This window comes from Actinomadura chokoriensis, assembly GCF_041463665.1.
Taxonomy (GTDB): domain Bacteria; phylum Actinomycetota; class Actinomycetes; order Streptosporangiales; family Streptosporangiaceae; genus Spirillospora; species Spirillospora chokoriensis_A.
Genome location: NZ_JAXCEJ010000028.1, coordinates 55,527 through 100,154, shown reverse-complemented (window position 1 = coordinate 100,154; position 44,628 = coordinate 55,527). Strand labels below are relative to the sequence as shown.

Below are 44,628 nucleotides of genomic sequence, written 5' to 3'. Positions count from 1 at the left end.
TCCTGCACTGGACCCGCAAAATGATCGAGATCCGCCAACGCCACCCCGTCTTCGGCGTCGGCTCCTACGTCGAACTCTCCGCCTCCAACCCCTCCGTCCTCGCCTTCACCCGCGAGATCAACGAGGACGAGGCCCCGTGGGACGAGATGGACGCGATCCTGTGCGTCAGCAACCTGTCGCGCTTCCCGCAGCCGGTGGAACTCGACCTGCGCCGCTTCGAGGGCTACTCCCCCGTCGAGTGCATGGGCGGCGTCCAGTTCCCGGCGATCGGCGAGCTCCCGTACCTGCTGACCCTTCCCGGGCACGGCTTCTTCTGGTTCCAGCTGCTCCCACCGGACGACGCCGACGCCGACCGGATCGTGGGCGCGGGAAGGACCGTCTGACCGTGCTGCCACCCGGATCGGACCTGACCCGAGACCTCGCGGAGTGGCTGCCGAGCCAGCGGTGGTTCGGCGGCAAGGACGGCCCCATCGACGAGCTGTCCATCGGCACCGCCACCGAACTGCGCTCCGGCGACCCCGCCCTGCACCACCTCGTCCTCGACGTCCGCCAGAACGGCCTCACCGACCGCTACCAGCTGCTCCTCGGCGTCCGCCGGTACCTGCCCGACCGGCTCCGGCACGTGGAGATCGGCCGTGACTCGGGCGGCGCGAGGCCGCGCCTGTACGACGCAGCCCACGACCCGGACCTGACCCGGACGCTGCTGGACGCCATGGCTGACGAGGCGTCCATCGGCCCGCTGCGGTTCCGGCACGTGGCCGGCGCCCGCATCCGGACCGACCTCGCGAGCCTGCCCATCACTGCCGAGCAGAGCAACACCTCGCTGCTGTTCGGCGACGCCTACATCTGCAAGCTGTTCCGGCGGCTCAGCGACGGCGTCAACCTCGACCTGGAGGTGAACCTCGCGCTGACCCACGGCGGCTGCACGCACGTCCCGGCCGTGCACGGCTGGATCGAGCTGGAACCGGGCGAACCCGGCGCGGAACCGGTCACGCTCGGGCTCCTGTCGGACTACCTGCACACCGGGGCGGACGGCTGGAGCCTGGCGATCGCGAGCGTCCGCGACTGGTTCGCGTACCCGCTGCCGTACGGCGACGAGTGGGCGGAGTTGGACGCGAGCGCAGCCGGCGGCGACTTCGCGGCCGAGGCCGAGCGGCTCGGCGCCGCCACCGCGCAGGTGCACCGGGCGCTCGCCGACGCGTTCGGCGTGACGCTCGTCCCCGCGGCGGAGGTGCGGGCCATCGCGGCCCGGATGAACACCGAGCTGACCGCCACCTGCAGGGCCGTGCCCGGCCTCGCGCCGCACGCGAAGGCGCTCACCGCGGCGTACCTCGACCTGGCCGCGCGGGCGGAGCCGATGCCGGTCCAGCGCGTGCACGGCGACTACCACCTCGGGCAGGTGCTGCGCACCGAGTACGGCTGGACGCTGCTGGACTTCGAAGGCGAGCCGGCCCGGACGCAGAGCGAGCGCCGCGCCTTCGCGCACCCGCTGCGGGACGTCGCCGGGATGCTGCGCTCCTTCGAGTACGCGGCGCGGTTCCTCATCACCAAGGCCGGCACGGTGCCGACCGAGTCGGGACCGCGCCTGGAGACGCGGGCGCACTCCTGGGCGGCGCGGAACAGGGCGGCGTTCTGCCGCGGTTACGCGGCGGCCGGCGGCGCCGATCCGGCCGCGCATTCGGTGCTGATGCACGCGTTCGAATTCGAGAAGGCCGTTTACGAGGTGCGCTATGAGGCGCGGAACCGGCCGGCCTGGCTGCCCGTGCCCCTCACCTCGCTGGCTCATCTGACGGCTTGATCAAAGACACCGAAGCAAGCCTCCAATTCCAAACCATGATCACGTAAAATCGGCCGATTCTCTCAATTCCGCGGCGATCAACGGGTATCCGGACTCTCGGCAGGATGATGATCACCTGTGGAGGACGACCCGATAATGGGGGAACGGAGAGAACGGGAATGTCCATCGAACGCCACTCGCACGATGACGGGGCCGGAAACGGAGCATTCGACGGCCATACCGGCCGCACCCGCGCGGACGGCCGAAAACAGGGAATGCTCCGGGCGACCGTCATCGCGACGGCGACGGGGCTCTCGCTGACGGTTCCGCTGAGCGCGCCCTCCCGGGCGGCGATCAGCCCATCGGTGCTGCAGAGCCTGCATCTGGACACCGCCACGCTGGAGAAGGTGAAGGCGTTCGACAAGTACCGGACGCGTGAGGCGACGCAGCGCAGGAAGGCGAGAAAGGCGCTCAGGTTCGCCCGCAAGCAGATCGGCAAGCCCTACCGGTGGGGCGCCGACGGGCCGAGCGGCTACGACTGCTCCGGTCTCGCGATGGCGTCGTGGCGCAGGGCCGGCGTGAGGATTCCGCGCGTCACCTACGCCCAGTACCGCGGCGTCGACCGGAAGGTGAGGTACCGGAATCTCAAACCCGGCGACCTCATCTTCTTCCACGGCCGCAGCCACGTCGGCCTCTACGTCGGGCACGGGCGGTTCCTGCACGCGCCGCACTCGGGCGCGCGGGTCCGCATCGACAGGATCTCCGAGGCGCGGAGGGGGCAGTTCGCCGGCGCGGTACGGCCGGGCGCGCCCGCCTACCACGAATGGTCGCCTTCGGTGCGGGAGCTCGTCGAGAAGATCGACCGGATGAGCACGCAGAAGAGAGCGGATCAGAAGCCGCCAGATAAGGAGCGGACCCCCCAAATTCCGCCGCCTTCCGACACATTGCCTAAAACGCATGACAATCCCCCGATGACCGCCCCCGGACACACCCCGGCGAAACAGGCCGCGCCACCCGGCGGCCCCGCACCGGCGCCGGACGATTCCGCGGCCCAGACACCGCGAAGCGACACACCGTCGAACACGAAGCCCGATCCGAGGCCGCGGGCCATGGCCCCAGCCCACCAGCAACGCCCATTCCGTCCGTGGAACCGCCCGTGGGCCGAGTACGTCGCTCCGTAAGCCCCGTTCCGCCGTCCCGGCGCCGAAGTCCGGCGCCGGGACGGCGTTCGTCTGCCCGGACGTCCTCGTCGGGCACCGCCCCGCGTGAACACCGCCTCGCCTGACCCCCTCCCCCGCCCCCTCATCCAACCTCCTCGCCCACCCCCTCGTCTGACACCGTCCCCAAATGATCTCTTGGTGCGCGCCGGGTACTGCCGGCCGGGCGGGCTCGGTGCGGCGGTCCGCGTTCCCGACATGCCGGATCTTCGTTCGCGATGACGTTGCGATTCGCTTACCCGGCCGTGGGCATCGCGCCGAAGCGCAAGGGCATCAACAAGACTCTTGCGACTTTCGGGGCGATTGGGAGGGACGCGATGTGGGATTTCGCGGGCCGTGACACCGCTATCGACCTGGGCAGCGACACCGTGCGGATGCACGTGCGGGACCACGGCGTCGTGTGCCGCGAGCCGTCCGTGCTCGCCAGGTCCCGGGAGACCGGTCACATCCTCGCGCTGGGCCTGCCCGCGCGGGAGATGGCCGGACGCAACCCCGACGTCACGCTCGTCCGGCCGATCCGGGAGGGCGCACCGACGGAGACCGACGAGGCCGAGTACCTGATGCGGCATCTGGTCCGCCGCCACCACCGGCGCCACTACACCGCCCGCCCCCGGCTCGTCGTCACCGTGCCGAGCGGGATGACGTCCGTCCACTACCGGGCCCTGCAGTTCTCCGCCTACCAGGCGGGCGCGCGGCGGCTCACGCTCGTGCCGACGCCGATCGCCGCGGCCATCGGCATGGGGATGACCTCGTCCACGCGGCCCGAGATCGCCGTCATCGCCTGCATCGGCGCGGACGTCACCGACGTCGGCGTCATCGCGTTCGGCGGCCTCGTCACCTCGCACACCGCACACACCGGCGGGTCGTCGCTGGACAAGGCGATCGTCACGCTGGTCCGGCGCGAGCACAACGTGGCGCTGTCGCGGTCGTCCGCCGAGGCCGCGAAGCTGGCGGTCGGCGCGGTGCCGCCGCTCGGCCGGCGGCCGATGAAGCAGACCGTCGTGACCGGCCGCGACATCGCGACCGGGATGCCGCGCGAGATCGTCCTCACCACGCAGGACGTCGCCCGCGCGATCAGCGGGCCGGTGGCGGAGATCGTGGAGGCGATCGGCGCCGGCCTCATCGGCTGCTCCCCGGAGATCTCCGGCGACCTGCTGAGCGTCGGCATCACGCTCACCGGCGGGTGCGCCCAGTTGCCCGGCCTGGACCGGCTGATCCGCGACCGGACCGGGCTGGAGGCGCGGCTCGGCGACGACAACGGCGACGCGGCCGTGCTCGGCGCCGGGGAGGTGCTGCGCTCGGCCCGCACGCAGGAGCCGTCGGCGCGCAAGTCCTCGCCACGCCCGCAGGTGCTGACCACGCTGCCGGAGTACTGACCGGAACTAGACTGCCGGTCCCATGAGCGACGCACCCGGCCTCGACGGCCCCGGAAGCCCGCACCTGGAAGAGGTGTCGGACGGGATCTTCGCCTACGTCCAGCCGGACGGCACCTGGTGGATCAACAACACCGGATTCCTCGCCGGGACGCGCGGGGTGGTCAGCGTCGACGCGTGCTCGACCGAGCGCCGCACCCGCGCGTACCTGGCGTCGATCCGGTCGGTGACGGACCGGCCCGTCCGGACGCTGGTCAACACCCACCACCACGGCGACCACACGTTCGGGAACTACCTGTTCGCGGGCGCGACCGTCGTCGGCCACGAGGGGACGCGGGAGGGCGCGCTCGCCTGGGGCGAGCCGTTCGACGAGCCGTTCTGGACGAAGGTGGACTGGGGCGGCATCGAGGTCGAGCCGCCGTTCCTCACCTACACCGAGGGCGTGACGCTGTGGGTGGACGACCTGCGCTGCGAGGTCCGGCACGTCGGGACGCCCGCGCACACCACCAACGACTCCATCGTCTGGATCCCTGACCGCCGCGTCCTGTTCTGCGGCGACCTCCTCTTCAACGGCGGCACCCCCTTCCTCATGCAGGGCTCGGTGGCCGGGGCCGTCAAGGTGCTGGAGGAGGTCATCGCGCCGCTGGACGCGGAGACGATCGTCCCGGGGCACGGTCCGGTCGGCGGCCCGGAGCTCATCGGCCGCGTCCTCGGCTACGCGCGGTTCTTGCAGGCGACGGCCGCCGAGGCGAAACCGGCCGGCCTGACGCCGCTGGAGGCCGCGCGCGAGGCCGATCTCGGCCCGTACGCGGAGCTGACGGATCCCGAGCGCCTCGTCGGCAACCTGCACCGCGCCTACGCGGAGCTGGACGGCCTCCAACCGGGCGCCGGGATCGACCTGGTCGCCGCCATGAGCGACATGGTCACCTACAACGGCGGCCGGCCCCTCACCTGCCGCGCCTGACCCGGCGGAGCCACCGCGGGGGAAGGCGCGCGTTCGTCAGCGGAGTTCGGCGGTCGTCAGCAGGCGGATGCAGGCGGCGGCCCAGGTGCGGACCATGCGGTGCGGGTCGTCGGCGGCGAGGGCGGCGGCGAGGGCCGCGACGGTCCCGGCGGCGGTGCGGAGGCCGGCGCGTTCCAGGTCCTTTCCGGCGCGGACGATCCGTTCCCGCCGGCCCGGCGGGGCGTGCAGGAGGCCGCGGTGGGCCGCGTCGGCGCAGGCCGCGAGCGCCTCGGCCAGGACGTGGCCGAGCGGGTCGTGGACGGCCGGAGGCGGGGACTCCAGCGCGGCGGTCCCGTCGCCCGGGGTCAGGTCGGGGACGACGACGCCATCGCCGGTCATGACGGCGAACGGGTCGATGACGAGTCCGCCGCGGCCCTTGCGGACGGCCCCGGTGAGCAGCCGGGGGCCCGCGGCGAGCCCTTCGGCGAGGGCGTCGAGCGCGGCGGGGCGGTGCGGGCTGTAGTCGGCGGAGACGACGGCGGTAGTGCCCGCCGCGTCCGCGATCACGGCCTCCAGGCGCTGGGCGCCGGGGTGGTAGCCGATGTCGCGGACCTCGGCGATCTCGACGGCGCGGACGGACTCGGCCGCCACCCGGGGCCGGACGAGACGGGGCGGCAGGGCGTCCAGCGCGCGCGCCTCCGCCGCGAGGTCGCGCACGAGGAGCCCCGCGGGAAGGCTCGCCCAGGCGTCGCCGAGCGGCGTCACCGTGGTCTTCGCGATCCGGCCGGCGGCGACGCGGACGATCCTCCCGGCGCTGCGGGCGGCGCTCTCGGAGACGATGTTCGCGGCGGCGAGGGACCGCAGCGGCGCGCCGAGGATCCTGCGTCCGGCGAGGTCGGCGCCGGTGAGGCGGGCCCCGTCCGGGACGTCCCAGCCGCGTTTCAGGACGAGCACGATGCCGGCGTGCGCGAGGTAGACGTCGACGGTGCGGTTCCCGGGGGTGCCGGCGACGCGGCAGCCGAGGGCGGTGAGGCGGACGCGGCGCAGCCGCGTCTCCGCCCGCTCGTCGGTGCCGAGCGCCTGGGAGCGGTCCGGCCCGCCGGCGGCGCGGTGCCGGGCGTGGATCTCGGCGAGGAGTTCCGCGATGCGCGCGGGGTCGTGGTCGGCGTGACGCTCGCGGTAGGCGGCGAGCTGGGCGGCCAGGTCGTCCAGCGCGGCGGCGGGCCAGTGCATGCCGCGCCCGGCCAGATCGGCGGCGGTGCGCCCGAGCGCGGTGGCGAGCACGGGCCCCGCGTTCACGGCGCCCTCCAGCAGGACCTGGCCGGCGAGGTCCAGGGCGGCGTCGAGCAGCGCGTAACCGGCGTCGCGGCGCTCCCCCGGCGTGCCGCCCACGTCGAGGCGGATCTCCTCGCCGGTGAGGCCGCGTTCGTCGGCGGCGCGGAACGCCCACACGGCGAGCACGGTCATCTCGCCGCGCGCCGCCGCGACGGCGTCGGTGTGGACGTAGCCGAGTTCGTCCGGCACGAGGAACCGGACGGTGCAGGTCGCCAGCTCCGCCTGGGTCACCGAGTCATGCCCGCGCCGGCCAGAGGCGGTGGGACGCCGCAGCGTGGCGGTGTAGCCGGCGCGGAAGGTGCGGCGGGCGGCGGTGAGGGCGCGCTGCCCGAGGACGCGGGCGAGCGCGTCGTCGTCGAACGCTCCCGGCGACCAGGCCGCCGCACCGGGCGCCGCACCGGGCGCCGCACCGGACGCATCCGCCTCCGGTTCGGCGGCGGCCGTCCGCTGGTAGGCGAGCACGAGGCAGACGCGGTGGCGGCAGGTCCCGGTCGCGGCGCAGGAGCAGGTCGCGGCCTCCAGCCCGGCCCCGGCGGGCAGGGACGTCGCGGTGCCGTCCGGGAAGGCGCCGTGGACGCCGCCATCCAGGGAGAGCGTGATCTCGGGGCCGCCGCCCGCGTCGAGGTCCTTCGTCGCGCGCTTGACGAGCCCGCGGTTGGCGAGGGCGGCCAGGGCGTCCGGGGTGAGGGAGAGCAGGTCCGTGCGGGTCGCGGGGCGGGTCATCCGGCGATCCGTTCGGCGACGAACCCGGCGAGCAGCCCGGGCGTCATGGCGCCGATGTGGGCGCCCTCGTCGGCTAGGTACTGCGCGGTCTCGCGGTCGTAGTCGGGGTCCGCCTCCTCGTAGAGCGCGGCCAGCCCGAGCACGTGCGTCCCCTGCTGGACGAGCCCGCGGACCTCCCGGACGAGCCGGGCCCGGTCCCCGCCCTCGTAGAAGTCGGTGACGACGGCGACGATCGCCCGGCGCGGGTTCTCCACCAGCCCTGCGCCGTAGGCGACGGCCCGCGCGATGTCGGTGCCGCCGCCGAGTTGCACCTTCATCAGCAGCTCGACCGGGTCGGTGACGTCGGAGGTGAGGTCGACCACGGCGGTGTCGAACGCGACCAGGTGCGTCTTGAGGCCGGGCAGCCCCCACAGGCACGCCGCGGTGACCGCGGAGTGGATCACGGACCCGGCCATGGATCCGGACTGGTCGACGAGCAGGATCATCTGCCACTGCTCGACATGCCGTCTCGTCCGGGACACGAACCGGGGCTTCTCAATGTAGAGGCGGCGCTCGTCCGGCCGGTAGTGCGCGAGGTTCGCGCGGATCGTCCCGTGGAAGTCGAAGTTGCGGGAGTTCTCGATGCGGCTCGGGCGCCGCGACCGGGTGCCGTGGAACGCCTGGCGGACCTCGGTCGCGAGCCGCTCCATCAACTGCCGGACGACGGCCTCCACGATCCGGCGGGCGAGCGCGAGGACCTCGGGGTCCATCAGGTGCTTGGTGCGCAGGACGGCGCGCAGCAGCGTCGCGTCGGGCTCGATGCGTTCCAGGACGGCCGGGTCGGTGACGATGTCGTGGATCTCGTACCGCTCGACGGCGTCGCGTTCGAGCCGCTCGATCGTCTCCTTGGGGAAGAGCCGGTGCACCGCGTCGATCCAGTCGACCGTGGTGAGCCGCGACGGCTCGTCGCCGCCGGTGCGGTCGCGCCCTGGCTCGCGCCCGCCGCTCGCGCCGGAGCCGCGCCGGACGCCGCGCCGACCGAGGTCGGCGTCGCGGCCGTAGAGCCAGTCGAGGGCGGCGTCCCGTTCGGCGCCCTCGCCGCCGAGCGCCCCGGTGCACGACTCCGCGGGGGCGCCGAGGACGAGCCGCCAGCGTTCCAGATCAGGCGGGATCACGATTCTCCTTCTCGTCCTCGCGGGGGGACGCCCCCCGCGCACCCGGGCCCGCTTCGCCTGGCTCCAGCAGACCGGCGGCGGCGAGGGCCCGGTCGACGCGGGCCTCCAGGGCGCGTGCCTCGGCCACGAGGAGCGGCGCGGCCGGTGCGCGGAGCAGCGCGCGGGCCGAGCCGCGCAGGCCGCGGCGTTCCAGCAGGCCCTCGGCGATCGCCTCGCGCTCGCGCGGCGGGAAGAACTCGAACGCCTGCCGCAGCGCGGGCAGCGCCACGAGGAAGCCTTCGTCGTCCAGGTCGCCGATCAGCTCGTCGAGGACGCCGAGGACGGCGCCGTCCGGGTCGAGCACTTCCTGCCGGGCCAGCGCGAACAGCCCGGCGAGCCAGTCGCCGAACGTCTTCGGTCCGGCCGCGCCGCGCACCGCGCGGGCCGGGTCGGCGGTGTCGCCGAGCGCCCGGCCGAGCCCGAACGCGGCGCCGCGCAGGTCGGGCGGGACGTCGCGCCGGGCGGCGACGCGGCGGGCGACGCCGAGCGCCGCGTCCCGGTCCAGGTGGAGCGTCCCGGCGGCGTGCAGGAGCGCGTCGCGGGTCGCGGCCAGGGCGTGCAGGCGGTCGCGGTCGGCGGGCGCGGGCCCGCCGCGGATTCCTTCGGCCAGCCACAGGATCCGGGCGGCGCACTCCTCGACGACCGTCCCGAACAGCGGGCTCCGGGCCGTCCCGAGGACGCGGTCGTGCCGCCACAGCCCGAGGACGGCGCCGAGCGCGACGCCGAGCGCGGCGATGTCGGACGAACCCGCGATCCCGGCGGCGATCGCCCCCGCGATGCGGTCGGACCGGTCGGCGCAGCCGCACAGCGCCGCGTCGAACAGCACGTCCGCGAGCCGCCGCATGTCGGCGCCGGCGTCGTTCACGCGCTCGTCCAGGACGGCGGCGGCCGCCTCCGCGAGCGTCGGCCCGTAGGCGCCGGCCTCGATGAGCGCGGAGTGGCGGCGCCCGCGGGGGTCGGAGGCCTCCAGGGTCCAGCGTTCCTCCAGCACCGGGTCGGCGCCCGTCGCGGGTCCCGCGTCGCGGACGGCGCCGGGGATCCGCAGGACGCGCAGCCGGTGCAGGGCGCGGCTGCGTTCCAGGTCGCGCGGCGCCGTCAGCTTGAGGACGACCGGACCGTCCCGGTCGAGGCCCAGCCGCTGGAGTTCGGCGGCCGCGTCGTGGACGAGCGGCGGCGCGGGCGTGGCGGGGTGCAGGCGCCCGACGCGGTCACCGCTCAGCGCGGCGACCATCTCCACGACGGCCGGGTGGGCGCCCGGGGCGAGGGCGCCCCGCGACGTCCACGGCAGCCTCTGGTCGAGGTCGTCGTTCACCAGCGCGGACACGAGGCCGTCCAGCAGGTCGGTGCGGGCGGGGGCGCGGTGGCCGCGCAGCCGGGTGAGGCCCTCGGTGAGGGTGCGGGCGGCGACCAGGTCGGCGGTCGACACGACCTGCTTCCGCTCGCGCAGCCGCGTCACGACGGCCTCGACGAGCGCGCCGGCCGCCGCGTCGGGGCCGCCCTCCCAGAGCCGCTGGTAGTACTCGGGCGACGGCATGCCCGACTGGTAGCCGGTGAACGCGTCCAGGCGCTTGAACGAGTACGGGACGAGGAAGCCGCCGCCGGTCGAGCCCTCCGGCGGCCGCGGCACGTCGGGCCAGTCCGTGCCGCCCGACGCGGCGAGCGTTTCCAGGGCGGGCTTGTGGAATCCTCCGGTGACCACCACGACGGGACGGTCACCGGCGTCGGCCCCGGCGGCGCGCACCCACTCCGCCATGTAGGACTCGCGGGCCTTGTCGTCCTCCCCGGCCTCCGCCTCGCCCCGCAGCAGCGCGAAGTACGCGTCGAGCCGCTCCCCGGCGCCGTCCGGGTCGATCTCGAAGAGGTGGTCCCAGAGGACGTCGGTGTTGTCGACGGCGAACTCCCGGCACAGCCGCTCGGCGACCTCGCCGTAGCGGCGTTCGGCGTCGGCGTACCGGTTGCCGCGGCCGGCGAACGCGGGATGCCACGCGGGCAGGTCGATGAACCGCAGCTCGGCGCCCGCCTCGCGTCCCTCATTGAGAGCGACCCATTCCGGCGAGTACCCGCAGAACGACGACCAGGAGGCGTGCACGCGTTCGGCGTCCCGGTAGTAGCTGAAGATCGCGATGGGCGGGGCGTGGCCGAGCAGCAGCTCGTCCATCCGCGTGCCGAAGTCCGCGGGCCCCTCCACCAGGACGTACGCGGGCCTCAGCCGCCGGATCGTGTCCCGGACGAGCAGCGCGCACGCCGGGCTGTGGTGCCGGACCCCGAGGAACGTGACGGCCATCAGCCGGGCAGCAGGTGCCGGGCGGCGTGCAGCGCCCGCCACTGCTCGCCGCCGCGCCGGGCCGCCTCCTGCTCCAGGTAGCGGCGCAGCCGGGCCAGGTCGTCGGGGCTGTCCTTGGCGGCCGTCCCGGCGAGGCACTCGACGATGTCGGCGGCGCCGCCCGGCTCGCCGCGCAGGAACCAGCCCCGCACCCCGATCTGGTGCGCGACCGACACGGCCTCGGCCGTGCTCATCACCGCCGACAGCCGGTCCAGCGTCCGGCCGTCCTCGGTGGTGGCGTCGCGCAGCTCCCGGAACGTGGTGACCAGCACTTCGAGGACGTCCCGGCGCGGCGGTGCCTCGACGCCGCTGTGCTCCAGCAGCCGCCCGGCCTCCCGCTCGACCAGGTCGAGCTCGGTGCCGAAGTCGGCGATCGGGAACACGGTCTCGAAGTTGAACCGCCGCTTGAGCGCGGCGCTCATCTCGTTGACGCCCCGGTCGCGGGTGTTCGCCGTGGCGATGACGTTGAACCCGTCCCGCGCGAACACCATCGCGTCCGGCCCGGACAGTTCGGGAACGGCGAGGACACGGTCGGAGAGCGGGGACAGCAGCGAGTCCTGCACCTCCAGCGGGCAGCGGGTGATCTCCTCGAACCGGACGGTCCTGCCCTCGGCCATCCCGGTGAGCAGCGGCGCCGGCACCAGCGACCGCGTGGACGGCCCCTCCGCGACGAGCAGCGCGTAGTTCCACGAGTACGTGATCTGGTCCTCGGTGGTGGCCGCGCCGCCCTGGATCGTCAGCGTGGACGTCCCGCTGACCGCCGCCGCGATCAGCTCCGACAGCAGCGACTTCGCCGTTCCGGGCTCCCCGACGAGCATCAGCCCGCGGCTGGTCGCGAGGGTGACGAGGGCCCGGTCGATGAGGGCCGCGTCTCCGACGAACTTCCGGCGGACGCCGAGTGCGTCGTCCCCGACGATGAAGCGGCGCGCGGCCGTCAGGCTCAGCGCCCAGCCGGGCGGGCGGGGTCCGGTGTCGTCCTCGCGGAGCCGGTCGAGTTCGGCCGCGAACCTGACCTCGGCCGGGGGCCGCTGGAACTCGGTGGTGTCGTCGCTCATCGTTCCTCGAGGTCGGTGGGTCCGGTCAGTGCGCGAAGGGCGTTCAGTGCGAGAAGGGCGGGCGGTACGGGGAGGGCGGGCAGTGCGGGGAGGGCCCCGCCGGCGGCGCGGTTCCGCCGCTCACCGGACGGCGGCTTCCGCGAGGGCCTCCAGGTCCGCCAGGATCTCCGACGCCGTGACGCCGTCCAGTTCCCCGAAGGTCAGGGGCGTGCCCTTGCGAGGCCAGTAGTCGCCGGGTGCCGTGGCAAGCCACACGTACTTGAGCGTCTGGTGGTCGCCGGTCGCGTCCACGGCGCCGACCGAGATGCCTGGATCCAGGTCGATGACGACGTACCGGCCGGCGGCGGCGCGGCGGGAGATCCAGCGTTCGCCGCCAGCGTCCTGCGGCTCGCCGCGCTCCCAGCCGCGCCTGACCAGGCCGAGCACCTTGCCGAACGGCACCTTCAGCCCTTCGAACCGCTCCAGCCTCCCGCTGCCCCGCTCGCCGCCGGTCAGCGTGTGGACGGGGCGGGTGAGCTGCGCGAACGGCTGCGTGATCTCGTAGTCCGCGAACACCTCCGACCAAGTGGCGATGGTGTCGCCCAGGCGCAGCGGGTGCGCGATGCCGACACGGGCCGCCTCGGCGAGGGCGAACGCGTCGTCGTCGGCGTCGGCGAACGTCCCGTCCTCGGCGATGCGGAAGGCGGTCGTCCGCTCGCCGTCCTCGGCGACCCAGACGAGGCGGCGGGCGATGTGCCGGACGAGCGGGTGCCGGACGAGGAACTCGCCGAACTCGGCCGGCGTCCAGCGGCGTCCGGTCACCATGGCCAGCTCCAGGCGGCGGAGCTGGTCGGACGCGACGGTCCGCACGTCCTTCTTCAGCCCGGCGAACGCCTTGTAGGCGGCCGGGGCGAGTTCGGGGTCGTCCTTGGCGCCGGGCTTGGGGAGGACGTTGCGGCGCCGGCCGTCCTCGTCCGCGACGGACGGCCTGAGCTGCTCATCGAACCGGACGGTGAAGCGGCGCGGCCCGTAGTCGAGGGTCATGCTCCCGTCGGCGTCCAGGCCGAAGGCGGGGACGAGCCGGTCCGCGAGCTGCTCGGTGGTGAGGCCGAGCCGCTTCGCCACCTCGCGGATCCGCGCCTGCGCCTCGGCCTGCAGCCCGTTGAACCTGACCTTCTGGGCGATGCCGTGCAGATGCATCAGCGCCACGTCCGAGCCGATCTCGGCGAGCACACCGAGGCCGTTGACGGCGTTCTTGTGCCCGCCGTCCCCCGGCCAGGCCCGGATCACCGGGGTCAGGCGCCGCACGATCTCGTCGTCGCCGGTGCGGCCGAGCTGCGCCAGCGCCCAGCCGTCCTTGGACGGCCTGCCGGCTTCGAGCCACTGCTGGAACAGCGCCCAGCCGAACTCCGCCACCGAGTCCGGATCGCAGGCGCGCCGCAGCTCGTCCATGCCGTACGGGGTGGGCAGCGAGAGCAGCTCGACCAGGCGGCGGGCCGCGTCGTAGGGCACGGCGCGCTCGCCGCCGCGCAGGAGCACCTGGGGCAGCGCCGCCGGGTCGGCCCATTCGCCGATCTTCGCGGGGCGGTCGAGTCCCGTCTCGACCGGCGGCGACGACAGGAGTTCCCCGACCGCGCTCGCGGCCTCGTCCCCATGGGCGAGGCGCGCGGCGTCCACGACGGGGCCGAGGCCGTGCGCGTCCACCAGGTACCGCAGGGCCGTCTCGGCCTGGCGCCCCGGCTTCGCGCCGAGCGCCGCCGGGACCAGCAGCGCGGCGGCGTCCGGCCCGTGCCGGCGGAACCAGTCCCGGGCCGGGGCCTGATGCTTTCCGCGCTTGCCGAGCCAATCGGCCATCAGCGCGGCCACGCCGGCGTCCAGGAAGGGCATCAGCGGCTCCGCGCACGTCTCCGGAGACGGCTTGGCCATCAGGATCGCGACGGGCAGCGCGTCCAGCTCGTAGCGGGCCACGAGAAGCCGCGTCCAGCGGTACGAGTCACGGCGGGCGAAACCGTCGAAGCCCGGGAGGAGCGGACGGATCAGCTCCTCGGGTCCGTGCACCATGAGCTGCACCTGCCCGGTCTTGTGGTTGCCGGTCCGGTAGCCCTCCACGAGGGTTTCCCAGTCGGTGCTGTCGGGCTTCGCGATGCCGGGGTCCGCGGCGAGCCACGCCTGCCGCTCGCCTTCGCGCCACACGGTCCGCGGCTCCGGCGCCCGCAGGCCGGCCACGACGCGGCGCCGCGGGCGCAGCCACGGCGGGTCGGCCAGCACGGCGGGCACCGCGCCGGGCTCCGCCGGAGGGACGCGGGTGGACGACGCCGCGGCGCGGACGGCGGCGGCCACCTCGTCCGGCAGGGTCGGCAGCACGGCCGCGACCAGCTCCGCGTGCGCTTCGGCGTGCCGGCCGAGAAGTTCGTCGGCGCCGGCGCGGGCCAGCAGCCGCAGCGCCCGGACGGGGAACCGCCGCGCCGCCTCGCCCAGCGCGCCCGGCACATGCTTTTGATCGAGCCGGTCGATCAGGGCCTGGAACGCCTCGTCCGTCGGCAGGACGGCGATCGCCTCGAAGATGTGCTTGCGATCCGCCGACTCCAGATTCGCGGCGGCGAGCTCGTGAAGGAGGAACGGGAGCACGTCGGGGCCGATCCCGTCCACCATCGTGGCGAGCAGCGCCCGGGAAGGGTCTCCCCAGTAGAACCCGGGCGTCGCCGCGATCTGCGACGCCTTGCCCAGCGTCAGCAGCACCAGACGCCGCCCACCCCACGGACCGAGTTCGCCGGGGGCCGCGCAGCACTCGTCCACCCAGTCCTCCTGGGAGGGGACCAGGTACGACACGATCCATCTCATCGCCGTTGTCGAGCGGTACGCCGCCAGCCGGTCGACGGCGTCCGCGTAGTCGCCGTCGGCGGCGCCGGCCAGCAGCCCCCGGACACGCCGCAGGTTCTCCGACAGCGCGCCCCCGAGGACGGCGCCGTCCTCCCGGTGGACGGCGCCGACCCTGATGCCGCGCCACGAACCGCCGCCCTTGCGGGCCGCCTCCGTCCGGAGCAGCTCGACCAGCGCGCACGCCGCGAACGCGGCGCCGCGCTCGGCGATCCACGCGTCGGTGAACGTCCGGTGCACCTCGTCCCGCCGGTACGGGCCGCCGACGCCCATCACGGTGACGGCGGCGACCGCGCCCGCTCCCGCCGGGTCGTCCTCGCCGTTCAGGTGGCGGCGTGCGGCCTCGGTGAGCGCCGGGTCGCCGGCTCCCCCTTCGAGCAGCGCCTCGACCGCGCCGCCGGTCTCCTCGACGAGGGCCCGGACGGCCTCCGGGGCCGCCGCGTCCACCCTGATCCGGGGGCCGGGGGCTCCGCCGCGGCGGGGGTGCAGCATCCGCCGCCAGGTCTCCGGGATCGTCAGCGCGTCCTCGTCCGCGAGGTGATCTTCCATGGCGACCAACGGTAGAGGAGCGGGCCGACAGATCCGTAGGATTCCGGTCATGATCGACGCGATGTGGCGGCGGGGCGATGTCGTGCTCGATCTGTACGAGGTGCGCGACGTGGTCGCCACCGGCGGCATGGGGCTGGTCTACCGGGTGCGGCACCGGGGCTGGGACACCGAGCTCGCGATGAAGGTTCCCCGGCCCGAGCTGGTCGGGTCGGAATGGGGGCTGCGGGGCTTCGAGGACGAGGCGCAGACGTGGGTCGGGCTCGGCCTGCATCCGCACGTCGTGAACTGCGCCTACGTGCGCCGGCTGGGCCCGCTGCCCGGCGTGTTCGCCGAGTGGGTCGGCGGCGGCAGCCTCGCCGACGCGATCCGGGACGGGCGGCTGGACGACCCGGACCGGCGCCGCGGCACGGGGCGGATCATCGACATCGCGATCCAGTTCGCGTGGGGGCTGGACCACGCGCACCGGAGCGGGCTCGTCCATCAGGACGTCAAGCCCGCGAACGTGATGCTGACCCCGGACGGAACGGTCAAGGTCACCGACTTCGGGCTGGCGAAGGCGCGCGTCAGGGCGGGCGAGGACGGGGTCCCGCGCCCGGACGCCGACCCGGCGGTCAGCTTCGCCGGGCTGACCCCGGCGTACTGCTCCCCCGAGCAGGCGCGGGCGGCGGCGGGCGGCCTGGCGCCGCTGACCCGGGCGACCGACGTGTGGTCGTGGGCGCTGAGCGTCCTGTCGATGTTCACCGGCGGCCCGCCGACCCGGTCGGGGGCGGCGGGCGGGCAGGCGTTCGAGGAGTTCGCGGTGCGGGCGGCGGGGGTGCTGCCGCCGGGCCTCGCGGCCCTGCTCCGCGCGTGCTTCCGGCCGGATCCGTCGTCCCGGCCCGACCGGATGGACGAGCTGGCCGACGAACTCGCCACCGTCTACGCGCAGGTCGCCGGCGCCCCGTACCCGCGGGTCCGGCCCGCCGCCGCGACGCTGCTCGCGGACGGGCTGTCGAACCAGGCCCTGTCGATGCTCGACCTCGGCCACCCGGACCAGGCCGAGGCGCTGTGGGAGCGGGCGTTGCGGGCGGACCCGCACAACCCGCACGCCGTCTTCAACGGGGGCGTCCATCTGTGGCGCGCGGGACGGCTGACGGACGCGCAGCTCGTCGGCGAGATGGAGCAGGTCCGCGCGACCCACCGGGACGACTGGATGCCGGCGCACCTGCTCGGTCTCGTCCACCTGGAGCGCGGCGACACGGCCGGCGCGGTCGCGCTGCTGGAGGAGGCCACCGGGCGGGCGCCGGACGCTCCCGAACCGGCCGCCGCGCTGGAGCGCGCCCGGCGGCTGCTCGTCCCGCCGCCGCCCGTCGTCCTGGAGGGCCACGCGAACGCGGTCAGCGCCGTCGCGCTCGGGGCGGACGCGACGCTGGCGGTCAGCGGCGGCCGGGACAGTTCGACCCCTCCCCCGCCCGGCTCCGAAGGCGGCGCCGTCCGGGTGTGGGACCTCGCGACCGGGCGCTGCGTCCACGCGCTGCCCGCGCATTCCGCCGGGCTCTCGGGCGGGGTGAGCGCGGTCGCGCTGAGCCCCTGCGGCCGGTTCACGGCCTCCGCCGGCGCGGACCGGGTCATGCTCGTCTGGGACGCCGCCACCGGCCGCCTCCTGCACCGGATCGACGACCACGCCAGCCGTGTCGACTCGATCGCGTTCGCCTCGGACGGTTCGCTCCTCGTGTCGGCCACCGAGGGCGGAGCCGTCCGGCTCTGGGAGACCGCCGGCGGGCGCTGCGCCCGCACCCTGCAGAAGGAACAGGACCTCGCACCCCGCCTCGGCGGAGCCGTCGCGGTGACCGGTGAGGGCCATGTAGTCCGGTGGGAGCCCACCACCATGCGGCTGCGGGTGTGGGACGCCGCCAAGGGGATGCTCGTCCGGACGACGTCGATGCCGCGGGCACGCGTCACGCTCAGCGCGGGCGGCCGCGTCGCGCTCGCCGTGACCGAGACGGAGTTGCGCGTCTGGGACGCCGTGGCGGGCCGTCCGCTGAAGGCCGTGGAACTTCCGGTCGCGCAGGACGCCCGGTACGCGGTCGACGGCGGCGGCAGCCGGGCACTGTCGATCGGTCCGGACGGCCTGCAACTGTGGGATCTGGACGAGGGACGCTGCCTCCGCACGCTGCCGGGCGAGGGCACCCTCGGCGGGACGCTGACGCTGAGCGACGACGGGCGCCGCGCGATGACCGCGTCCGGCGGACCGGCCGCCCAAGCCTGGCGCCTCCCGGAGGCCGGGCCGCTCTCGCCGTGGAGCCACGCCCGTCCGCGCAGCGCGGCGGAACTCACCCGCGAGGCCGGCACGGTGGACCTCGCCCTCTCCAGGGCCCGCCGCTTCGCGGACGGCGGGCAGTGGGCGCGAGCCGCCGCGGAGCTGCGGGCGGGCCGGAACGTTCCCGGTCACGAGCGGAACCGCGAGCTGCTCGACCTGTGGCGCGAGACCGGCCGGCACGGCCGCCCGGCCGGGCTGGCGGGCGCCTGGCAGGGGCGGGAGCTTCCGGACACCGGACGCGGGTCGGTGAACGGGAGCGTCCTCGGCCCCGGCGGCGTCCTCGCGGTGACGTTCGGCGGCCGGCCGATCGTGTGGCTCGTGGACGCGGCGTCCGGCGACCTCCTGCACACGCTCCAGATCGGCGCATGGTCCGTGGACCGCGTCGCGTTCACCCCCGACGGGGGCCGGCTGCTGACCGGGGCGAGCGACGGGAAGGTCGGGCTGTGGGACGTGGCGTCCGGCGAATGCGTCCGCGTCCTCGCCGGGCACCGGGCCGAGGTCAGGGCGCTGGCGGTGAGCCCGGACGGCCGTCTCGCGGCGTCGGGCGACGAGGACGGCGTCGTCCGGGTCTGGGACCTCGCCAAGGGCAAGCGCAGACACGTCCTCAAGGGACACGGCGGGATCGTCTTCTCCCTCCGCTTCGGCCCCGACGGCGAGACCCTCCTCGTGGGCGACTTCCGCCGCGTCGTGACGCTGTGGCACCTCGACGGACGACGTTCACACGTCCTGCCGGGCCAGACCCCGGCCGCGATGAGCGCGGACGGCCGCACGGTGGTGTCGTGCGGGCACACCGTCGGCACCCTGTGGACGTCGGACGGGACGACGGGAGAGGGCACCGGCTACGTCAGCGGCCCGTCCGAGGAACTCGCGTCGATCCATGTGGACGCCGACGGAGGCTTCGCCGCCACCGTCGGCCCGGACCGCAACCTCCGCGTCTGGGACCTGCGCGCCGAACGCCTCCTGCACGACCCGCCGGACCCGGTCACCAGCCTGGCGCGGCACGACAGGTTCGCGGTCTCCGGTGGCCCCGACGGGACGCTGCGCTTCTGGGACCTCCCGGCCGGACGCCGCCTGCACACCATCAAGGCGCACAGCACCGGCGTCGAGTGGGTCGGTCTCAGCGCCGACGCCCACCTCGCGGTGTCGCGCGGCAGGGACCACGAGATGCGGACGTGGGAACTCGACTGGGACTACACGTTCGACCACGGAAAGGGACGATGACCATGCTCCTCAGCTGTTCCGGCTGGGCCTGCACGCGGCTGATCTCGGTGTCGAAGGTGCCGGGCGGCAACCCGGTGGCGCGCAACGACCCCGAGGGCTTCGCGATCGAGTTCATGATCTGCCAGGACTGCGGACACAACTACTGCGACCGCTGCCACGCACCCGCCTCCCGCTTCCGCGCGCCCCGCTGCGCGTCCTGCGGAGGGAGACTCGCCCCCGGCGCGAAACTGGAGCAACTCGCCGGCCGTCCGCGCCCGCGCGAAGTCGAACACCATAGAAGAGGCGTCGAACTGGTCGAGTCCGGCCGTCCCGAAGAGGCCGTCCGAGAATTCGACGCGGCCCTCGGCCTCCGCCCCGACTACGCGGACGCCTACTACTGGCGCGGCGGCGCCCTGACCCAGCTGAACCGGCCCGCCGAAGCCCTGAACTCCTTCGAGGACGCCGTCCGCTGCAACCCGTCCGATGTGGCGGCACTCTACGAGAAGGCGGGCGCCCTCTCCCGGCTGGAGCGAACCGACGAGGCCCTCGCCGCCTACGAGCAGGTGATCGCCCTCCAGCCCGGCTACCCCGCCCCGCACCTCGGCCGCGCGCTCGTCTTCCTCGACGTCGACCGCGACACCGACGCCCTGGCCGTGGCCGACCACCTCATCGCCTTGATCGACTCCGGCCGGACCAGGGGCGGGCGCCAGTACGACGCCGCCGACGCCCACAGCATCAAGGGAGCCGCCCTGGTCCGGCTGGGCCGCTACGAGGAAGCGCTCCTCGCCATCGACTACGCCATAGACAACGGTCCCGACTCCTGGAACAACTACTTCAACAAGTCCTACGCCCTGGAACGCCTCGGTCGGCTGGAGGAATCGGAGGTGGCCCGAGGGATAGCCGACTCCTTGCGCAACTCCTGATCTCGAAACCGGCGCGAGCGTCCTCCCGGTGCCCCTCGCCTGGCCGGCAGTGGTGTTCGTGGTGGCGCTTGCGGGACGATGGTGAAGGAGATCTGTGAAGGAGGCTCGGGTGGAAGTTGGGGACGGGACGCTGGCGGTGGGGGCCGGGCGGCCGGGTGCGGAGAACTTCGCGCCGGCGCTGCCGGGACCGGTTTTCGCGGGGCACTACCATCTCGCCGGGGAGGCCAGCGGGCCCTACACATATGGACGCGACTCCAACCCGACGTGGACGTTGCTGGAGCAGGCGATCGGGGAGCTGGAGGGCGGGGCCGAGGTCGTCTCGTTCTCGTCCGGAATGGCAGCGGTGTCGGCCGTGCTCCTGTCGCAGGTGCGCGTGGGGGACGTCGTCGTCCTGCCTGATGACTGCTACCTGACCACGCGGGCTTTGAGGGAGCGGCTGGAGTCGTACGGCGCGGTGGTGCGGATGGCGCCCACCGCCGGGGACGCCCAGGCCGCGCTGGTGGACGGGGCGCGGCTCGTCTGGCTGGAGACGCCGTCCAATCCGGGTCTGGACGTGTGCGACATCGCGCGTGTCGTCGCGGCCGCGCACGCGGCGGGGGCGCTGGTGGCGGTGGACAACACGCTGGCCACGCCGCTGGGGCAGCGGCCCCTGGATCTGGGCGCCGACTTCTCCGTCGCCAGTGACACGAAGGCCCTCACCGGGCACGGGGATCTGCTGCTCGGGCATGTCGCGACGCGTGATCCGGGGTTGGCCGACGCGATCCGGCTGTGGCGAAAGACCGTGGGCGCGGTTCCGGGACCGATGGAGGCATGGCTGGCGCATCGGTCGCTCGCCACGTTGCAGTTGAGGCTGGAGCGGCAGTCCGCCAACGCGCTGGCGCTGGCGGAGGCGCTGTGGGGGCGGGTCTCGGGGCTCAGGTATCCGGGATCGCCGGACGATCCCTCGCATGAGGTGGCCGTCCGGCAGATGCGGCGGTTCGGCTGCGTCGTCTCGTTCACGCTGCCGAGCGAAGATGCCGCCGAGCGGTTCCTCGGGTCGCTGCGGCTCGTCATGCAGGCCACCAGTTTCGGCGGCGTGCAGAGTTCCGCGGAACGGCGGGGACGGTGGGGCGGCGACGCCGTCGAACCGGGGTTCATCCGCTTCTCGGTCGGGATCGAGGACACCGAGGATCTGGTGGCGGACGTCCTCCAGGCGCTCGAGAAGATCACCTGAGGGGCGCGCGGGCCCTCAGCAAAGCCTCGGGCGGCTCCGGGACGGTCCGGCGGAGCCGTTCCGCTCAGGGGACGGTCAGGCTCGTCAGGTCGGCGAGGAGTTCGGAGACGAGGACGGGGGCGATGCCGTCGAAGCCGTTCTCGATCACGCTGGACGGCACGTGGAAACCGGCTGCCCTGGCGACCCGGACCCGCTCGATCGTCTGGAGGGAGTCCAGGCCCGCATAGCCGACCGCGATGCCCGGATCGAGGTCGACCACGACGGACACGTCCGCGGCGAGCTCCCACGAGATCCAGTGTTCGATCCCGTTGTCCTGCGGTGCGCCGCGCCGCCAGGCGTTCCGGGTGAGACCGAGGAGCCGTCCGGTGGGGACGGTCACGCCCTCGAACCGTTCCAGCCGTCCGTCCTTCCCTTCGCCGTCGGCCAGGGTGAACACGGGACGGCCGAGTTGCGGGAACGGCTGGAGGATCTCGTAGTCGGCGAACACCTCCGACCAGGCCGTCACGTAATCGCCCAGCTCCAGAGGATGCGCGATCCGGGTGCTCGCTGATTCGGGAAGCTCCACCGCGTCGTCGTTCAGATCGGCGAGCGTCCGGTCCTCGGCGACCCGGAACGACCGGTCGCCGCTCAGCCAGACGAGGCGGCGTGCCAGATGCCGCATCAGCGGGTGCCGGACGAGGAACTCGCCGAACTCGGCGACCGTCCATTCCCGGCCGGTGACCATGGACGACTCCAGCCGGGCGACCTGGACGGACGCCACCGCGCGGACGTCCTTCTTCAGCTCCGCGAACCGTTGGTGCGCGGCGGGAGCCAGGTCGGGGGCGTCCTTCGCGCCGGGTCTGGGAAGCGACTTGCGCGGCCCGCCGTTCTCGTCCGAGACGGTGGGCTTGAGCTGCTCGTCGAAGCCCACGACGAATCGCCGCGGCCCGTAGTCGAGGGTCAGCGTGCCGTCCGCGTCCAGGCCGAAGTCGGGGACGAGGCGGTCGGCGAGCTGCCCGGAGGTCAGGCCGCGGCGCTTCGCGATCTCCTGGAGCTTCCGCTCCGCCGCCTCGCGCAGGCCCCTGTACCGGCTCCTCTGCGCGATCCCGTTCAACTGCGCCAGGGCGACGTCGCCGCCGATCTCGACCAGTGCCCCGAGCGCGTGGACGGCGCGGCCGTGCCCGCCGCCCTGCCCCGGCCAGTCCTTGATCAGCGGGGCGAGCCGGCGGGCGACGTCGTCGTCGCCGAACCGTCCGAGCGTGGTGAGGACGAACCCGCTGCGGTTCGTCAGCCCCGCCTCCCGCCATGCCTCGAACAGCGCCCAGGCGAAGGCGGCGAGCGACTCCGGCGCGCAGACCTCCCTGGCCCCGTCCACGACCGGCGCGACGTCGATCCCCCGGCTCTCCGGCACCGTCATGGCGAGCAGCAGGGTGCGGACCGCCTCCACCGGAAGTTCCCCGCCGTCCTTCAGCGCGGGCGGGGGCAGGCTGCCCGGGTCCAGCCACGCGGGGAGGGGCGGCGGCGTGTACGGAGGCTGGACGGGCGCGGCGGCGGGCGGCGCGGCGGCGAGGAGGGCCGCGACCGCGTCGGCGGCCTCGCCGCCGTGGACGCGGGCCGCCCCGACGACGTCCCCCTCGATGGACCGCAGCGCCTTCACCGCGTTGCGGCGCGGCCCGACGCGCTTGCCCAGCGCGTCCGGCACCAGGTACGGGACGGCCGCGAGGCCGTGCCGCTCGAACCACAGGCCGGCGAGGTGCTGCGCCGACTTGAGCCGGTACAGCCAGTCGGCCGCCAGGCGGGCGACGTCGGCGGACAGGAAAGGCAGCAGGACCGGCCCCGTCCCCGCCGGGTTCTGCTTGGCGAGCCGGAACGACACGTCCCACACGCCGGTCCCGAAACGCGCGACGATCGGCCGGAGCGAGTGGTCGAAGTCCCACGTCACCTCCGGCCGCCACGCGGCCAGCAGCGGGCGGGCGAGCTGCTCGGGCGCCTGCGCGAGGAACCCGGCCCGGGTGGGCTCGTAACCCATCCGGCCGTCCCGGAACTGCTCGGCGGCCTCCTCCCACTCGCCGTCCTGCCAGGAACCGTAGGGACGGGTCGCCGCCCATTCCTCGCGTTCGCCCGGCGCCCAGAGGATGGCGCGGCCGTCCGGCGGTTGGAGACCGGGAACGAGCACGGGCTCGCCGCCGGACGATTGCGCGGCGGGCCTGCGCGCCCACGGCGGCTCCAGCAGCGCCTTCGGCAGTTCCATGACGTCCTTCAAGTCGATGTCGCCGGGAGACCCACGCCCGGCCGATGAGGCCACACGTTAGGGGAGATCACCGACAAAGCGGATCAAGAATCGGAGCGCATGTCCGCCTCGACCGCTTCGGCGGCCTTGCGGGCGGCGATCAGGACCGGGTCCCAGACGGGTGCGAACGGGGGCGCGTAGCCGAGGTCGAGCCCGGTCATCTCCTCGACCGTCATGCGGTTCCACAGCGCGATGGCGAGGCCGTCGATCCGCTTGGCGGCGTTCTCCCGGCCGACGATCTGCGCGCCGAGCAGCCGCCCGGACCGGCGCTCGGCGATCAGTTTCGTCTGCATCGTGGTGGCGCCCGGGTGGTAGCCGGCGCGGGTGGTGGACTCGACGACCGCGCTCAGCGTCGCGAACCCGGCGGCGGCCGCCTCCCGCTCGTTCAGGCCCGTCCGCGCGACCTCCCACTCGCAGATCTTGGAGACGGCGGTGCCGACGACGCCGGGGAACGTGGCGTAGCCGCCGCCGAGGTTGACGCCCGCGACGCGTCCCTGCTTGTTGGCGTGCGTGCCGAGCGCGATCGCGACCGGGGCGCCGGACACGAGGTGGCGGTTCTCGACGCAGTCGCCCGCCGCCCACACGCGGTCGGAGCGGGTCCGCATCCGCCGGTCGGTGACGATGCCGCCGGTCGGGCCGACCTCGATCCCGGCCTCGCGGGCCAGGCCGGACGCGGGACGCACGCCGAGCCCGAGGATGACCAGGTCCGCCGGCAGCGTCCGCTGCCCGGTGCGGACGGCCGCGACGTACCCGTCCGGGGAGGTGTCGAAGCCCTCGATCTGCTCGCCCAGGTACAGCTTCACGCCGAGGCCGCGCATCGCGTCCGCGATGATCGCGCCCATGTCCGGGTCGAGGGTGCGCATCGGCTGGTCCGCGGCGTCCACCAGGGACACCTCCAGGCCGCGCCTCACCATCGCCTCGGCCATCTCCAGGCCGATGTAGCCGCCGCCCACGACGACGGCGCGGCGCGGGGCGCGGTCTTCGAGGTGGCGGAGGATCGCCAGCCCGTCGTCCAGGATCTGGACGCCGTGGACGCCCTTCGCGTCCGTCCCGGGCAGCGGCGGCCGGACCGGGACGGCGCCGGTGGCGATCACGAGGTCGTCGTAGGGTTCCCAGCGCTCGCCGCCGCCGTCCACGTCGCGGACGCGCACCCGGCCGCCGTCCGCGTCGATCTCGACCGCCTCGGTGCGCAGCCGCAGGTCGATGCCGCGTTCGCGGAACTGGGCGGGGGTGCGGGAGATCAGCTTGCCGAGATCGTCGACCACGCCGCCGACGAAGTACGGGATGGCGCAGGCCGCGTAGGACGCGTGGTGCCCGCGCTCGACGGCGACGATCTCCAGTTCGTCCGGGCCGCGCCGCCTGCGGGCCTGGGACGCGGCGCTCATCCCCGCGGCGTCGCCGCCGATGACGAGCAGGCGTTCACGTGCGGCCATACCGGTTCCTCCCCAAATGGTCACTCTCGCTCACAGACCATAGACGCGGCGGGCGTTGCCGGACGCGATCATCCCCGCGACGCGCTCGGCGTCCCGGGACGTCCACGCGCCGTCCTCCACCCCGCCGGCGAGGAACCCGGCGAGGCCGTTGCGGAACAGCAGCGCGCCCAGGTGGTACAGCTCGGCGAGCCCGAACGCGTCCGAGGAGTACAGCACCTTCCCGAACGGCGCCAGCTCCAGCAGCTCGGCGATCAGCGCGGGCGAGCGGTGCCCGAGGTTGTGGGTCGCGAGCCCGGCGTCGACGTACACGTTCGGGAGGACCTGCGCGAGATAGCCGGCGTGCCGGTGGAACGGGTAGTTGTGCAGCAGCATCGCCGGGACGGGGTCCATGGCGCGCAGCAGCTCGATCAGCAGCAGCGGGTCGCCGCGGCGCAGGTCGGCGTCCACGTCCCCGTACCCGACGTGGAACTGGACGGGCAGCCCGGCGTCGACCGCGCACCAGACGAGGAACCGGTGCAGGATCTCGTCGCAGACGCGCGGGCCCGTCCCGGCCGTCTCCGCCGCGAGCATCAGCTGCCCCGCGGCCCCCCGCACCTCCGCGTCGGACGGCCGCAGCCCGGACAGCTCCAGCCCGGCCCGGTAGGCGGCGATCGACTTGGCGCCCACCGCGCCGTGGCCGGCGACCCTGGCGCGCACCTCGTCCGCGAACCGGGACGCGTCGACGCCTTCGGCCGCCACCCGCTCGGCGACGGTCTCCAGCCGGACGATCTCGCGGGCCTCCGCTCCGGCGAGCCGTCCGAGGGCGTCCGGCCCGAGGATCGCCTGCGGGCTGTGACCGGTGTCCACGCACAGCGCCTCCAGCCCTGCCGCGGCCAGGAAGCGCCGGTTGACCTCGGCCGCGCCCAGCCCGGCGCGGCGCGCGAGGTAGGCGTCCGGCTCCGCGTGGGCGTCCAGGTCCAGGACGGGCGCGCACCAGCGCCGCAGCGCGAACCCCACCTGAGTGTCGAACATGCTCACACCGGGCGGTCCCGCCGTCTCCGCCTCGGTCAGCGACTCCTCGAACTCCGCGCGGCCGAGACCGCGGCCGAGGACGCCGTGGCAGTGGTGATCGATCAGCGCCAGCGACTCCAGGTACTCCAGCACGGCGCCCGCCTCCCCGAAACTAGCCGGTGTTCTCCCTACGATGCCCTTACGGGCCGCGCCCGTGTCCTCCGCCGCCACTCCGACCGGGAGCCAGCACCGTGCAACAGAACCCTGAGACCGCGCTCGGCGGACCCGGCCTCGACGCGTACGCGCTCGGCGGGCGCGACCGCGCGCGGCTCGGCGGCCGGGCCGCCGAGGCGGCCCGCAGGCTCGCCGGGGAGGGCATCGTGGCGGCCGCGCTGACCTGGGTGGACGTCAGCGGCATCACGCGCACCAAGACCGTGCCGGTGGAGCGGCTGGAGCACGCGGCCGCGTGGGGCGTCGGGATGTCCCCGGTCTTCGACGTGTTCCTCGTGGACGACTCGATCGCGTCCGGGCGGTGGATCGGCGGCCCGAGCGGCGATCTGCGGCTCCATCCCGTCCTGGAGCGGCTCGTGCCGATGGCGGCGCTGCCGGGCTGGGCGCACGCGCCCGCGCTCCGGTACGCCCAGGACGGCTCCGCGCATCCGCTGGACGCGCGGACGCTGCTGCGCCGCGAGATCGACCGGCTCGCCGGGCTGGGCTGGTCGGTGAAGGCGGCGTTCGAGATCGAGTGGGCGGTGTCGAAGGGCGGCGGGGACGAGTTCTCCCCCGCCTGCAGGGGCCCCGCGTACGGGATGGCGCGCGTCGTCGAGCTGGCCGGCTACCTGCGGGACGTTCTCGGGGCGCTGGAGAGGACGGGCGTCACGGTCGTGCAGCTGCACCCCGAGTACGCGGCCGGGCAGTACGAGGTGTCGGTGGCGGCCGAGGACCCGCTCGGCGCGGCCGACACCGCCGTCCTGGTCCGGGAGACGATCCGGGCGGTGTCGATGGAGCACGGCCTGGCGGCGTCCTTCTCCCCCAAGGTCGAGGCCGGCTCGGTGGGCAACGGCGCCCACGTCCACCTCAGCCTGTGGCGGGACGACACGGGGGACGGCCCCGCGAACGCGATGGCGGGCGGCTCCGGCCCGTACGGGATGACGGCCGCCGGGGAGGCGTTCGCCGCCGGGATCCTGCGCCGGCTGGCGGCGCTGCTGGCGATCGGCGCGCCGACGGTGGCGAGCTACCTGCGGCTCGTCCCGTCGCACTGGGCGGGCGCGTACGCGTGCTGGGGGCTGGAGAACCGGGAGGCGGCGCTTCGCTTCGTGACCGGCGCCGAAGGGGAGCGGGCGACCGCGGCGAACGTGGAGGTCAAGTGCCTGGACGCCGCCGCCAACCCGTACCTCCTGCTCGCCGCGCTGCTCGCGGCCGGACGCGACGGGCTCGGCGCCGGGCTGCGGCTCCCCGAGCCGGTCGACGTCGACCCGGCGGGGCTCGCCGAACAGGAGCGTTCGGCGCGGGGGATCGTGCCGCTGCCGGCGTCGCTGGCCGAGTCGGTCGCGGCGTTCGAGGCCGACGCCGTCCTGCGGGACGCGCTCGGCGAGGCGGTGATCGACACCGTCGCGACCGTGCGGCGCGGCGAGATCGCGCTGTTCGACGGCGCCACCCCGGAGCGGATCGCGGCCGCCACTCGATGGCGGTACTGAGCGCGCTCCCGCACCTGTAAGGGTTGTAAGCCCGATAATATTTACCGCAGCCGAGCGGGACCGGAGGCACGGGCGATGCGCACCACGGGGTACGGGAGCCACGGGGTGTCGGCGGCGGTGGCGCTGGTCAACGCCGCGACCGGCGAAGGCGGGGACGCCTCGGCCGAGGCGCTGCGCCGCCTCCTGCGCGAGAACGGGTTCTTCTGGCACGAGTTCGAGGACGCCGAAGCCGAGGACTTCCGCCGCTGGGGCCGGGTCCTGCGCCCGTTCTTCGAGGCCCCCCGGCTCCAGGACGCGACGGCGCTGCTGAACCGGCTCATGCTGGAGATCCCGATGCACCCGCACCTGTCCGACCACGAGCCGCACGGCCTGCACATGCACTACGCGCCGCCCTCGTCCCGGCTGCTGGACCGGTTCCGCGCGACCACGCTGATGAACCTCGCCGAGCTGGTCGTCGAGTACGGGCTCGGCAGGACGGGCGTCTGCGCCGCCGCCGGCTGCGACCGGGTGTACGCCGACACGTCCCGGGCGGGACGGCGCCGGTTCTGCTCGGAGGGGTGCGCGAACCGGACGAACGTCGCCGCGTTCCGCGCCCGCCGGAGAACGTGACCTGGCCCGCATTCGCGGCTTTGCCGCAATATTGCCGCCACGCGGGAAAGACACACGACATGTCACTCCCGTTCCACCGCCGCCGCTCCGACCGGGGTGACCGGGCCGGGCGCTCGCCGCTCCGCGTGACGACGGAGGTGCAGTCCGCGGCCTACCGCATCGCCCGGCTCACGCTCACCGCCGTGCTGGCGTTCCTGCTCGCGGTCGCCGTGCTGCCGCCGGGCGGGCCGCAGCCGCTGCTGTCGCCGCTGACCGCGCTGCTCGTCGTGCAGTTCTCCGTCGTCCAGACGATCAAGACGAGCATCCTGCGGGTCGCCTCGGTCACCGCGGGCGTGCTGGTCGCGGTGATGGCCGCCAGCACCATCGGGTTCTCCTGGTGGACGCTCGGCCTCACCATCCTCGCCGCGCTCGTCATCGGGCACGTCCTGCGGCTCGGCGAGCACGTGCTGGAGGTGCCCATCTCCGCGATGCTGATCTTCGCGCTGGGCGCGGCGAGCAGTTCGGGCGCGACCGAGCGCATCCTGGAGACCCTGATCGGCGCCGCCACCGGGCTGGCGGCGACGCTGCTGTTCCCCTCGGTGCGGGTCCGCCCGGCGGAGGAGGCCGTCCAGGACATCGCCGAGAAGCTGCGGGAGCTGATCGAGAGCATCGCGGACGGGCTGCGCGGCGACCGCGCCGACGGCGAGGCGGCCCGCTGGCAGGACGCGGCCGAGCGGCTCGCCCGGGAACTCAGCCATACCGACCGGGAACTCGGCGCCGCCGAGGAGAGCGTCAAGCTCAACCCGCGGGCGCGGCGGCTGATCGACGCCGGCGTCGCGCTGCGCAACGCCATGGAGACGATGGAGCACTTCATGCTCTCGCTGCGCGGGCTGACCCGGTCCCTCGCCGACGACGAGGGATTCGGCGACCGGGGCCGGCTGCTGACCGACCCGGCGCTGCGCCGCGAACTCGGCGACGCCCTCGCCGGCATCGCCGCGAGCATCGCGGCCTACGGGCGCCTCGCCCGTTCCGACCTGGCCCGCGACGCCCGGCCCTTCCTCGCCGAGCACGACCTGGAGATGCGCGTCGACGTGGCCCGCGAGCGCCGCGCCCGGCTCACCCGCGACCTGCACGCCCGCGCCGCGGCCGGGGACCTGTGGCCGCTGTACGGCGAGGTGTCCATGGACATCGACCGCCTCATCGAGAACCTGCGCGTCGAGCACCGGGCCCGCGCCCGCGAGCACTGGCGGCGGCACCGCGGCCCGTCCCGGCACCTGCCCGCCCGCCCGGTCCGGGCCGTCCAGCAGGCAGGGCACCAGCTCCGCCGGGCCGCCGGGTCCGCCGTCCAGGCCACCGAACGCGGCGCCCGCGACCCGGGCGACGCCGAGGACCACCCCTGACGTGCAGAGGACCCGCCCCTGGGAACGGGACGGGCCCCTGCGCGAGCGGCGGTCAGCGGAAGGTCGGCTCCAGGACGTCGACGCCGCGCGTGTTGTCGGCCACGTAGACGTACTTGCCGTGCCAGTACGGCTGCCAGGACGCGGCGTCCGCCGGCCGGTAGTAGGCGACCTGCCTGGGGTTCGTCGGGTCGCTGACGTCGAGGAACCGCGTCCCCTGCGAGTAGAACGACTGGACGAGGATGCCGTCGCGGACGTCGAAGTAGTGCGCGGAGCAGTCCGTGCTGGCGGGGTCGCTGCCCTCCCTGCCCGCGACGCCCCACGTCCCGACGGTGTGCAGGCGGAACTTGTTCTCCGGCGTCGAGCGCCAGCCCTCGCCCTTGTACGAGCCCTCCAGCGACGCGATGACGAGCAGGCCGTCGTTCGCGCAGCCGTCGTTGAAGGTCTCCTCGGTGACGTACAGCAGCTTGCCGTCGCCCCACCTGCGCGGGTCGGCGGCCTGGTTCCGCGTCCGGCCGACCGCGCGGTAGCTGTTGTGCATGAAGGTGGAGTTGGTGGTGGCCTCGTCCAGGCCACCGCCCGCGTACGGGACGGGGTCGACCGCGGTGGCCCGGCGCCACTTCTTCTGCACCGGGTCGTAATGGCGGCCCGCCGTGTAGTAGCCGCGCACGCCGCCGCGCCCGGACGCCCAGGCCACGCCGTCGGAGTCGACCTGGATGTCGTGCGTGTAGTCGGTCTTGCCGTCGTTGCGGCCGGTGTCGATCGGGTCCTTGTGGACCTTCGGCCTGGCCGGATCGCGGACGTCGGTCACCCAGACGGGCCGGCCGCCCCAGTCCGCGGGCATCCAGTCGGCCTTGGCGGGGCCGCCCGTCCACAGGTACCGGCAGTCGTTCACGCACGTCGTGGTGTGCCCGGCCGGTACCTGCACGTAGGTGATCTGGCGCAGGTCCTCCGGCTTGGACGCGTCCACGACGTAGATGCCGGACTCGCCGGTCCGGGTGTTGCCGCCGAACGCGCGCGGGTCCCGGGACAGGTAGATGATCTTGCGTTCGGGGTCGAAGTCGGTGTCCTCGGTCTCCCACATGCCGGGCATGTTCAGCTGCCCGACCAGCTTGGGGACCTTGGGGTCGGCGGTGACGTCGTAGGCCTTCAGCCCGAACTCGCCGGTCGCGTACATGATCGTCCGCTTGTGCCGGCCGTGGCCGTAGTCCATGAACATCAGCGAGATGGCGCCCTTGGCGTCGGACACGCCGCCGACGCGCCGCACGCCCTTGATCGCCTCGGACGCCTCGGCCGTCTTGGCGTCCGCGCGGTGGTAGTGCCCGGCGTGGCCGCCGGTGCCCTCGCCCGCGGCCGCGGCCGCCTGCGGGGCGTCGGCGTTCTCGGGCTCGGGCGGGCAGGCCCAGGCGGTGCCGGCCATCAGCGCCGCGGCCGCCGCGACCGCCGCACCGCCCTGGATCAGGCGCCTGGCGGGGCTGGACGTGCGAGGGAGCATCGCGCCTCCATGGAAGAAGATCTTCGCAAGCGCCAGTGTGACCGCGCCGCCCAGCTTGATCAACAGGCGGCTCGGTCACGAAATGGACTCAGCACCGTAAGGACTGGTGGGCCCTGACGTCCTGCTCTACGCTCACCGGCGTCGGCCGCCCCCTGCTCCCGGGAGAGGCATGAGGAGTTCCACCCGCACCGCCGCCCTGGTCACCGGAGCGGTGGTGGTGCTGCTGGCGCCCGTCGCGGCCCTGCGGGCGTGGAGCGAGCCGGCCGATCCGCGGATCTCGGTGGGCGCGCCCGCCCCCGCGACGCTGCTGCCCGGCGACGTCCGCGAACCGGCCGGACGGATGATCGCGAACGCGGTGTGGACGGGGCTCGTCTCCTACGACCCGGGGACCGGCGCTCCCGGCAACGCCGCCGCGGCGTCCATCACCAGCCCGGACCGGCGGGTCTGGACGGTCCGGCTGCGGCCCGGGGCGACGTTCCAGGACGGCTCGCCCGTCACGTCCCGCTCGTTCACCGGCGCCTGGACCGCCGTGCTGCGCGAAGGCTGGGCGGGTGCGCGGCTGTTCACCGAGGTCGCGCACGTCAAGGGCGCGCGGCGGGGCGCGGAGACGGTGGCCGGGCTCAAGGTCGAGGACGAGCAGACCTTCGAGGTGACGCTCGACCGCCCGCTGAGCGGCTTCCCGGCCCTGCTCGGCGACCCCGCGTTCTTCCCGCTGCCGGACAGCGTCCTGGAGTCGCGTGATTGGGCTGCCTACGGGCGCCTGCCCGTGGGCAACGGCCCGTTCCGGGTGGCCTCGCGGAGCTCCCGGGAGATCGTCCTGCAGCGCCGGTCGGGCCGGGGACGCTCCGTGGTCGTCAAGGCGATGCCGGACGCGAGGGTGCAGTACAACGCCGCCGCAGCGGGTGACCTGGACGTCGCCACCCGGGTCCCGCCGGACCGGCACGAGTCGATGGACGCCGACTTCGGCGGCCGGCACCTCGCCGTCCCCGGACGGGACGTCACCTACCTGGCTTTCCCGGCCTGGGAGGAACGGCTGGCGTCACCGACCGTCCGGTCGGCGCTGTCGATGGCGATCGACCGGTCCGCGGTGATTGAGGGGGCGCTCGGTCACCAGTACTCCCCCGCCGATTCCCTGATCGCGCCCGGCATCCGTCCCGGCCACCGCGAGGGGCAGTGCCGGTTGTGCGTGCACGACTCCAAGGCCGCCGCGGCGGCGCTGGCCGACGCGGGCGGGCTGAGCGGGCCGCTGAACGTCTGGTACGAGGCGAACCGGGGCGACGACGCCTGGGTGAAGGCCGTCACCGACCAACTCCGTGAGGAACTCAAGCTCGACGCCCGCCCGCACCCCGTCGCCGACCTGCGCAAGGCCGGGGACGATCACGAGGTGGACGGCCCGTTCGTCATCCACACGACGGCCGCCTACCCGGCTCCCGTCGCCGCGCTCGCCCCGCTGCTGGACGCCGGAACCGGGTTCGACGACGCGTACACGACCGACCTGGTCGCGGACGCCGAACGCGCCGCCGCTCCCGAGGAGGGAGTGATCCCCGCGCGTCTCGCCGAGAGCGCGATGCTGCGCGACATGCCCGCGCTGCCGCTGTGGTCCGCCCACGATCATCTGGTCTGGTCGGAGCGGGTGCGCGGCGTCACCGCCGGCGCCTTCACCGGCCTCCGCCTCGACCGGCTGACCGTCAGGAAGTGAAGGGCGGCAGGGCGCCGACGAGGGCCGGGGCCGTGGCGGTGACGAGCATCGCGCCCAGCCCGGCCATTCCGTACGGAACGCCGAGGCCGCCTACGGCGAAGCCGGGCACCATCGCGGGCCGCGACCCCGTCCGGTAGGCGGCGGCGAGCGGCAGCACGGTCAGCAGCGGCCCGGCCGCCACTACATTGAAATCTATAGACCGGTCGGTCTAGTGTGGTCGCCATGGCACCGCGTGGAGAGACGAGAGAGCGGGTCCTGCGGACGGCGGCGGAGCTGTTCCAGCGGCAGGGCTACCACGGCACCGGGCTGAACCAGGTCCTCGCGGAGAGCGGGGCGCCGAAGGGGTCGCTGTACTTCCACTTCCCCGAGGGAAAGGAGCAGCTCGCGTCGGAGTCGGTGGCACTGTCCGGCCGGACGGTCGGCGACGCCCTCGCCGAGGTCGTCCTCGCCGCGCCGGACGGGCCGGCGGGCCTCGCGGCCCTCGGCGACTACTTCGCGCGGAACCTGCTGGAGTCGGACTTCGGCAAGGGCTGCCCCGTCGCGACCGTGGCCCTGGAGACGGCCGCCGAGAGCGAGACGATCCGGGCCGCCTGCGACACCGCCTACGGGGAGTGGCTGGGCGGTCTCCGGGTCGCGCTCCTCGGCTGGGGCGTGCCCGAGGAGCGCGTCGGGCCGCTGGCGACGCTGGTCCTGTCGTCGCTGCAGGGCGCCCTCATGCTCGCCCGCGTCCAGCGGGACGTGTCCGTCGTCCACCAGGTCACCCGGCAGCTCGCCGGCCTTCTCTGAGGAGTTCCATGCGCGTCCACCACCTCGACTGCGCCCCCATGCGGGTGATCGAGCCCGCCGACGGGCCGGAGAGCCCGCTGCGGCCCGCGCGGGCCGCCGGCCATGTGCTGCTGGTCGAGACCGACTCGTCCGGGCTGGTCCTCGTGGACGCGGGGATCGGCCTCGGCGACATCGAGCACCCGTCCGAGCGGCTGCTCGACGACTGGGTGGAGATGGCGGGGCCTGTGCTCGACCCCGCCGCGACGGCCGTCCGGCAGGTCGAGGCGCTCGGGCACTCCCCCGCCGACGTCCGGCACGTCGTCCCGACGCACCTGCACCGCGACCACGCCGGCGGGCTGAGCGACTTCCCGCAGGCGGCCGTGCACCTGTTCGAGGCGGAGCGGGCGGACGGCGGCAAGACCCCGGCGCAGCTCGCCCACGGCCCGGAATGGGTCGTCTACGGGGACGGGGGCGGCGAGACCTGGCACGGGTTCGACGGCGTCCGGGCCCTGGACGGGGTGGCCGGGGACATCCTGCTCGTCCCGCTCGGCGGGCACACTCCGGGGCACGCGGGCGTCGCGGTGCGGGACGGCGGCCGCTGGCTGCTGCACGCCGGGGACGCGTACATGTACCACGGGGAGGTCGACCGCCCGGAGCCGGTCGTGCATCCGCTGATGGAACTCGTCCAGGCGGGCGGCGAGGCCGACCGCGAGCTGCGCCTCGCGAACGTCGCCCGGCTGCGGGAGCTGGCGCGCGGCGGCGAGGTGGAGGTCTTCTGCGCCCACGACCCGTGGGAGCTGGACCGCTACCGCTGAGACAGGCGGTGGGCGAGGGCGGTGTGGCGGCGGCCCGCGCCGGCGGTGCGGACGGCGGCGGCGAGGGCGCGGCGCGAGCCGACGAGGACGACGAGCCTCTTCGCGCGGGTGATGCCCGTGTAGAGGAGGTTGCGGCGCAGCATCATCCACGCGCCGGTGGTGAGCGGGACGACGACGGCCGGGTACTCGCTGCCCTGCGACCGGTGGATCGTGATCGCGTAGGCGTGGGCGAGTTCGTCCAGCTCGTCGAAGGCGTACTCGATGCTCTCGTCCTCGTCGGTCACGACGGTGAGCGACTGCTCTTCCAGGCTGACCTTCGCGACGACGCCGACCGTGCCGTTGAAGACGCCCGCCTCGCCCTTGTCGTAGTTGTTGCGGAGCTGGGTGACCTTGTCGCCGACGCGGAAGGCGCGCCCGCCGTGGCGGCGTTCGGGGCGGGCGTCGTCGTGCGGGGTCAGGGCCTCCTGCAGCAGCGTGTTCAGGGAGCCCGCCCCGGCCGTGCCCCGGTGCATGGGCGTGAGGACCTGGACGTCGCGGCGCGGGTCGAGGCCGAACCTGCGGGGGATGCGGTTGGCGACGACGTCCACGGTGAGTTCGGCGGCCTCGTCCTGCTCCTCGCACGGGAAGAGGAAGAAGTCGTCGTAGCCGCGGGTGTGCGGGTGGTCGCCGGCGTTGACGCGGTGCGCGTTGACGACGATGCCGGACTCCCGCGCCTGCCGGAAGATCTTCGTGAGCCGGACGCGCGGGACGGCCTCGGCGCCGAGCAGGTCGGCGAGGACCTCGCCCGCGCCGACGGACGGCAACTGGTCGACGTCCCCGACGAGCAGCAGGTGCGCGCCGCGCGGGATCGCCTTCACCAGCTTGTTGGCGAGGATGAGGTCGACCATGGAGCTCTCGTCCACGACGACCAGGTCGGCGTCGAGGGGGCTGTCCTGGTCGTACTTGGGGTCGCCGCCGGGCTGGAGCTGGAGCAGCCGGTGGACCGTCGCGGCCTCGTGCCCGGTCAGCTCCGCGAGGCGCTTGGCGGCGCGCCCGGTCGGGGCCACCAGGACGATCTCGGCCTTCTTGGCGGCGGCCAACTCCACCACGGACCGGACGGTGAAGCTCTTGCCGCAGCCGGGGCCGCCGGTCAGCACCGAGACCTTGGACGTCAGCGCGAGCTTGACGGCCTCCTGCTGCTCGGCGGCGAGTGCCTGGCCGGTGCGCTGCTCCAGCCACGGGAGGGCCTTGTCCCAGTCGACGTCGGCGAACGCCTTGAGCCGGTCGGTGGGGGCGTCCAGCAGTTCGAGGATGCCGCGGGCGAGGGAGCGTTCGGCCCGGTGGAAGGGGACGAGGTAGACGGCGGGGATCGTCGCGGCGTCCTCCCCCGCGCCCGGGATCGGCTCCCGGACGACGCCCTCGTCGCGAGCCAGCTCGTCCAGCGCCGGGACGATCAGCTCCCGCGGCACGCCGAGGATCTTCTCCGCGGCCGTGACCAGGTTCGGCTCGGGCAGGAAGCAGTGCCCGTCGTCGGCGGCCTCCGACAGCGTGTACTGGAGGCCCGCCTTGATCCGCTCGGGGCTGTCATGGGGGACGCCGACGGCCTGCGCGATCGTGTCGGCCGTCTTGAACCCGATGCCCCACACGTCGGACGCGAGCCGGTACGGCTGCCCGCGGACGGTGTCGATCGACTGGTCGCCGTACTGCTTGTAGACGCGGACGGCGAGCGACGTGGAGACGCCGACGCCCTGCAGGAAGACCATCACCTCCTTGATGGCCTTCTGCTCCTCCCACGCGTCCCCGATCCGCTTGGTGCGCTTCGGGCCGAGGCCCGGGACCTCGACGAGGCGCTCCGGCTCCTCCTCGATGATCCGGAGGATGTCGGTGCCGAAGTGCTCCACCATCCGGTCGGCCGTCACCGGCCCGATCCCCTTGATCATCCCGGAGCCGAGGTAGCGGCGGATGCCCTGGATCGTCGCCGGCAGGACGGTCGTGTACGACTCGACCTCGAACTGCTTGCCGTACTTCGGGTGCGAGCGCCACCGGCCGACCAGCCGCAGGCTCTCCCCCACCTGCGCGCCGAGCAGCGCGCCGACCACCGTGAGCAGGTCGGCCCCGCTCTTCGCCGTCGCCACGCGCGCGACCGTGTAGCCGGTGTCCTCGTTGGCGTAGGTGATCCGTTCCAAGACCGCTTCAAGCTCCGCCGGACGCGGCGTGGCGTTGGGGTTCGGGGAGGTCGGCACGATCACCATGATGGTCGATCCAGGTGACGGAATGGCCGGATCCGGCAGGCGAACTGGATCTCACCCCGGTCCGGACGTACGTTCCGGGCCCACCCGCACCGAGAGTACTGAGAGGTAACGCTGGTGTTCCGCTCCCGAACCCAGGCACTGGCGCTCACGGCCTCGGCCGTGGCACTCGTCCTCGCCGCCGCCGCGGTCCCCGCCGCGGCCTCGCCCCCTGCCGGAACCGATCCGATCGCGGGGTTCACCGACGCGCACGCGGCCTGGCAGCGGCGGTACGAGACGCTGCTCGGCACCGTCCCGTCCGCGCGGGTCGCCCGCGCCCTGGACGCCGAGCTGTCCAGCGAGCCGGGGCTCGCCACGACGACCGGCGACCGGCGCCGCGTCCAGCGCATCGTCCGGCGGCTCCGGTCGTACGGGCTCGAGCCCGAGGTCCGGACGTACTACGCGTACCTGTCCCGGCCGCGGCATGTGAAGGTCGAGATGACCGCGCCCCAGCGCCGCACGCTGCCGGTCAAGGAGGAGAAGAGGCCCTGGCAGGAGCACTACGACGAGGTCATCCCCGGGCACAACGGCTTGTCGCCGTCGGGGGACGTCCGGGGCGAGGTCGTCTACGCCAACTACGGGCGGCCCGAGGACTTCGAGCTGCTCGCCGGGAACGGCGTCTCGGTCAAGGACAAGATCGTCCTCGTCCGGTACGGCGCGGTGTTCCGCGGGATCAAGCCGCGCGAGGCCGCCAAGCGGGGCGCGAAGGGCGTGCTCATCTACTCCGACCCCGCCGACGACGGGTTCGTGCGCGGCCCGGTGTACCCGGACGGGCCGTGGCGGGCCCCGGACGGCATCCAGCGCGGCAGCGTCGCGCAGATCCAGCTCGCGGCCGGGGATCCGCAGACGCCCGGCTGGCCGTCGGTGAAGGGCGCCCGCCGGCTCCCGCCGTCGCAGGCGCCGATGCTGAAGGGCCTCATCCCGACCATGCCGATCTCCTATGGCGCGGCCGAGCCGCTGCTGCGGGCGCTGAATGGAGACCGGGCGCCGAAGGACTGGCAGGGCGGCCTGCCGTTCACGTACCGGTTCGGGCCGGGCGGGACGAAGGCGCATCTGGACCTGCGGAACGAGTTCCAGGTGCGTCCGCTGTGGGACGTCACCGTGCGCATCCCCGGCAGCGAGCACCCCGAGCAGGAGGTCATCCTCGGCGCGCACCACGACTCGTGGGCGTACGGCAGCAGCGACAACCTCTCCGGCACGGAGAACGTGGTCCAGGTTGGGCGCGCTCTGGGGGAACTTCTCCGGAAGGGGTGGCGGCCGAAGCGCACCATCGTCCTGGCCACCTGGGACGGCGAGGAGTACGGGCTCTTCGGCTCGACCGAGTACGCCGAGCAGCGCGCGGGCCGGCTCCGCGACGTCGTCGCGTACGTGAACATGGACGGCGCCGCCGGCTCGCAGTTCGGCGCCTCGGCGACGCCCGCGCTGGACCGGGCGGTCGTCGACGCGTCCAAGCAGGTGCGGTGGCCCGGCACGGACGGGACGCTGTACGAGGCATGGAAGGCGCAGCACGACGGGGAGACCCCGATCGACCGCATCGGCGGCGGCTCGGACTTCCAGGCGTTCTTCCAGCGGTACGGGGTGCCCGCGATGGACCTCGGCTCGTCCTCCCCCGGGGACTCCGGCAACTACCACTGCGCCTGCGACGACTTCTACTGGATGTCGCACTTCGGCGACCCGAACTGGGAGTACCACGCGGCGATGGCGCGGCTGGCCGGCATCGCGACGCTGCGGCTCGCCAACGCCGACGTCGTCGCGCTGGGCTACCGCCCTTACGCGGCGGAGACCGCCCAGTACCTCGCCGACTTCACCGCCGAGCAGCGCAAGCGGCTGGGATCGGTGGTCGTGGACGTCTCGCGCGACATCGAGCAGGCCAGGGCGTGGCAGCGCGCCGCCGAGGCATTGCAGGCGCGCGCGGACGAGGCGCTCGGCAAGGGCGACACGGCCGCGTTCCGGCGCCTCAACGACAAGATCATGCAGACCGAGCGGGACCTGCTGACGCAGGCCGGGCTGCCGGGCCGTCCCTGGTACCGGCACCAGATCTACGCGCCCGGCATCGACACCGGCTACGCCACCCAGCGGCTGCCCGCGCTGAACGACGCCCTGTTCGTCGACCATGACGTCCGGACCGCGAAGGTCTACGAGGAGCAGCTGTACGGCAGCCTGCGCGCCGCGACCCGCACCCTCACGCCCTGAGCCGGCCGGGTGTCGCGCCCGCCGACACCTCCAGCACGCCCGTCTCGGTGACCAGCGCGGTCACGAGGCGGGCGGGCGTGACGTCGAACGCGGGGTTGAACGCGGCCACGCCGTCCGGGGCGGTTCGGGTGCCGCCCCAGGTCACGATCTCGCCGGCGGGACGCTCCTCGATCGGGACGCCGTCCCCGTCCGCCAGGGCCGGGTCGACGGTGCTCCACGGTGCGGCGACGACGAACGGGATCCCGGCGGCGTGGCAGGCCAGCGCCACGCCCACCGAGCCGATCTTGTTGGCTGCGTCGCCGTTGGCGGCGATCCGGTCGGCGCCGATGACGGCGACGTCGGCGAGGCCGCGCAGGATCGTGCTCGGCGCGGCGGCGTCCGCCTGGACGACGCACGGGATGCCCGCCCGGTCGAGTTCCCAGGCGGTGAGCCGCGCGCCCTGCAGCAGCGGGCGGGTCTCGTCGACGTAGACGATCTCGACGCGGCCCCGCTCGTGCAGTTCCCGGACGACGCCGAGCGCGGTCCCCCAGCCCGCCGTGGCGAGCGCGCCCGCGTTGCAGTGCGTGAGGACCCGCAGGGGCCGGTCGCCCACCCGCTTCAGGATCCAGTCGGCGCCGAAGGCGCCGATGGCCCGGTTGCCGCGGACGTCCTCGTCCAGGAGCGCCTGCGCCTCGGCGGCCACCGCGCCGGCGCCCTCGACCGCGAACGGCAGGACGCGGTCGACGCCGGCCGCGAGATTCACCGCGGTCGGGCGGGCCTCGCGGACCCGCGCGACCGCCGCGTCCAGCGCGGCGTCGTCCCACCCCTCGCGGGCGGCCTGCAGGACGGCGACGGCGACGCCGAACGCGCCCGCGACGCCCAGTGCGGGCGCCCCGCGCACGACCAGCCGGCGGATCGCGTCCACCAGCGTGTCGACGTCGCGTGCGACGACGTACTCGACGCGGCCCGGCAGGACGGTCTGGTCCAGCAGGCGCAGCCCGTCGCCGGTCCACTCCAGCGTGCGCACGTCGTTCCTCATACCGCCCATGATGCCCGCAAAATACCGCGAACCCCTACGCCACCGGGCTTTGCCCCTCCGCAACTCCGCTGTGTGACCTGCGATAACTTGACAGAGGTCGAACCTGTGTTCGAAATTGTGCAGGGGGCGTTCGAGAGGAGGACGACGGTGCCGGAGGCCGCGCTGCGGGACCTGTCGGCGGCGCTGGAGGGGGTGCCGCTGGAGGGGGTGCCGCTGGAGAGGGCGCCGCGCGAGACGGTGCCCGTGCTGCCCGCGCTGCGGCCCGTCCTGCCCGGCGGCGGGTTGCGGCCGGGCTCGGTCGTCGGCCTCGGCGGGCTCGGCGCCGCGTCCCTCGGCCTCGCGCTCGTCGCGGGCGTCTCCCGGCACGGCGGCGCGGACGGCGCCGGCGGCTGGTGCGGCGTCGTCGGCGTCCCGGACTTCGGCGTGGCCGCCGCCGCCGGGATGGGGGCCGCCCCCGAACGGATGCTGCTGGTCGACGACCCCGGCGACCGCTGGCCCGACGTGGTCGCCGCGCTGGCGGAGGCCGTCGACCTGGTCCTGCTGTGCCCGCCGGAGCGTCCGGGCGCCGCCACCGTCCGGCGGTTGTCGGCGCTGGCCCGCAAGCACGGCTGCGTCCTGGCGCTGACCGGCGCGTTCGCCCGCGACTGGCCGGGCGCCCGGCTCCGCCTGCACCTGGACGACGTGCGCTGGGACGGCCTCGGCGACGGCCACGGGCGGCTCACCGCCCGGCGCGTCCAGGTCACCGCCGAGGGCCGCGACGCCCCCGGCTCCGGCCGCCGCGCCCGCCTCTGGCTCCCCGCCGCCGACGGCACGGTCAAGCCCGATGACTGCGCGCGGCCGCCGCTCGAACTCGTGCCCGGCGCCGTCGCCGACGGCGCGACCGTCCATCGGCGGCCGTCCGGTGCTCTGCCGCCGGTGCGGGTGACGGAGGGGATCGCGTGACGCGGGTGCTGGTCGTGTGGTGCCCGGACTGGCCGGTCACCGCCGCCGGGGTCGACGCGGCGACGGCCGGGGCGGTGGTGGCGCAGGGGCGGGTGGCCGCGTGCTCGGCGGCGGCGCGGGCCGCGGGGGTGCGGCGCGGGCAGCGGCTGCGGGACGCGCAGCGGCGCTGCCCCGGCCTGGTCGTGCGGGAACGCGACACCGACGCGGAGGGCCGCCGGTTCGAGGAGGTCGTGGAGGCGGTCGCGGAGCTCGCGCCGCGCGTCGAGGTGGTCCGGCCGGGGCTGTGCGCGATCCCGGCGCGGGGGCCGGCGCGCTTCTACGGCGGCGAGGAGGCGCTGCGCGTCCTGGTGCAGGACACGGTCGTGGAGGCCGGGCACGACTGCGGATCGGGCGTCGCCGACGGGCTGTTCGCGGCGGAGCTGGCGGCGCGGGCCGGGGAGGGCGGCGTCGTGGCGCCGGAGGGCGGCGCGGCGGCGTTCCTCGCGCCCTACCCGCTGTCGGTGCTCGGCCGGCCCGAGCTGGCCGACCTGCTGCGGCGGCTCGGGATCAGGACGCTCGGGGACTTCGCGGCGCTGCCGTCCGGGCACGTCGCCGGGCGGTTCGGGCTGGACGGGGCGATCGCGCACCGGCTGGCGCGCGGCGAGGAGCCGCGCCCGCTCGCACCGGGCCGCGGCGCGGCGGACCTGTCGGTGCGCGGCGACTTCGACCCGCCCGCCGAGCAGGCCGAGCGGGTGGTGTTCGCGGCGAAGCGGCTCGCGGGCGAGCTGCACGAGGGGCTCGCGGCGGGCGGTCTCGCGTGCGTCCGGCTGGAGGTCGCGGTCGGGTTCGCGGACGGGCACGTGCTGCGGCGGCTGTGGCGGCACGAGGGCTTGTCGGCGCTGGCCGTCGCCGAGCGGGTGCGCTGGCAGCTGTCGGCCTGGCGGGGCGCCAAGGCCGAGGACGTGTGGGGCGGTGTCACGTGGGTGGAGCTGGCGCCGGACCAGATCGTCCCGGACGAGGGACGCCAGGAGGCGCTGTGGGGCCGGACGTCCGTCACCGACCGGATCACGCGGGCCGCCGACCGCATCCAGGCGCTGCTCGGGCATCAGGGGATCACCCGGCCCGTGCTCGTGGGCGGGCGCGGCCCGGGTGAGCGGGTCGCCCGGGTGCCCGTCGGGGATCTGGACCCCTCCGGCCTGCCCGAGGGCCCGTGGCCCGGTCGTGTGACGGGCCCCGCGCCCGCGGTCGTCCCCGTGTCGCCGCCCCCGGCGGAGCTGGTCGACGGGTCCGGCGAAGCGGTGGTCGTGTCGGCGCGGTGCGAGGTGTCCGCGCCGCCCGCGACGCTCGTGTTCCGCGGCCGCTCCGCCGCCGTGACCGGCTGGACGGGCCCGTGGCCGGCGGACGAGCGCTGGTGGGATCCGGGCGCGTCCCGCCGCCGGGCGCGTTTCCAGGTCACCACGGACGACGGCGCCGCCTACCTGCTCGCCGTCGAGGGCGGCCGATGGCACGTCGAGGCCGTCTATGACTAGGGGCGGCGCATGACCGGCTGGTACAACCCGCCGATCTCGTGGCGGGAGTTCGAGGAGCGGCTGTCGTGGCGGCCGTCCGAGCGGCCGCCGGACGAGCCGCCGCCGGAACCCGGCGTCCCGCGCCGCGCCGAGGCCGAGGTGCCGTGGGCGGAGCTGCACGTCCACTCGTCGTTCAGCTTCCTGGACGGGGCCAGCGACCCCGGTTCGCTCGTCGCCGAGGCGGCGCGGCTCGGCGTGGAGGCGATGGCGGTCACCGACCACGACGGCATGTACGGGGCGGTGCAGTTCGCGCAGGCCGCGCATGACGCCGGGATCGGGACGGTGTTCGGCGCGGAGCTGAGCCTCGGCCTGCCCGGCCCGCAGACCGGCGAGCCCGACCCGGCGGGACGGCATCTGCTGGTCCTCGCGCGGGGCGCGGCCGGATACGCGCGGCTGTGCTCGGCGATCACTTCGGCGCAGCTGGCGGGCGGGCGCAAGGGCCGTCCCGTCTACGACCTCGACGCCCTCGCCGGTGCGCACGGCGGCCGCTGGGCGGTGCTGACCGGATGCCGGAAGGGCCCCGTCCCGGCGGCGCTGGAGGCGGGCGGCCCGGACGCGGCGGAGCGCGAGCTGCGCGATCTGATCTCCATGTTCGGCCGCGCGAACGTGTTCGTGGAACTGGTCGACCACGACCAGCCGGACGACGACCTCCGCAACGACGCCCTCTTCGAACTGGCGGGCCGCGCCGGTGTGGACGTCGTGGCCTCCAACAACGTGCACTTCGCGGCTCCGGGGGCCGACGCGCGGCTGGCGCAGGCGCTGGCCGCCGTCCGGGCCCGCCGCGGCCTGGACGACATGGTCGGCTGGCTCCCGGCGAGCGGCACCGCGCACATCCGGAGCGGCGCCGAGATGGCCCGGCGGCTCGCCAGGTTCCCCGGCGTCCGGGAACGGACGGTCGACCTGGCCCGGGAGTGCCTGTTCGGTTTCGACGTGGTCGCGCCCCGGCTGCCCGACTGGCCCGTCCCGGACGGGCACACCGAGGCGACCTGGCTCCGGCGCCTGGTGAAGGAGGGCGCGCTCGAGCGGTACGGGCCGCCCGGGCGGGAACGGGTCCCCGGCGCGTACGCGCAGATCGCCAAGGAGCTGGACGTCATCGAGCAGCTCGGCTTCCCCGGCTACTTCCTGATCGTCCACGACATCGTGGAGTTCTGCCGGGGCCGGGGCATCCTGTGCCAGGGACGCGGGTCGGCGGCCAATTCGGCGGTCTGCTACGCGCTCGGCATCACGGGCGTCGACGCCGTCCGGCACGGGCTGCTGTTCGAGCGCTTCCTGTCGCCCGGACGCGACGGCCCGCCCGACATCGACCTCGACATCGAGCACAGGCGCCGCGAGGAGGCCATCCAGTACGTCTACGGCAAGTACGGGCGGGAGTGCACGGCGCAGGTCGCGAACGTCATCGGCTACCGGCCGCGGATGGCCGTGCGGGACGCCGCCCGCGCGCTCGGCTTCTCCCCCGGACAGCAGGACGCCTGGTCGAAGGGCATCGACCCGCGCGACCCGGTGGGGTCGGAGACCGACGTCCCCGCGCCGGTCCTGGAGCTGGCCGGCCGGATGCTGGAACTGCCCCGCCACCTCGGCATCCACTCCGGCGGCATGGTGATCGCGGACCGGCCGGTCGGCGAGATCTGCCCGATCGAGTGGGCCACGATGCCGGGACGAAGCGTCCTGCAATGGGACAAGGACGACTGCGCGGCGGCCGGGCTCGTGAAGTTCGACCTGCTCGGCCTCGGCATGCTCGCCGCGCTGCACGACTGCTTCGACCTGGTGGACGAGCACCACGGGCGGCGCTACGACCTCCAGTCGGTCCCGGCGGAGGACCCGCTCGTCTACGACATGCTGTGCGACGCCGACACGGTCGGGGTGTTCCAGGTCGAGTCGCGGGCGCAGATGGCGACGCTGCCGCGCCTGCGGCCCCGGACGTTCTACGACCTGGTGGTGGAGGTGGCGCTGATCCGGCCGGGCCCGATCCAGGGCGGGTCGGTCCACCCGTACCTGCGGCGGCGCAAGGGCGAGGAGCCCGCCGTGTGCCCGCATCCGCTGATGGAGCCCGCCCTCGGCCGGACACTCGGCGTGCCGCTGTTCCAGGAGCAGATGATGCAGCTGGCCGTCGACTGCGCCGGGTTCACGCCCGCGGAGTCGGACCAGCTCCGGCAGGCGATGGGCGCCAAGCGCGCCCCCGAGCGGGTGGAGCGGCTGCGGCGCCGGCTGCTGGACGGGATGGCCGCGCGCGGCATCCCGTCCGACATCGCGGAGAGCGTCTACGAGAAGATCCTCGGCTTCACCGGATTCGGGTTCCCCGAGTCGCACGCGCAGAGCTTCGCGCATCTGGTGTACGCGAGCGCCTACCTGAAGCGTCACTTCCCTGCCGCGTTCACGGCCGCCCTGGTGCGCAACCAGCCGATGGGCTTCTACAGCCCGCAAAGCCTTCTGGCCGATGCCAGGCATCACGGTGTCGTGGTCAGGGGGGTCGACATCAACGCCAGCGACGTCCATCCGACGCTGGAAGAGGCCATCGACGTCGACTCCGACCATCC

Annotated in this window: 30 protein-coding genes (1 of these 30 cut by a window edge); 18 read left to right on the top strand and 12 right to left on the bottom strand. The window is 74.5% G+C overall.

Annotation, left to right across the window (positions count from 1 at the left end; all coding sequences use genetic code 11):
- The 5 genes from SM418_RS32350 to SM418_RS32330 form a co-directional block, all read left to right on the top strand.
- Positions 1–383 (top strand): alpha-glucosidase C-terminal domain-containing protein (locus SM418_RS32350; RefSeq protein WP_371945083.1); only part of this gene is annotated, 383 nt, incomplete at its 5' end.
- 2 nt (positions 384–385) lie between these two features.
- A complete protein-coding gene (locus SM418_RS32345; RefSeq protein WP_371945084.1) occupies positions 386–1,798 on the top strand; it encodes a maltokinase N-terminal cap-like domain-containing protein in 1,413 nt (470 codons plus the stop codon).
- Positions 1,799–1,956: 158 nt separating this feature from the next.
- Positions 1,957–2,958, top strand: coding sequence for a C40 family peptidase (locus tag SM418_RS32340; protein WP_371945085.1), 1,002 nt, complete (start codon positions 1,957–1,959; stop codon positions 2,956–2,958).
- Positions 2,959–3,212: 254 nt separating this feature from the next.
- A complete protein-coding gene (locus SM418_RS32335; RefSeq protein WP_371945086.1) occupies positions 3,213–4,370 on the top strand; it encodes a rod shape-determining protein in 1,158 nt (385 codons plus the stop codon).
- Positions 4,371–4,392: 22 nt separating this feature from the next.
- Complete coding sequence (locus SM418_RS32330; RefSeq protein ID WP_371945087.1) at positions 4,393–5,331, top strand: MBL fold metallo-hydrolase; 939 nt, start codon at positions 4,393–4,395, stop codon at positions 5,329–5,331.
- Between the two features lie 36 nt (positions 5,332–5,367).
- Here SM418_RS32330 and SM418_RS32325 read toward each other — a convergent pair whose 3' ends face one another.
- The 5 genes from SM418_RS32325 to SM418_RS32305 all read right to left on the bottom strand — a co-directional run bounded on the left by SM418_RS32325 (position 5,368) and on the right by SM418_RS32305 (position 15,344).
- The gene (locus SM418_RS32325) at positions 5,368–7,368 is read right to left on the bottom strand and encodes a YehQ family protein (RefSeq protein WP_371945088.1); all 2,001 of its coding nucleotides are present in this window, start codon (positions 7,366–7,368) and stop codon (positions 5,368–5,370) included.
- Entirely contained in the window at positions 7,365–8,522 is a 1,158-nt protein-coding gene (locus SM418_RS32320; RefSeq protein ID WP_371945089.1) for a VWA domain-containing protein, read from the bottom strand. Before SM418_RS32320 ends, SM418_RS32325 begins: the two co-directional genes overlap by 4 nt.
- The gene (locus SM418_RS32315; RefSeq protein ID WP_371945090.1) at positions 8,509–10,845 is read right to left on the bottom strand and encodes a DUF5682 family protein; all 2,337 of its coding nucleotides are present in this window, start codon (positions 10,843–10,845) and stop codon (positions 8,509–8,511) included. The genes SM418_RS32320 and SM418_RS32315 overlap by 14 nt, the downstream gene beginning before the upstream one ends.
- Positions 10,845–11,939 carry an ATP-binding protein gene (locus SM418_RS32310; protein ID WP_371945091.1) on the bottom strand — a complete coding sequence of 365 codons (1,095 nt, stop codon included), beginning with the start codon at positions 11,937–11,939 and terminating at the stop codon, positions 10,845–10,847. The genes SM418_RS32315 and SM418_RS32310 overlap by 1 nt, the downstream gene beginning before the upstream one ends.
- 120 nt (positions 11,940–12,059) lie before the next feature.
- On the bottom strand, positions 12,060–15,344 hold the full coding sequence (locus SM418_RS32305) for a DUF4132 domain-containing protein (RefSeq protein WP_371945092.1): 3,285 nt from the start codon (positions 15,342–15,344) through the stop codon (positions 12,060–12,062).
- Between the two features lie 49 nt (positions 15,345–15,393).
- On the opposite strand from SM418_RS32305, the gene SM418_RS32300 reads away from it, so the two are divergent.
- The 3 genes from SM418_RS32300 to SM418_RS32290 all read left to right on the top strand — a co-directional run bounded on the left by SM418_RS32300 (position 15,394) and on the right by SM418_RS32290 (position 20,979).
- Positions 15,394–18,864 carry a protein kinase domain-containing protein gene (locus SM418_RS32300; RefSeq protein WP_371945093.1) on the top strand — a complete coding sequence of 1,157 codons (3,471 nt, stop codon included), beginning with the start codon at positions 15,394–15,396 and terminating at the stop codon, positions 18,862–18,864.
- Entirely contained in the window at positions 18,861–19,766 is a 906-nt protein-coding gene (locus SM418_RS32295) for a tetratricopeptide repeat protein (RefSeq protein WP_371945094.1), read from the top strand. Before SM418_RS32300 ends, SM418_RS32295 begins: the two co-directional genes overlap by 4 nt.
- 109 nt (positions 19,767–19,875) lie before the next feature.
- Positions 19,876–20,979, top strand: a complete 1,104-nt coding sequence (locus SM418_RS32290) for a cystathionine gamma-lyase (protein ID WP_371945095.1) — start codon at positions 19,876–19,878, stop codon at positions 20,977–20,979.
- 64 nt (positions 20,980–21,043) lie between these two features.
- Here the strand turns inward: SM418_RS32290 and SM418_RS32285 are convergent, their stop codons facing one another.
- From SM418_RS32285 to SM418_RS32275, 3 genes are all read right to left on the bottom strand, one after another.
- Positions 21,044–23,209 (bottom strand): DUF4132 domain-containing protein, encoded by a 2,166-nt coding sequence (locus SM418_RS32285; RefSeq protein WP_371945096.1) that lies wholly within the window; start codon positions 23,207–23,209, stop codon positions 21,044–21,046.
- Between the two features lie 83 nt (positions 23,210–23,292).
- Positions 23,293–24,681 carry an FAD-dependent oxidoreductase gene (locus SM418_RS32280; RefSeq protein ID WP_371945097.1) on the bottom strand — a complete coding sequence of 463 codons (1,389 nt, stop codon included), beginning with the start codon at positions 24,679–24,681 and terminating at the stop codon, positions 23,293–23,295.
- A 30-nt stretch (positions 24,682–24,711) separates the two neighbouring features.
- Positions 24,712–25,824 (bottom strand): amidohydrolase family protein, encoded by a 1,113-nt coding sequence (locus SM418_RS32275; RefSeq protein ID WP_371945098.1) that lies wholly within the window; start codon positions 25,822–25,824, stop codon positions 24,712–24,714.
- Positions 25,825–25,922: 98 nt separating this feature from the next.
- Here SM418_RS32275 and SM418_RS32270 point away from each other — a divergent pair, with 98 nt between their 5' ends.
- The 3 genes from SM418_RS32270 to SM418_RS32260 all read left to right on the top strand — a co-directional run bounded on the left by SM418_RS32270 (position 25,923) and on the right by SM418_RS32260 (position 29,356).
- Complete coding sequence (locus tag SM418_RS32270) at positions 25,923–27,368, top strand: type I glutamate--ammonia ligase (RefSeq protein ID WP_371945099.1); 1,446 nt, start codon at positions 25,923–25,925, stop codon at positions 27,366–27,368.
- 75 nt (positions 27,369–27,443) lie between these two features.
- Entirely contained in the window at positions 27,444–27,977 is a 534-nt protein-coding gene (locus SM418_RS32265; protein ID WP_371945100.1) for a CGNR zinc finger domain-containing protein, read from the top strand.
- A gap of 59 nt (positions 27,978–28,036) precedes the next feature.
- The gene (locus SM418_RS32260) at positions 28,037–29,356 is read left to right on the top strand and encodes an aromatic acid exporter family protein (protein WP_371945101.1); all 1,320 of its coding nucleotides are present in this window, start codon (positions 28,037–28,039) and stop codon (positions 29,354–29,356) included.
- A gap of 52 nt (positions 29,357–29,408) precedes the next feature.
- Here the strand turns inward: SM418_RS32260 and SM418_RS32255 are convergent, their stop codons facing one another.
- Entirely contained in the window at positions 29,409–30,848 is a 1,440-nt protein-coding gene (locus tag SM418_RS32255; protein ID WP_371945102.1) for an LVIVD repeat-containing protein, read from the bottom strand.
- A 169-nt stretch (positions 30,849–31,017) separates the two neighbouring features.
- On the opposite strand from SM418_RS32255, the gene SM418_RS32250 reads away from it, so the two are divergent.
- Positions 31,018–32,547: a peptide ABC transporter substrate-binding protein gene (locus SM418_RS32250; RefSeq protein WP_371945104.1), complete on the top strand. Its 1,530-nt coding sequence runs from the start codon at positions 31,018–31,020 to the stop codon at positions 32,545–32,547.
- On the opposite strand, the gene SM418_RS32245 is transcribed toward SM418_RS32250, so the two are convergent.
- Positions 32,537–32,728, bottom strand: coding sequence for a hypothetical protein (locus SM418_RS32245; RefSeq protein ID WP_371945105.1), 192 nt, complete (start codon positions 32,726–32,728; stop codon positions 32,537–32,539). The two genes, SM418_RS32250 and SM418_RS32245, sit on opposite strands and share 11 nt — an antisense overlap.
- Before the next feature lie 41 nt (positions 32,729–32,769).
- Between SM418_RS32245 and SM418_RS32240 the strand changes: the two genes are divergently transcribed.
- Both SM418_RS32240 and SM418_RS32235 read left to right on the top strand, forming a co-directional pair.
- Positions 32,770–33,333, top strand: coding sequence for a TetR/AcrR family transcriptional regulator (locus SM418_RS32240; RefSeq protein ID WP_371945106.1), 564 nt, complete (start codon positions 32,770–32,772; stop codon positions 33,331–33,333).
- Positions 33,334–33,341: 8 nt separating this feature from the next.
- Complete coding sequence (locus tag SM418_RS32235) at positions 33,342–34,127, top strand: MBL fold metallo-hydrolase (protein ID WP_371945108.1); 786 nt, start codon at positions 33,342–33,344, stop codon at positions 34,125–34,127.
- Here the strand turns inward: SM418_RS32235 and recD2 are convergent.
- Entirely contained in the window at positions 34,118–36,349 is a 2,232-nt protein-coding gene (gene recD2 / locus SM418_RS32230; protein ID WP_371945110.1) for an SF1B family DNA helicase RecD2, read from the bottom strand. The genes SM418_RS32235 and recD2 overlap by 10 nt on opposite strands.
- Positions 36,350–36,472: 123 nt before the next feature.
- Here recD2 and SM418_RS32225 point away from each other — a divergent pair, with 123 nt between their 5' ends.
- Entirely contained in the window at positions 36,473–38,587 is a 2,115-nt protein-coding gene (locus SM418_RS32225) for a M28 family peptidase (RefSeq protein ID WP_371945111.1), read from the top strand.
- Here SM418_RS32225 and mtnA read toward each other — a convergent pair.
- Positions 38,577–39,605: an S-methyl-5-thioribose-1-phosphate isomerase gene (mtnA, locus tag SM418_RS32220; RefSeq protein ID WP_371945113.1), complete on the bottom strand. Its 1,029-nt coding sequence runs from the start codon at positions 39,603–39,605 to the stop codon at positions 38,577–38,579. The genes SM418_RS32225 and mtnA overlap by 11 nt on opposite strands.
- A gap of 105 nt (positions 39,606–39,710) precedes the next feature.
- Between mtnA and imuA' the strand changes: the two genes are divergently transcribed.
- The 3 genes in view from imuA' to SM418_RS32205 are tightly spaced (at most 9 nt apart) and all read left to right on the top strand, a layout consistent with a single transcriptional unit that may run on beyond the window.
- A complete protein-coding gene (gene imuA' / locus SM418_RS32215) occupies positions 39,711–40,547 on the top strand; it encodes a DnaE2-dependent mutagenesis accessory factor ImuA' (RefSeq protein ID WP_371945114.1) in 837 nt (278 codons plus the stop codon).
- Complete coding sequence (locus SM418_RS32210) at positions 40,544–42,055, top strand: DNA polymerase Y family protein (protein ID WP_371945115.1); 1,512 nt, start codon at positions 40,544–40,546, stop codon at positions 42,053–42,055. Before imuA' ends, SM418_RS32210 begins: the two co-directional genes overlap by 4 nt.
- A gap of 9 nt (positions 42,056–42,064) precedes the next feature.
- Positions 42,065–44,628, top strand: partial view of an error-prone DNA polymerase gene (locus SM418_RS32205; protein WP_371945117.1) — the 5' portion only. Its footprint extends 709 nt past the window's final position; 2,564 of the gene's 3,273 nt are visible here — the first part of the coding sequence; its start codon is at positions 42,065–42,067; its stop codon lies beyond the right edge, outside the window.

Coding starts and splice junctions, on each gene's coding strand:
- SM418_RS32260 (WP_371945101.1), top strand. CDS start 28,037: ATGTCACTCCCGTTCCACCGCCGCCGCTCCGACCGGGGTGACCGGGCC.
- SM418_RS32340 (WP_371945085.1), top strand. CDS start 1,957: ATGTCCATCGAACGCCACTCGCACGATGACGGGGCCGGAAACGGAGCA.
- SM418_RS32255 (WP_371945102.1), bottom strand. CDS start 30,848: ATGCTCCCTCGCACGTCCAGCCCCGCCAGGCGCCTGATCCAGGGCGGT.
- SM418_RS32240 (WP_371945106.1), top strand. CDS start 32,770: ATGGCACCGCGTGGAGAGACGAGAGAGCGGGTCCTGCGGACGGCGGCG.
- SM418_RS32325 (WP_371945088.1), bottom strand. CDS start 7,368: ATGACCCGCCCCGCGACCCGCACGGACCTGCTCTCCCTCACCCCGGAC.
- SM418_RS32265 (WP_371945100.1), top strand. CDS start 27,444: ATGCGCACCACGGGGTACGGGAGCCACGGGGTGTCGGCGGCGGTGGCG.
- SM418_RS32300 (WP_371945093.1), top strand. CDS start 15,394: ATGATCGACGCGATGTGGCGGCGGGGCGATGTCGTGCTCGATCTGTAC.
- mtnA (WP_371945113.1), bottom strand. CDS start 39,605: ATGAGGAACGACGTGCGCACGCTGGAGTGGACCGGCGACGGGCTGCGC.
- SM418_RS32285 (WP_371945096.1), bottom strand. CDS start 23,209: ATGGAACTGCCGAAGGCGCTGCTGGAGCCGCCGTGGGCGCGCAGGCCC.
- SM418_RS32305 (WP_371945092.1), bottom strand. CDS start 15,344: ATGGAAGATCACCTCGCGGACGAGGACGCGCTGACGATCCCGGAGACC.
- SM418_RS32235 (WP_371945108.1), top strand. CDS start 33,342: ATGCGCGTCCACCACCTCGACTGCGCCCCCATGCGGGTGATCGAGCCC.
- SM418_RS32280 (WP_371945097.1), bottom strand. CDS start 24,681: ATGGCCGCACGTGAACGCCTGCTCGTCATCGGCGGCGACGCCGCGGGG.
- SM418_RS32335 (WP_371945086.1), top strand. CDS start 3,213: ATGACGTTGCGATTCGCTTACCCGGCCGTGGGCATCGCGCCGAAGCGC.
- SM418_RS32315 (WP_371945090.1), bottom strand. CDS start 10,845: ATGGCCGTCACGTTCCTCGGGGTCCGGCACCACAGCCCGGCGTGCGCG.
- SM418_RS32250 (WP_371945104.1), top strand. CDS start 31,018: ATGAGGAGTTCCACCCGCACCGCCGCCCTGGTCACCGGAGCGGTGGTG.
- SM418_RS32295 (WP_371945094.1), top strand. CDS start 18,861: ATGACCATGCTCCTCAGCTGTTCCGGCTGGGCCTGCACGCGGCTGATC.
- SM418_RS32330 (WP_371945087.1), top strand. CDS start 4,393: ATGAGCGACGCACCCGGCCTCGACGGCCCCGGAAGCCCGCACCTGGAA.
- SM418_RS32310 (WP_371945091.1), bottom strand. CDS start 11,939: ATGAGCGACGACACCACCGAGTTCCAGCGGCCCCCGGCCGAGGTCAGG.